The following is a 53,032-nucleotide window of genomic DNA, read 5'->3' as shown; positions in this document are numbered from 1 at the left end:
GCTGTACTTTGAGTAGCCTGCGGCTAGTTTGCTCTTTGATTTTCATTGAGTATGAAACTAAATCTCAAACACTTAGTCCCTTTATTATACTGCAAGAAGATATAGTTTTCAATTATACTTTTTCTCTAACTAGCTATAGTCTATTTTTATATCCTAATGTAGAGAAAACAGCCCTAGGGACTGTTTTTCATTAATAATGCATCAGAACTTTGTAATCGTAGTCACCGATTTTTTCACGACCGTTCAATTCATCCAATTCAACAAGGAAGGCACAACCTGCTACAACACCACCAAGTTTTTCAATCATCTCGATAGTAGCCTTAACAGTTCCACCTGTTGCCAAGAGGTCATCTACGATAAGAACACGTTGACCTGGCTTGATAGCGTCAGCATGCATAGTCAAGGTATCAACACCGTACTCTTTTTCATAGTCAGCAGAAATGACTTCGCGTGGCAATTTACCTGGTTTACGAACAGGTGCAAAACCAATTCCCAACTCAAAGGCAACTGGACAGCCCACGATAAAACCACGAGCCTCAGGACCTACAATCATGTCTATTTTCTTGTCAGTAGCATACTGAACAATTTCACGAACAGCGTAGCTATAAGCATTCCCATCAGCCATCAAAGGACTAATATCACGGAAGGTAATTCCTTCCTTTGGATAATTTTCAATTGTTGCAATATAATCTTTTAAATTCATCTTTTTCTTTCTTTCAAAGTTTTTACTCTCTATTATAGCATATTTTTTAAGAAAGAAAAAAGGAAAAGTTAACTTCAATGATTATCTAACGTTTTGACGATTTATAACTAGCCATCGCAATAAAGCCCAATTTCTTTTTATTCTTAGCAAACATTTTATACATCGTTAAAAACTGCTTTCTATTCTCCTTTTTACAAGCATTTACACAAATTTTCAAAGTTCCTAGCCAACCTTCGTCATAAATCATACCTGATAATTTCATTAATGTCATTTCACCAGTCAATACTTTCACATCACGATAACCCGATTCTATCATCACTTGCTCCCAACCATCTTGGGTTAAAGGACCTACATTTACATGAATTGCTTGCGACAATTCCTGTCTGACAGACTCTTTAGCTTCCTTAAGAAGTACATCATGTGTCAGGAGAAGACCTTCAGGTTTTAAAACCCTTAGATATTCCATTACACATTTTTTCTTAGCTTGATCGGCTTGCATAGTCAGCATAGCTTCATTTATAACAATATCAAAACTAGCATCTTCATAAGGAAGTTTCATTGCATTAGCTCTTTCAAAACTGATTAAATGAGCAACACCTGCCGTTTCAGCAGATTTTTTAGCCACTTCTAAAGCTTGAGCATCCATATCAACAGCAGTTATCTTACAACCAAAACGCTGTGCCAACTCAATTGCTGTAGTTCCCCTATTACACGCAACCTCTAGTATTCTCTTTTCTTTTGAAAATCCTCCTTCCGCAATTAACCAATCTGTAGCACGTTTTCCACCTGGACGTAAGCGTTTTTTCCCCAGTTTTGCTAAAAACTTATGACCTGCTTCTGACATTTGAACACCTCTGTTTTTTCTTCATTATAACATAAAACGATATTATCTGACAATTCTAATCTATTATTTGATAAACTAGAATCAAAAGCATACAAACCACCATGACTATAGCATAAATTTATTATTACCTCTCTAGTTCGAATTCAACTCCTCCCATCATTTACACATTCAGGTTACGACTATTTTTGTACTTTGGAATTGCTCTCATCTTCATCCATTATACGAACCTCCACCTTCCTGTTCGTAGAGCCACGATTCTCAGTCTGCCGATTCTTATTTCCAGCGTCAGACTGAGAATCGCTAAAAGCTTCATTAGTAAGTGGTACACACAAATAATACTCAATGGAAATCAAAGAGCAAACTAGGAAGCTAGCTGCATACTGTACTTGAGTACGGCAAGGCAAAGCTAACGTGGTTTGAAGAGTATTACAAATCCAGATATACGACATGCCCGTCGTACATCAAAAAAGCGAGCACTTTCGTACTCGTTCTCTCTGTATAAACTACTGATTAAAGTGAGTTTACATCAACTTTGATACCAACACCTTGAGTAGTGGTGATAGTCAAGTTTGTTACATAAGTTCCTTTAGCTGTAGCTGGTTTTGCTTTTTGGATTGTTTCGTTGAAAGCTTTGAAGTTTTCAACCAATTTTTCAGCTTCAAATGATACTTTACCGATGATTGCTTGAACGTTACCTGCACGGTCAGCACGGTAAGTGATTTTACCACCTTTAGACTCTTCAACTGCTTTAGCAACATCCATTGTTACAGTACCAGTTTTAGGGTTTGGCATCAAGTTACGTGGTCCAAGGACACGTCCAAGACGTCCAACAAGAGCCATCATGTCAGGTGTAGCGATAACTACGTCGAAGTCCAACCAACCATCGTTGATTTTAGCAACAAGGTCATCTTCACCAACAAAGTCTGCACCAGCAGCTTTTGCTTCTTCAGCTTTTGCACCGCGTGCGAAAACAAGAACGCGTGAAGTTTTACCAGTACCGTTTGGCAATACCATTGCTCCACGGATTTGTTGGTCAGCTTTTTTAACGTCGATATTCAAGTTGTAAGCAACTTCTACAGTTGCGTCAAATTTTGCAAAGTTTGTTTCTTTTGCAAGTGCCACAGCTTCTTCTACGCTGTATGCTTTTGTGCTGTCGATTTTCTCAAGAGCAGCACGAAGTTGTTTGCTTTTTTTAGCCATTTTCTATTCTCCTTGTAAGTGGTTCAATCGATTTTCATCTCCCACGTCACTCCTCGAAATGATGAAGTCTTGCGGGTTTTCAGTCTATTAGATTCTTTTCCTATTTCATTAAGCTCCCTTGCTGTACCCAAGTACAAGCTTCAGTCACTTGCTTAGTATAAAAAGCAACTAATAGACTGCTGTGAGATTTTCTACTGTGTTATTGATTAGTCAACAACAGTGAATCCCATAGAACGAGCAGTACCTTCAATCATACGCATTGCAGACTCTACGTTTGCTGCGTTCAAATCTGGCATCTTAGTTTCTGCAATTTCTTGTACTTGCGCACGAGTAACTGTAGCAACTTTAGTTTTGTTAGGTGTACCTGATCCTTTTTCAACACCTGCAGCTTTTTTCAAAAGAACAGCAGCTGGTGGTGTTTTAGTGATGAAAGTAAATGATTTATCTTCGTAAACTGAGATAACAACTGGAATGATCATACCAGCTTGGTCAGCTGTACGAGCGTTGAACTCTTTTGTGAATCCCATGATATTGATACCAGCTTGACCAAGAGCAGGTCCAACCGGTGGAGCTGGTGTAGCTTTACCAGCAGGGATTTGCAATTTTACAAGTTTTTCGACTTTTTTAGCCATTTTTAAATCCTCCTTTGTGGTTTTGGCGGTAATTAGAGATTTTTACCTCCCACAAGTATGCTTTTTACATACCTATCTATTATACACTATTTATCTGGAATTGCAAGGGAAAAGTTTATTTTTTATACTCAATGAAAATCAAAGAGCAAACTAGGAAGCTAGCCGCAGGTTGCTCAAAACACTGTTTTGAGGTTGCAGATGGAAGCTGACGTGGTTTGAAGAGATTTTCGAAGAGTATTAATCGACGTAATCTCCGCCTTCAAAGCCGTAATACTCTTCCAAACTGAGACCACTTGCAGCTATTTCTTTTGCTTCTTTTCCGACATAACGAAGGTGCCATTCTTCAGCCATATAGCCTGTTTCCTTTTCCTTGACTTTGAGATAACGGACAACAAAGCCATAATCAGCCGCATGGTCCAAGAGCCATTGGGCCGCTTTTTCTTCTGTCACCAAATCACCATTTGTCCCAATCACATCAAAAGCCAAGCCTGTCTGGTGCTCGCTATAGCCAGGACGGGCAGAATAACGGTCAGCAGCTTCTTTCCCATCTTGATTGACATAATCTTGATAGAGCTTGGTCTGAGTTTCATAACTTCTAAAGCCACTGTAATGGTCGCTAATGGGGAAACCTGCCTCTTGCATAGCTTTGATGAGTTTGACCAACTCTGCCTTGGCTTTTGGATTTTCCCCTGGATTATAGTCTTTAGACAATGGATAGTGTTTGTTGGCTACGATGATTTCATCGTATTTCCCTTGGATGCTGTAGTAGTCTCCTTTGTTAACCACTTCTGCTTTTTTCTGGGCAGCTCCCTGAGATTTACTGCCGACTGCTCCATCAGCTTTAGCTGTTTGTTCTGTCTTAGCTGCGCCATCTTCATTTTTTGCTTTTTCTTGTGAACAAGCTGCTAGACTCAAGGCTAGCAAGGCTGTCAAGACTAGGTATCTTTTTTTCATCTTTACTCCTTTATTTCTAATAGTTTATCTACTTCTGATGATAAACATTCGACTAATCTTTTAATCTCATCAGGTTTTGATTGGCAGATTTCTGCTGTCATTTCTTCAAAGGGAACCCACCAGACTGGCCCACGCCCTTTGAGACCGTGACCCTTCATATCACCTCTTCGTCTAGGAAACAGATGCCAGTGAAGATGGGCATCGCCATTTCCTAGCAGTTCGATATTCATTTTCTCAGCAGCAAAGGCCTTGGCAACTGCCTCTTGGACTAAACTCATTTCTTCTAGAAAACGGAGTCTTGTCTCCTTTTTCAAATGGTGCAATTCGCTGACGTGTTCCTTGGCTAGAAAGAGACTATAGCCTGCAAAATACTGGTGGTCTCCAATCACAAGATAGCCTGTTTCCAACTCTTTGACAAAATAGGGATTTTCTCCCTTCTTGATGAGCTCAATTCTCTGACAAATAAGGCACATATTAGTCTACCAGTGCGCTCTTAAGATAGGCATCAACCATACGCTCCGTCGCGACAACTGAATCAATATGAGTACGCTCATAAGAATGACTAGACTCGATACCCGCGCCAAGGAGGGCGTGTTTGACCTCTGCCCCTGCGGACATGGCCGCTGAAGCGTCCGATCCATAAAATGGATAGATATCCAACTTGAATGGAATATCTTGCTCTTTCGCCAAGGTCACCAAGTGTTGACGGAAATCATAGTGATAAGGCCCTGAAGCATCCTTGACACAGATAGACACTGTGTACTCATCTGTTTGCTGGTCATCTCCCATAGCTCCCATATCCACAGCCAGATATTCGACTACCTGAGCAGGAATATTAGAGTTAGCACCGTGCCCCACTTCTTCAAAGACTGAGAAAGCAAAATGGGTTGTTACTGGCAACTCAATCTTCTCTTCCTTATAAATACGAAGCAGATTAAGCAAAATCGCTGCGCTAACCTTATCGTCCAAATGACGAGACTTGATAAAACCTGTCTCTGTCACGACGGTTCGTGGATCAAAGCTGATGAAATCACCAACTTCAATCCCCAAGGCACGAGTTTCTTTTTCACTAGTTACTTTGGCGTCCAAACGCACTTCCATATTGTCTTGCGTGCGTTCTGCAGTTCCTGCATCCTTGTAGACATGGCAAGAAGTTTGGTGGATGAGGATGGTTCCGGATACCTTATGACCTGTGCTAGCTACGTGAACAGTACAGTTTTCACCTTCAATCATGTTCCAAGGAAAACCACCGATACGATCTAGTTTGAGACGGCCGTCTGGTTTGACAGCACGGACAATGGCCCCCAGCGTATCCACATGGGCAGTCACATAGCGATGCTCTTCATCATTTTGACCTTTAATGGTCACATTGACACCACCCTTAGCTGTGCGAACCGGCTGGTAACCAAAACCTTCTATAGTCTTGACTAAATAGTCCGAAATCTCCCGAGTGAAGCCCGTTGGCGACGCAATGGCTGTCAGTTCTTTGATATATTCTACTGTTTGATTCATTTCTTCACCTCTTTTGCTACCTATTATAACACATTTATCATCGGATAAAAAAAGAAAATCACTCCTGCAGACTTTGCTACAAAAGTGATTTTAGTGATTATTCCATTTCAAAAACATCACTTTCTTGCTTGTTTGGTAGAACCAATGAGAGCAAGATTCCGACAATGGCTGGCACCAACCATGGGAGTGATGCCTTAGCAAAAGGAAGAGCGTTGACAAGATTTGCAAGAAACTCAACCTTAAATGAGCTTCCTAGTACGCTTGCAATGGCAATAGCTGTAACCACAGCAATTGTCAACTGCATACCTGGTTTTGAAAGAGCAACAAATTTGTTGACAATGACAATCATAACGATAGCAATCGTGATTGGGTACAAGATAACCAGTACTGGAATTGAGTACTTGATAATCGCATCAAGACCCAAATTGGCAATGGCAAATCCAATTAGGGTAAAGGCTGTCGCATAAACCTTGTAGCTGATTTGTGGGAAACGTTCATTAAAGAACTCAGCTGTTGACACAATCAAACCAACTGTTGTTGTGAAGCAGGTTACAGTAACCATAGCTGCAAGGAAGAGTTGGGCTGTTGAGCCAAAGATTTCTTGAGTAGCTTGTGACAAAATGTAAACACCTGGTGTTCCACCCTTCATCGCTTCAGCTGGTACTGGGAAATGATTTCCAAGGAAACCTAAACCGATGTAAAGAGCGCTGAAGGCAAGGGCAACAACGATACCAACCACCCAAATAGTCGAAATGTATTCTTTCTTACTTGAAAATCCAAGTTGTTTCAAGGTTTGAACTGCGATTACGCTAAAGGCAACTGAGGCAAGGGCGTCCAAGGTATTGTAACCTTCTAGGAAACCTGTACCAAAGGCAGAAGCTTGATAAGCAGCTGAAGCAGCTTGAGGACTTGTTCCACCGTATTTGAAAGCTCCCAGAACAACCAAGATAACGATCAAAATCGCAAAGACTGGCGTTAAAATACGGCCGATACGGTCCAAGATTTTTGATGGATTAAGCGAGATTAGATACGCTGCTGCAAAGTAAAGAACCGTAAAGACAATCAATCCAAGACCTTTATTTGCATCCGACAAAAGAGGGCTAATCCCTACTTCGTAAGCTGTTGTAGCTGTACGTGGGATAGCAAAGAATGGACCGATTGACAAGTAAAGAACTGAGAGGTAAAGAGTCGCAAACCAAGGCGCTATCTTTGTTGAAATCTCGTAGATATATCCTTTAGGATTTAGCGTTCCAATAATAAGAGTCAAGACGGCGATACCGACACCTGAAAAGACAAAACCTGCGATGGCAGGAAGAAAATGTTCTCCAGATAGAGCACCTAGAGAAGGCGGAAAAATCAAGTTCCCCGCACCAAAAAATATTCCAAACAGGAGTAAACCTGTTAGGGCACCTTTTTTAGCCATGAAAATCTCCTTCATATTTATAAAATACTGACCTAGTATATCATGAATAGGAGTATGAAAAAAGCTTCACGAAGTAAATATTGAATGTTTTCAAGATTCTTAAAAATGAGAATTGTCTAAAAATAAAATCCCCTACCCAGCCCACGCCAAGTAGGAGAAAATTCTAATGTTTATACTGTCAGCTTCACCTTGCCGTACTCAAGTACAGCCTGCGGCTAGCTTCCTAGTTTGCTCTTTGATTTTCATTGAGTATTAAAGTTCTTCAAAGGCCATCATGCCACCTTGTACATTGATAACCTCATAACCTTGTTCTGATAAGAATTGGCAAGCACGCGCCGATCTCATTCCAGATTTACAAATAACATAATGTAACTGATCCTTGTCCAATTGATCATATGTATCAGCTAATTGACTCAGAGGAAGATTCTGAGCACCTTCTAAATGAAGAGCTTCAAACTCATCCACTTCTCTCACATCTACTAGAGAAAGTTGGTCGTTTTGGTAAAGCTGGCAAAATGCGTCAAAGGTTATTTCTTTCATTCTTTTTCTCCTAAAATAGTTTTAATTCTTTTTTTCAAATCTGGCACCACTTCTGCCTCAAACCAAGGATTTTTGGCCATCCAGATTTGATTTCTAGGCGAGGGATGAACTAAAGGAAAATAGGTTGGCAAGTAATTCTGATAATGTTTTACCCGTTCTGTTACCTTGCCACTGATTTTCTCCTTTAAATAGTAGGTCTGGGCATATTGCCCAATCAAGAGGGTCAATTGAATATCTGGTAATTCTTGCAAGAGCTGCGGATGCCATTTTTCGGCAAAGCCAGCTCGAGGTGGCAGGTCACCTGACTTGCCATGCCCAGGAAAGTAGAAATCCATAGGCAAAACAGCAAAATATCCTGAATCGTAAAAGGTATCTTCATCCACACCTAGCCAGTTTCTCAGGCGGTCACCACTTTTGTCCTTCCAGTAAAGGCCTGCTTTTTGGGTTTTAAGACCAGGCGCTTGACCGATGATATTGATGCGAGCAGTCTTTGGTGCTGCAAAGAGAGGCTCGATGCCACGCTCTGTATAGGTGGCATTCTGCGGATCCGCCATGATAGCCTGCTTGATTCTTTCGATTTGGGACATCTACTTTTCCTCCAAAAAGAAGTCTAAGCATACAATCTCAGACTTCTATCGTTTTATTTGATCAATTCATAAATAGCTTCGGCATAGATTGCTGCTGCTCGGAAAAGATCGTCCAAGGCGATAAATTCATTAGCTTGGTGCATGGTGTCAATTGAGTCTGGGAACATAGCACCGTAGGCAACCCCACGTTCAAGCAAGCGACCAAAGGTTCCACCACCAATAACTTGTTCATGACCTTGTAGACCAGTTTGTTTTTCATAAACATTCAACAAGGTTTGAACAAGTGGATCTTCCATTGGTACATAGTGAGGCGTGTGACCGTGTTCAGAAAGGCTAACAGAAGCAACTGGCAAGTTTTCAAGAATTGACTTGATTTGCTCAGGACTTGTTCCTTTTGGATAGCGGATGTTGAGGGCAATGGTATTGTCAGCGCTTGTTTCGTCAAAGCGGAAGACACCGGCATTCATAGAAAGGGCGCCCATCTTTTCGTCCACATGGGCAATCTTGAGACTTTCACCCTCATGGTCGTTCAAGAGAATTTTACCAGCGATGTCAAGGTAGTCTTTAGCTGGACCAGCAAAGTCAAACTGGCTAAGGAAGAGGGCTAGGTAAGTCGCACCATTGACACCTGAAGCAGGCATAGCACCGTGGGCTGATTTACCAATAATCGTCACCTTGTATTGGCCAGCTTCTTCTTGGAGTTCTCCTCTAAGTTTGTGTTCTGCAACAAAAGCATCTAGTTTAGCTTGCAAGTCAGCTAAGTCACCTGAAACAACTGCTGTTGCTGATTCTGGTACCATGTTTTCACGCAAACCACCTGTGAAGCTGTGAAGACGGGCAACACCTGCATTTTCACCTGCAAAGTGGAGATATTCCGTGATATTTCCTTTTTCACCATTGATGATAGGGAATTCAGCGTCTGGAGAGAAACCGAAGTCTGGTTTCGCAAGTCCTACGTGCTCGAAGTAGTAGTCCATATCTGCCCAGCCTGATTCTTCGTCTGTTCCGACGATGAAGCGAACTTTTTTAGAAGTTGGAAGGCCCAATTCTTTGATGATTTTCAAGCCATAGTAACAAGCTGTTGTAGGACCCTTGTCGTCCGACGCCCCACGCGCATAAAGGCGACCGTCTTTGATAGTCGGTGTGTAAGGGTCTGTGTCCCAACCGCTACCAGCTGGTACCACGTCCATGTGGGCAAAGATTCCGAGAACTTCTTCTCCATCACCAAACTCAAAATGTCCTGCATAGTTGTCAACATTTTTAGTTGGGTAGCCATCACGGTCTGCGATTTCAAGGAATTTTTCCAAGGCTTTTACTGGACCAGGTCCAAATGGATGCTCAGCATCAACCTTGCTGTCATCTCGTTCTGAGTTGATTTCTAAAAGGCTAAACAAGTCAGCCAAGAGGTCTTCTTTGCGTTTTTCTACTTCTGCTGTAAAATCAATTGCTGTCATTTTTTTCTTCTTTCTATCTTTTCTCGATGATTTCATCTACTGGCAAGCGGTAACTTGGTTCCAATTTTTCGTCTGTGTATCCCACTGTAATCAAAAGTTCTGGGCGGAAGCGGTCTTCGATATCCAAAACTTCATTGACTTTTGATTTGTCAAAACCAAGAATAAGATTTGATCCGATTCCTTGGTCTGTAAGAGCGAGAACCAAGTTCATAGCAACCAAACCTGCATTGAGGGCTAGATAGTCGCTGACTTGTTGTTCATTGTAACGGGCAAATTCAGCAGGCAAATTCTTCATAAAATATTGAAGTTGCTCTTCAGAAAAGTTATTAGCACCACCAACTCGGGCAATCTTACGAGCACGTTTAGCCAAATCTGTGTCTGTAAACAAGGCAATAGTTACAGGCGCTGATGATACCTGTTCAAAGTTTGAACCGTAAGCCAATTTTGCTAGTTCGGCATTTTTCTCACGCACCACTACAAATTTCCATGGCTGGCTGTTGTGGGCACTTGGTGCCAAGGTTGCAATTTCGATAGCCGTACGCACATCTTTTGGATCCACTGGCTTATCAGTGAAATGCTTAGTCGCATGACGTTTTTTATTTAATTCAAGAAATTTCATAATCGATTTCCTTTTCTAATTCTACTGCTTCCATTCTACCATAATTTGAAAGAGCTTGCAGAGATTTTTCATGATTAAGATTTTTTATTACAGTCATAAAAAATATATATTGGTTCATCAAGAAAGTTTCTGATAAACTAGCAAGTACTTTACATTTAAATGGAGACATTATGAAAAAATTTAGCCTTTTACTACTCATCTTCCCATTTTTAGTTGCCTGTGGAAATCAATCTACACCTAAAGAAACCAGCTCTCAAAAGACAATCGTCGTTGCTACAGCTGGCGATGTGCCACCATTTGACTACGAAGATAAAGGCAATCTGACAGGCTTCGATATTGAAGTTCTAAAAGCAGTAGATGAAAAACTCAGCGACTACGAGATTCAATTTCAAAGAACCGCCTGGGAGAGTATCTTCCCAGGACTTGATTCTGGTCACTATCAAGCAGCAGCTAATAACTTGAGTTACACAAAAGAGCGTGCTGAAAAATACCTTTACTCACTTCCAATTTCGAATAATCCCCTCGTCCTTGTCAGCAACAAGAAAAATCCTTTGACTTCTCTTGACCAAATCGCTGGCAAAACAACTCAAGAGGATACCGGAACTTCAAACGCTCAATTCATCAATAACTGGAATCAGAAACACACTGATAATCCTGCTACTATAGATTTTTCTGGTGAAGATATCGGCAAACGAATCCTAGACCTTGCTAACGGAGAGTTTGATTTCCTAGTTTTTGACAAGGTATCCGTTCAAAAGATTATCAAGGACCGTGGCTTAGACCTCTCAGTCGTTGATTTACCTTCTGCCGATAACCCCAGCAACTATATCGTTTTCTCAAGTGACCAAAAAGAGTTTAAAGAGAAATTTGATAAAGCACTCAAAGAACTCTATCAAGATGGAACCCTTGAAAAACTCAGCAATACCTATCTAGGTGGCTCTTATCTTCCAGATCAATCTCAATTACAATAATACTCTTCGAAAATCTCTTCAAACCACGTCAGCTTTATCTGCAACCTCAAAGCTGTGCTTTGAGCAACCTACGTCTAGCTTCCTAGTTTGCTCTTTGATTTTCATTGAGTATAAGATATATTAAAAACGATTGGACGAGCCAATCGTTTTTAGTTTGCATTGGTTATTTTAGGAAACTTTTACAAAAAATCAAAAAAATTCTTCACATCTTCTACATACCCATGCTTTTCTATTAAGCTTGCTAAGAGTTCCAGATTGTGCCCCTGATAGTTATCTTCACGACGTAGCTCTTCATACATTTCAATAAAAGGCAGGCCCTTGGACTTGGCCAATTCTAACTCAGCCTCGTAATCATAAGCGACTTTACGAAATAGGATATTTACCAATTCCCCATCTTCAACCTCTATCACGACATACTGGGCACGGTGATTTTTTAACGCCTCCCAGTTAAAATAGGGCATGCCAATCGACCCTGGATTGATGATTTGTTGCCCTTGACTGCCATAACGAAGCAACTGCTTGTGGACATGACCATAGACTGCCACGTCAACTTCATCATCTAGGAGTTGGTCAAATTTCTCTGTATCATTCTCAACTAGCAAGTCACCACCATAGTTCTTATTTGGCAAATTATGAGAGATAGAAAAGCGCAATCCTTCAACTTCTTTCTTTTCCAGCAAAGGCAAGCTTCGTAGCCAGACAATCGTTGCAGGATTCATTCGCTCCATCAAAAACTGGGTCATTCGCATGAGCTGGACTTCCTGTGGGTCTTCTAAGCCATATTGCCCATCTAAAGCCTCAAGGACACAATCATCCCAATTGCCTCGAACACTAGCTGTGATAGGAAGGGCCTTTAGCAGGGCGACCAAGTCATTTGCGCCTGGACCAGGAAGAAAAATATCTCCCAGAAGCCAGTATTCACTGACTCCTTGATTTTTAGCATCTGCAATCACTGCTTCTAGCGCTGTCGCATTGCCATGAATATCTGATAAAATTGCGATTTTATGGTTCATTGTGGTTTTCTTCCGTTTGGTAATCTACTTTTTCTTCCGCCACTTGAGGCAAGGTTTCTGTTTCCTGCGGGTTCAACTTCCTCTGCACTGCTTCTGCGACCGCTCTAGGTACTCCAACTTCGACAATCTCATCCACACTGGCTTCCTTGATTTTGGTCAAAGACTTAAAATGCTTCATGAGATTCTGCTTGCGTTTAGGTCCCAGACCTTCAATTCCATCCAGTTGTGATGAAAAGGAATTTTTGGAGCGCAGTTGGCGATGGAAAGTGATAGCAAAGCGGTGTACCTCATCTTGGATGCGCTGAAGGAGGAAAAATTCCTGAGAATTGCGAGACAACTCTACCACCTCAAGTGGATCACCGAAGAGCAATTCATGTGTTTGGTGCTTATCATTTTTTTGCAGACCTGCAATGGGTATATCCAAGCCCAGTTCCTCTTGGATGACTTGCTTGGCGATATTGACCTGACCTTGTCCTCCATCAATGACAATCAAATCTGGAGGAGTCAAACTGTCACGCTGTACTCGACCATAGCGCCTGCGAATGACTTCTCTCATACTGGCATAGTCGTCTGGCCCGACTACGGTTTTGATTTTATACTTACGGTAATCCTTCTTACTAGGTTTTCCGTTGACAAAGACAACCATGGCTGAAACAGGACTGGTCCCCATGATATTGGAGTTATCAAAGGATTCGATGCGAACTGGTGTCGGGATTTGGAGCAAGCGTCCCAGATTTTCAATAGCCCCTTGGGTCTTTTCGACAGATTTCTCTAGCAGATTAAATTTCTGCTCTAGACTGACTCGAGCATTCTTTATAGCCAAATTGACCAGTTGCTTTTTCTCTCCACGTTGAGGCTTAAGAATCTTGGTGTCTACCAAAGCCTTGACAGCTTCTTCGTCAATATCCTGCGGAATCAGTACCTCATTGGGAACCAGGTGAGATTTTTCTTGATAGAACTGTCCCACATAGGTCAAGAAATCTTCGTCTGGATCATTGTAATAGGGGAAAAGATTGACATCGCGCTCAATGAGTTTTCCCTGACGGACAAAGAAAACCTGAACACACATCCAGCCCTTATCCACATAGTAGCCAAAGACATCCCGATTTTGGAGATCCTTAGCCATAACCCGTTGCTTGGTTCGAAGCGTTCCAATGGCCTGAATCAGGTCACGGTATTCCGCTGCACGTTCAAATTCCATAGTCTGGGCTGCCACTGCCATTTTTCCCTTAAGATCATCAATGATTTTGTCATCCTGCCCTTTCAGAAACTCAGAGACCTCCTGAGCCATAGACTTGAAATAGGCCTCATCCTTCTTACAGATAGTATGGGCCATACATTGACCGATATGGTAGTAAAAACAGACCTTAGAAGGAGGATTGGTACACTTACGAAAAGGGAAAATTCGATCCAAAAGTCGCTTGATTTCATTGGCTGCCCCCACATCTGGATAAGGTCCAAAGTAGAGACCTTCGTCCTTTTTGACCTGACGGGTGATAATCAAACGAGGATAGCGTTCATTGGTAATCTTGATGAAAGGATAAGACTTATCATCCTTGAGCATGATATTGTATTTAGGCTTATTTTCCTTGATCAGATTAATTTCTAGGAGAAGTGCCTCAATATTGGACTCCGTAACAATAAATTCAAAATCCACAATTTCAGACACCAAGGCCTCTGTTTTTGTATCGTGACTCCCACGGAAATAAGACCTCACGCGGTTACGTAGATTTTTAGCCTTTCCTACATAGATAATCGTACCGTTTTTATCCTTGTGAATGTAGCAACCAGGGCTGGTAGGCAGGAGCTCTAGTTTTGATTTAATCAAGTTATTCATAGTTCCATTATAGCAAAAAAAGTAGGGAAAGATAGTCCCCTACTCATTGGTCTCATATAATTTTCGGAGGTTTGCAACATCCTCTTTCTGGACACCATAAAAGGAACCTGCTGGTTGCATTACAGACTTCTCATCTGTATGGTCCAAGCCAATCGCATGCCCCAACTCATGTTCTGCCGTATGGACAATGCGCTCATAAGAATAACCATAATTTGGATCGGATAGATAATAGTGATTCAACCGTACCGTGACAGACAAGAATTGCCCTGTTAAGAGGTTGGTCTGACTTTCTGCCTCTCCTGCCACAGGAGTACCTCCGTCATTCATCTCCGTAGCCAAGATATCTGCCTTGCTGGACTCAGTCACGATTTCAAAATGAAAAGCACCAGTTTGATTCCAATTCTGGATTGCTTCTAAATAAGCCTCTTGAAAGCGTGAATCCATCTGGGGATCCAAGTAAATACGAGCAGAAGCCTGTGACCACCTTCCTTCAGAATGCTGGTGGCTATCAGTCTGGTTCAACTTAGGCAGTTGCCCTGTTCTTTCCCATTGGTCGATACTTTGTTGACCAATTTTTACCGACCGCTCTGCTTGCTTTAGCGCTCCTTGAAAATCCCCGTTCAGATACCAGAGAAAACCAAAAGCAAGAGCACATAAGAGTACAACTATCCAGACTAGGCGCCAAAACAAACGCCAAACAAAAGAAAAGAAAGCCCCTATCAAACGAAAAAGCCAACGCATGTCTCTCCACCTTTCTAGCAAATAAACTTTATTTTACTAAAACAAGCTGAAAGAAAGCTAAATACTGGCTTTTTCACCTTAACGTCCTAATATTTTTTTGAATAACTGAATAGCTTTGTATTTTAAAGGCGATGGATGATAACGGAAAGTTCCTGCTTTACGTACAATATAGCCATTAAAATTTTGTTTAAAACGCAAAACACCATCACTACCATCAAAAATCCCTTGAATGCCTAGGAAGTTGTATTTAGGTATTCCACGTTTTATGCTTTCCAACATAACATATTTTTGAAGTAGTGCAGGGGCATAAAACTTATTAAATTCAGTGTAGGAACCACTAAAGAGGTAAGTCGTTTCCTGAGGCATATAAACAAATAAACTCCCGGCTAAAACAATATCTTCTTCTCCATATTTCTCAATCAAGTCTCTCGCTTCTGCTTTTCGAACTTCAAAAGTTTCAAATTGACTAGAATATTCTCTCAGTTGATTTTGTTTTTTCTCAGAATGAGGATTTTTACTCAAATCAAGTCGCAACTTGTCCAAGATTTCTTCTAGTTTACTTTGTTCACCTTGCAATTTGCTCATATACTCCGAAAAATTTAAGCTTGCTATAAGAAACTCCGCTTGTTCTCCAAATGAATCATAGAAGTGCTCATAATATTCTAAACTTTTATCACTATATTCTCTACGTTCAGAGGTTTCTTTTGTTATATTCTTAAAAATCGATAGTTCTTCACGTTTTAACTTTTTCAACCGAATGCCAAACGTTTCAGCCTTTTTCACCAAAGGCTTCCCCTTTTTACTAAAATTTTTAAGTAAATTCTTTTCGGTTAAATCAGTCAAATCTTTATAGTATAACCAATCTGGTTCTCCACCTGGATAACCCGTTGTCAATCCATCAAATTGATAACCTAAATCAGTTAAACCTTGAATGATACTTTTTTTCTCAGCATCTATTGGATTACCTTCACTATCAAAAGTTTGATACGTTTCATAAGGTTTTACAAGCAACTCTAATACACCATTTTGCTTAGCATATTCTTTTAACTCCGCATAAAAAACTGGAAGAGCATCTTGTTGGGTATAAATCGGACCCGAATTGAGCTCCATATGCAGCCCACCCAGCATGGGCAAGCTATAAACCAGAGCTGCAACTTGAATCTCTCCTTCTTGTTTCAAAGCAAGGTAAACAATTCGAGCCCCTCTTTTTTCTAACAAGTCCCCCATCTGGACAGATTGCATAAAGGAACGAGAAGAAACCTGATCAGAATAAGTACGAAACTCTTCTTTTGTGAGTGTAGTTAGTGCCATATACTTACTTTCTATGTTTTTTTCTTAATGTTTTACGGAAATCAAGAGCAAGTCTTAACAGAGGATAGAGGGGATGAGTCGGCATTGTAAATTCACCCAAGTATTCTTCAATCGTTGGATTAAATTTTTCCTTAAAATGATAAAGTCCACCATTGAGAGAGTTTTCAACACCACCTAAATTTTGCCACACTATACCTCGTTCAAAGGCATAGCGAGCTGTTTCATACCAAGTTAAAATTGGTGCATTGTAACGTTTAAAATCATCATCCATACCAGCATATAGATTGACAGAGGTATTACCAAATTCCAAACTCAAAGTAGCCGCTAAAGGAATGTTTGATTTTCCCATATTCATATATCCCTGCAAGAAATCTATTTCCTCTTCTAAACGTTCTTTTTCTTTTATATTTTCTTGAACTTTTGAAGGTTTGGTTGCATCACTAAATTTTTCTGCAACTACTCTATTTTTTTCCAGCTGTTCTTCTAATTCTCGTAAACGCTTAGAAACATCCAAACTCGTTAGCGTGATATAAGAATCTTCTTTAAAGTTATCTAATAATTTTTTATAGTAGACTTCATTTCTTAAATGAATATCTTTTCGTTTCTCAGTTTTTTTCATCAACTCCGAAAATGAATCTAATAGTTCCAGTCCACCATATTGAATCTCAAGACCTTTGTTTCGTGCTGTTCGGATAGCTTGCCTCGTTGATTTAGAAAGTTTATCTTCTTCAAAATTTTCCTTATATATTTTCGCCTGAATACGAGGCTGAATGGTGTCATCCATCTCGATTGTCTGCCCAGACCATTCCACTCCTAATTGCCCTAAAATATCAACAATAGCAAGATTTTCAGGATATTCTGTTTTATCTTGATTGACCAAATGTTGAGATAGACAAATGCTTGGATCGAAAGTCACAAAAACCGCTCTCTTATTGCGAGCATAAGACTTAATAGACTGCAGGACAAACTTTAAAAGTTCTGTATCCCTGTAATCCAATATAGGACCTCTTGGAATATAAAACATTTTATACCCCAAAGGCAGAGATTTTATGAGAATACTAGCCACAGCCAGTAAGTTCTCCCCTTCATAGACACCAAGCCTCTCATGATTCCAATCAGATTTCACTTTTTCCCAAGCACTGCTTTGTAATAGATTAACCATGGGATGTTCTTTTACAAAATCATCATACTCTGATAGTGGTATCCCAAGCTGATAACGATACATATTTTTCTCTCTTTCAACTAGTATCTCTCTACTATTTTACTATTTTCGATTAAAAAGTCTAGCAAAAATAGACTTCCATCAATGTTTTTAAGCCAAGAATAACTATAAATGGTGGTTTATTTATAAAAAATTAGCTCAATCTCTCTTCTAATTTGAAATCAATCGGTAGGATTTTTAAAAACCGTTCCAATTGTTTTTCCCAGTAGTACCACTCGTGAGTTCCAGCGCTATGGCTATAGGTCACATCAAAGCCCAGCTTTTTGAGGTTTTTCACTGCAAGATTATTGGCTTCGTACAAGAAATCCTGCTCGCCACACCAAGCCCAAAGTTTGGTCTTTTTATCCGATTTTTTAGCCAGACTTTCTAGGGAATAGGGACTAGCTGTCCAATCTTTAATCTCCCCAAACACACCTCTCCAATAAGCTGGTGTTCCCAAATTTTGGCTTTCAGGAGAAAACTCTTGAAAGCTAAGGGCGCCTGAAAAACTAGCTGCATGAGAAAAACGATTTGTTGCAAGAGCCAGTTTGAAACAGCCATAGCCTCCCATAGAGAGACCAGCGATAAAGGTCTTTTCACGCTTACTAGTCATATTAGGGAAGAAACGTTTCAGAACCTGTGGCAATTCCTCTGCTAGAGCTGTGTAATAGTCAAAACCATACTGGGTATCGGTATACCAACCATTGCTGGTATTGGGCATGACGACGATAAGATTAGTTCCACGAAGCAAACGTTCCACATTGGTCCGCTTGAGCCAGCTATTATGATTACCAGACATCCCATGCAAAAGGTACAAGACAGGGATATCTTTACATTCTGGTTCTTCCACTCGATTAGCGTCAGGATAGAGAACATTCACCCCCCACTCCATATCTAATACCTGTGAGTAATACTCGATTTTCATTACTGCCATGATTTTCTCCTTCTATTTTCCGATAAGAAAAAGCCGAAATTCGACTTTCCCTCTGTTTATTTCAATGATTATTTTGCTTCCATCACCACTGGTAAAATAGCTGGACGACGCTTAGTTTGATCAAAGAGATACTTGGTCAAATTATCACGAACCTTCCCTTTAAGATCAGCCCAGTCAAAGTCATCTCCTTGAAGATACTCTTCCACCGTTTGGTTAATCAATTCTGAACTTTCACGGAGAATATCGCGGCTCTTCTTGAGATAAACAAATCCACGCGTGTGCACACGAGCCTTGGCCACAATTTTCTTCTCACGACGGTTAACGGTGATTGCTACGATGAAAATACCATCCTCTGACAAGACCTTACGGTCACGAAGGACTACATTTCCAACATCACCGATAGCATTTCCGTCAATCAAGACATCCCCTGCCGAAACTGCGCCAGCTGGGACAAAGTCCCCATTCTCATAAGCCATGCTGGTTCCCTTTTTAGGGATAAAAATGCGTTCTGGCAACATACCAACAGCCATAGCAGCCTTAGCATGGGCATCCAACTCACGGTACTCCCCTTGAATTGGGAAGAGATACTTGGGTTGCAAGAGATTAATCATCAACTGCAAATCACGCGCATTTCCGTGACCTGACACACGCAAGCTTTGAGTGATCAGTTTGACAACCCCACCAGCTTGGTAAATCATGTTTTCCACACGCGCCATAACTGCTTCTTTGGCGATAGATGGAGTCGTTACGATATAGACCAGGTCACCGTCCTTGATTTCTACATAACGGTGGCGACCAATTGACATCTTGCGAAGACCGTTGATAGGCTCACCCATACGACCTGTCTCAAGTATAATCAACTCATGGTCTTCAAAGCGAGACATATCTTTTGGCTTAATCAAAAGACTCTCGTTAGCTAGAGACAATTTCTTAAGACGAATAGCAGTACGGACGATATTTTCAATATCAAATCCTGTCAAGACCACACGACGGCCTGTTGCATCCGCAGCATCAAACACCTGCTGGATACGAGAGAGGTTGCTGGCTACCGCCGCAACGATGATACGACCATCCCAGTCCGAAATGGTTTGAGTGATCTCGTCCCCAACTTCACTTTCGCTAGCCACTTGGATATTACTATCTGCATTGGCTGAATCGCTAAGAAGAGCTAGAACTCCATCACGACCGATTTCTGCCAAGCGAGCGAAGTCTGTCGCATAAGATTCACTAGCTGTCTGGTCAAATTTGAAGTCACCTGTGTAAACGATACTACCTTCAGCTGTCTTCAAGACAACACCCAGACTTTCTGGGATAGAGTGGGTCGTACGGAAGAAGGACACCACAGTCCCGCCAAAATCAATCTCCGTATCCTCATCGATAACATGAAAATCATTGAATTTCTTAACTGTGTCATTTCCTTTGACAAAGAGTTTGGCCAACTCAATGGTCAACTCAGAGCCAAATACAGGTACCTTGGCTTCAGCCAAGAGATAAGGCAGAGCACCAATGGCATCTGCATGGCCGTGGGTCAAGAAGACCCCAGCGATACGGTCGCTATTTTCAAAAAGGTAGTCCATATTTGGAATAACGACGTCCACCCCTAGTTGTTCATTTTCAGGATATTTCAGACCTGCATCCAAAACGAAAATAGATCCATTGATTTCAGCGATATACATATTTTTCCCGTTTTCACGTACACCACCAAGTGTTGTTAAACTGATATTACTCATTTTTCCTCCGAAAGCTTTGTTTATCTTGATTATAGGGTTACTTTCCCTTTTATTCTAAAAGCACTACTTTTAGCCGAATCTTTTCCTACCATTATACCATTTTTTTGATGATTTTCAAAATGAAGATTTATTTTCAAAAAAGAGCTGGTTGCCCAACTCTTTCCTATCTGCTATTCTTTTTCCATTAAAAAGTTATAAATTTCTTGCACGGTACCCAGCGCCATCATTTCTTGGTCTTTAACGGTTTGTTTGAGATTTTGGTAAATCTGACTTTCTCCGATCTCTCGCTTCGGTGCCTCTTTATTCACTGTCATGACACCATCTTTGATGGTCACAAAGCCTAGTTCTTCAAATACTTGAATCATCTTGACCAGCAAGATTTGCTGAATATTGAGATAAGTAGCCAAATCCTTCAGCTTGTAGCGAATATCAAACTCTGGGAACTGGTAGATGGTCTTGTACAATTTGGCAAACTGCTCTCTAGTCCCATAGCCTGTCAGATAGTAGGCCTTGGCAATATCATTTTTGAAATAAACAGCAGAAAAATTCTGTTCCTGAAAAATGGTCTTCAGCTGAGTAATATCCTCAGGAATGGTTTTCACAACAATAGCTTCACTATTTACTAGACTTGGTAATTCTCCAGCAAAATCCAAGACTGGAACTCCTTCTGGCAAGACTGCATTTTTCCCACGGATGTTAAAGAGTTGAACACCCTCCACACGCGCATCCACCATCATCAACTGCAGGGCAGTTTGGCCATTCCATTGGTTGACAGACAATTTGACTGCCAACTCTAGATTCTTGGTTTGAGAAAACTCTGTCGCCCATCTGCCTTGGCCAAAGGCTACCACTTCAAAACTCGCCTCACCTTTGGAAATTTTCAGTTTGAGATGAGCATTGCCTGCTCCCATAGTACGGGCACTTTCGACCTGAAAATCCTTGATATAAAAGACAGGTTTCTGATTGTCCATGCCAAAAGGTGCTAAACGTTCAAAACTTTTGACCGTTTCCAAGCTAAGTCTCTCCAAATCCAGCTCTTCATCTAGGTTTAACTTGTTCTTGCCAGTAGCATCTGCGCCTTTTTCACGGACATAATCTTCCAATACTTGAGATAAATCTGAAAGTTTCTCAACCTCCAGCGTCATTCCTGCTGCACCTGCATGACCTCCAAAGGCGATGAAGAGGTCTCGATGAGGATCCAGAGCCTCAAAAATATCGACCGCTTCCACACTACGAGCACTACCCTTGGCACGACCGTCCTCTATATTAAGAACAATAACTGTCTGCCCTAGTTCTTCCAACAAACGACCAGCCACGATACCCAGAACCCCAGGATTCCAGCCTTCCTTGGCCAAGACTTGGACCTTCTTCTCAGGATCCACCATGGTCTTGGCTTCTTCATAGATAGACTGGACGATTTCCTTGCGCTCTTCATTTTTCTGATGAATCATGAGGGCAATCTCATGCGCTTCCTCGTCGTCAAATCCAGTCAGCAAATCAATGACAGGATTGGGATCGTCCAAACGCCCCAAGGCATTCAAACGAGGGGCAATCTGGAAACCAACCGTTTCTTCTGTCACTTCGTTGGCAGCAATCCCAGCCATGTCCAGCATTTCTTGTAAACCAATGCGCTGAGTATGTCCCAACATTTCCAGACCATACTGAACCAAGATACGGTTCTCATCCGTCAAACTCACCATATCAGCAATGGTACCAATAGCGACCAAATCAAGTAATTCCACTTGCACTTCTTCTAACAGAGCACAAGCCAACTTGAAAGCCACTCCACAACCAGCCAAATATTTAAAAGGATAGTCCGCATCTGGATGCTCAGGATGGACAATAGCATAGGCATCTGGTAAGATTTCAGGCATGGAATGGTGGTCAGTCACGATGACATCGACTCCCATAGACTGGGCCAATTCAATAGCCTCATGACCTGCAACCCCATTGTCCACCGTCACAATCAAGGAAATTCCTTCTTGCTCGATAAAGTATTTGTAAACACTGGCATTAGGTCCATAGCCATCTGTAAAACGATTTGGCAAGTAAACACGGCACTCGGCACCAAGCTGTTCCAAACTTTCCTTCACAATCGAAGCTGAAGTCATGCCATCCGCATCGTAGTCCCCATAGATGAGAATATTTTCCCCTTCTTCAATGGCCTGACGAACTCGTTCCACTGCCTTGTCCATATCATGAAGCAGATAAGGGTCATGCAAGTCCTCCAAGGAAGGTTCTAAAAACTTTTTCAGACTTTCTTGGTCCTGAATCCCTCTCTCAAATAATAACCGAGCCACCTCAGGACCCAGTCCAGCCTTCTTGGCTATCTTTGTAAAATCCGCATCTTCTACCTGCGGGGCAAATTGCCATTCATAAGTAGGTGTTATCAAAAAGACATCCACTCTTTCTAAGAATTCTATTGCTTCATTATAACATGATTTAGACGTTTTCTCTATCCTGATTTCTACAAAAATTTTACTAACTTTTTTCTGATATGATTTGACAAGACCATTCTTTTGGTGTAGAATCATGTTATAAAATCTAACACAAAGGAGATTCCTTATGGCTTTAGTAGAATTTGAACACGTCGAAAAATATTACGGAGATTACCATGCACTCCGTGACATCAATCTCCGTTTTGAAAAAGGGCAAGTCGTTGTCCTCCTAGGCCCTTCTGGTTCTGGGAAGTCCACTCTTATCCGCACAATCAATGGTTTGGAGGCTGTTGACAAAGGAAGTCTTCTAGTAAATGGTCACCAAGTTGCTGGTGCCAGCCAGAAAGATTTGGTGCCTCTTCGCAAGGAAGTTGGCATGGTTTTCCAGCATTTCAACCTCTATCCGCATAAAACAGTGTTAGAAAACGTAACACTTGCGCCCATAAAAGTTCTAGGAATTGATAAAAAAGAAGCTGAAAAAACAGCCCAAAAATATCTGGAATTTGTAAATATGTGGGACAAGAAAGATTCTTATCCAGCCATGCTATCTGGTGGACAAAAACAGCGAATTGCCATCGCTCGTGGTCTTGCCATGCACCCTGAACTCCTCCTCTTTGATGAGCCAACATCTGCCCTCGACCCTGAAACCATCGGCGATGTTCTAGCAGTTATGCAAAAATTGGCCCACGATGGTATGAATATGATTATCGTGACCCATGAAATGGGCTTTGCCCGTGAAGTTGCTGACCGCATCATCTTTATGGCTGACGGAGAAGTTTTGGTAGATACGACCGATGTCGATGACTTTTTCGACAATCCAAGCGAACCTCGTGCCCAACAATTTCTCAGCAAAATCATCAACCACGAAAGTGACAAAGTCAAATAAGGAGGCACCTATGAAAAAGAAATTCTTTTTATCAGCATTATTGATTAGCCTTTTCGGCCTTGCTGCTACAAAACCAGTCCAGGCTGATACCAGCGTCGCAGATATTCAAAAAAGAGGCGAACTGGTTGTCGGTGTCAAACAAGACGTTCCCAATTTTGGCTACAAGGATCCCAAGACAGGAACCTATTCTGGTATCGAAACTGACTTGGCAAAAATGGTAGCTGATGAGCTCAAGGTCAAGGTTCGCTATGTGCCTGTTACCGCACAAACCCGTGGACCCCTTCTAGACAATGAACAGGTCGATATGGATATCGCAACCTTTACCATCACAGACGAACGCAAAAAACTCTACAACTTTACCAATCCCTACTACACAGACGCTTCTGGATTTTTGGTCAATAAATCTGCCAAAATCAAAAAGATTGAGGACCTAAACGGCAAAACCATCGGAGTTGCCCAAGGTTCCATCACCCAACGCCTGATTACTGAACTGGGTAAAAAGAAAGGTCTGAAGTTTAAATTCGTCGAACTTGGTTCCTACCCAGAATTGATTACTTCCCTGCATGCTCACCGTATTGATGCCTTTTCCGTTGACCGCTCGATTCTGTCTGGCTACATCAGCAAGCGCACAGTACTACTAGATGATAGTTTCAAGCCATCTGACTACGGTATCGTTACCAAGAAATCAAATACTGAGCTCAGCGACTATCTTGATACCTTGGTCACTAAATGGAGCAAGGACGGTAGTTTGCAGAAGCTTTATGACCGTTACAAGCTCAAACCATCTAGCCATACCGCAGATTAAGGAGGACACCCCATGACAGATTTATCATCTTGGACAGCCTATTTTCAGGATTTTGGACAATTTTTCAATGGTTTCCTCTTCACTCTTGCCCTAGCGATTGGATCCTTTATCCTCGCCATGGTCTTAGGAATCTTCTTTGGAGCCATGTCAACCAGTAAACGTCCAATTTTACGCATTTTAGCTCGCATCTTTGTTGAATTTTACCAAAATACTCCCCTCTTGGTGCAGTTTGTTATCGTTTTTTATGGCCTACCTCTTATCAGTGACCATATCATCATGATTCCGATTTATTGGACGGCTGTACTCTGCGTGGGACTCTATCACGGCGCCTATATCGCTGAAGTGATTCGTTCAGGTATTCAGTCTATTCCTAGCGGTCAGATGGAGGCTGCCTTATCGCAAGGTTTTACCTATATCAGTGCCATGCGCTTGATTATCTTACCTCAGGCCTTTCGTATCATTCTCCCTCCTTTGACCAACCAAATCGTCAACCTCATCAAGAATACCTCCACAGTCGCTATCATCTCTGGAGTGGACCTGATGTTTGTGACCAAGTCTTGGTCAGCACTTAACGGAAACTACATTCCAGCCTTTCTAGGCGCTGCCCTTCTCTACTTCTCTCTATGCTTCCCTGTTGCCCAGTTTGGTCGCAAGATGGAGCAAGCCAACAAAAAGCCTATTCACTTTAGGAGGTTACTATGGAATCCCTTTTAGAAGTTTTGACCCCAGATAACCTAATCTTTATCTTTAAAGGATTTGGCTTGACCCTCTACATTTCTCTGATTGCCATCATCCTCTCTACCTTTATCGGTACGGTGCTAGCCGTCATGAGAAATGGCAAAAATCCTATCTTGCGCATCATCTCCAGCATTTACATCGAGTTTGTGCGTAACGTTCCCAACCTCCTCTGGATTTTCACTATCTTTTTAGTCTTTAAGATGAAGTCCACTCCAGCAGGTATTACAGCCTTCACTCTCTTTACCTCAGCAGCCTTGGCTGAGATTATCCGAGGCGGTCTCAATGCCGTAGACAAGGGACAGTACGAAGCAGGAATGTCTCAAGGATTTACCTCAGCCCAAATCCTCTATCACATCATTCTCCCACAAGCTATTCGTAAAATGCTGCCAGCCATCATTTCTCAGTTTGTAACCGTGATTAAGGATACCAGTCTTCTCTACTCTGTTATCGCCCTACAAGAGCTCTTTGGAGCTAGCCAAATTCTCATGGGCCGTTATTTCGAACCAGAGCAAGTCTTCAGTCTGTATATCCTGATCGCCCTCATCTACTTCAGCTTTAATCTAGCCATTTCTAGCCTGTCTCATATGCTAGCAAAACGTTGGCAACGAGCTGCAGAATAAACAGCCACTCTCCAGTTAAATTGGAGAGTTTTTCTACGCAATCGCAAAAAACACTGCCAGATTTCTAGCAGTGTTTTGAGTTTTATTTATCTTAGTAAACTGTTTTTTCAGTTTCTACATCAAAGAAGTGTGCTTTGTTCAAGTCAAATCCAAGTTCAACTGTTGCACCTGTTTGCAAGTAGTCACGAGCATCAACTTTGGCAACAAATTCGTCTTTACCAACTTGGCAGTAAAGGTGAGATTCTGAACCAAGCAATTCTGATACTGAGATAGTAGCTTTGACAACTGATTCTGGGAATGTTTCAAGGAAAGCAGGTTCTGCATTCACGTCTTCTGGACGGATACCGAAGATCAATTCTTTACCTTCGTAGCCTTTTTCACGAAGAACTTTCAATGCTCCTTCTGGAACTTTCAAACGGAAACCGTCTGAAATAATTTCGCTTCCAACCAATTTCACATTGATGAAGTTCATAGCTGGGCTTCCGATGAATCCTGCTACGAATTTGTTAACTGGGTTTTTGTAAACTTCTTGAGGAGTACCGATTTGTTCTACACGTCCGATAGTACCTGTACCAGCAGGGTTCTTAGTTGCTGACATGATAACGATACGGTCTGCAAGTGTCATCGCTTCTGTTTGGTCGTGAGTTACGTAAATAGTTGTAGCTCCGATACGACGGTGGATTTTAGCGATTTCAGCACGCATTGATACACGAAGTTTGGCATCCAAGTTTGACAAAGGTTCGTCCATCAAGAATACTTTTGCGTCACGAACGATCGCACGACCCATGGCAACACGTTGACGTTGACCACCTGAAAGATCAGCAGGTTTACGTTCCAAGAACTCTTTCAATCCAAGAATTTCTGCTGCTTCTTGCACACGTTTGTCGATGTCTTCCTTGCTGTATTTACGCAATTTCAAACCGAAAGCCATGTTATCATAAACAGTCATGTGTGGGTAAAGAGCGTAGTTTTGGAATACCATGGCGATGTCACGGTCTTTTGGAGCTACGTCGTTGACAACCACGCCATCGATAGATGCAGTACCTTCTGTGATGTCTTCAAGACCAGCAATCATACGAAGAGTTGTTGATTTACCACATCCTGAAGGACCTACGAAAACGATAAATTCTTTGTCTTTGATGTCCAAGTTGAAGTCTTCAACTGAGTAGTGTTCGCTGTTTGGATATTTTTTGTAAATATTTTTAAGATTCAATTCTACCATGAGGTGAACTCCTTTTGTCTTTTGATAGTTTTATTATAGATGAAAACGCTTTACATTTCTATGGCAAGATGACCAAAAAAATAAAAAAGTTCTGTGCAACTTGCACAAAACTTTATAAAATATCTGGTAAAATCAACTGATAACACAGGGTCAGGTCAGTCAATTCCTTCAACTGTAGCCCTGTCAACTCTTCCCATTTATCAATCTTGTATTGGAGAGAATTGCGGTGCAGATAGAGTTGCTGGGCTGTTTTAGTGAGAACAGCACTATTTTCCCAAAGAGAGAGAATGATTTCCTGAATCTGATCTTGATCCAAAATCATCTGGTGTAGACATTCCTTGATTGCCTTCAAATCCACGAGTCTTTCTCCCATACTCCAAAGATAGAGCTGAGAAAAAGTATGAACACCTTGGTGACCCTGACGCCACCAAGTCTTAAACAAATCTCGCTCTGCTTTAATCAAGTCTGATAGGGCTTGATGGCCTGTCTGAGACCAAACCTGACCTAACATGATTGACAGACGAAGTCCAAAGTCATACTCAACCGCTTCAATCGTATCACTTAAAATAGCTCGTACAGATGTGTATTTGTCTTGTTGAAGCACGAAAACATAATCCTGAGCTCCGACCTGCAGCACCGTCTGACAGTTGGGAAAAAGAGTCCGCATCATATCTAGCCAAGAAGCTAGATTTTCCTGCTGAAAATAGGAAAGACGGCAATAAACCAACTGAATCTTTTTAAAAGTTTTCGGTGCCTGTCCCTTGCCCTCAACCAGATAAGAATACCAAGGATTGAGCGAACGAGCCTGCTCCTGCTGGGTCAAAAGGGCAATCAACTGCTTTTCACGCTCGCTGAGACCAGCTTCCTCCAGCAAAATCCACTGCTGAGAAGCTAAAGGGAGAGTGAGATAGCCCTCCTTCTCTACTGGTTGGTCTGAAATCTGAGCCTCAGGAAACCAGTCTTGTAGTTCTTTTGCCATCATGTCCTAGCCCTCCACTTTTTGGATGCACCATGAAATCAAGCTCTCAAGACGTTCTATATTTTCAGTCATATGGAGATAGCCCATGACCGCTTCAAAACCTGTGGACATACGGTAGGTCACCACATCAGCATTTTTAGCCTTGGTGTGGCTATTCGTATTGCGGCCACGTTTGTAGATTTCCTCTTCTTTTTCCGTCAGGATTTGCTCCTCCAACATGAGGGAAATCAGGCGAGCCTGAGCTTTAGCCGACACATACTTGGTCGCTTCTTGGTGGAGTTTATTGGGTTTGGTCATACCTTTGAGGATGAGGTGACGGCGAATATACATAGAGTACACCGCGTCCCCCTCAAAAGCTAACGCAATCCCGTTAATGAGATTGACATCAATCACGAGTCCACCTCACTCCATCCTTGGTGTCAAGGAGCTTAATCCCTTGAGCAGCCAATTGGTCACGGATCTGGTCCGCTGTCGCAAAATCACGATTGGCACGCGCTTCTTGGCGTTTTTGAATCAAGGATTCAATCTCAGCATCCAAAACTTCCTCAACAAAGACAATTCCAAAGACTTCCAACATATCCGCAAGAGCTTGCTTGACACTTGTATCATAGTTGCCTGAGTTGATCCATTTGGCCATTTCAAAGACGACTGTGATACCATTGGCAGAGTTGAAATCCTCATCCATTGCAGCCACAAACTTATCTTTAAAGGCTTGTAACTCTTGAGCATCTACAGTTCCAGTAAATGGTTGCTCATAGGTGTTTTTCAGATACTTGAGATTAGTCTCTGCATCCCGCACTGCCTTTTCCGTAAAGTTGATAGGCTTGCGATAATGTTGTGTCGCAAAGAAGAAACGAAGCACTTGGCCATCAAGAGTTTTAAGGGCATCGTGCACTGTGATAAAGTTACCCAAGGACTTGGACATCTTGACATTATCGATATTGACAAAGCCATTATGCATCCAGTAGTTAGCGAAAGTCTTACCTGTTTTTGCCTCTGACTGGGCAATTTCGTTGGTATGGTGAGGAAACTCAAGGTCAGCACCACCACCGTGGATATCAATGGTATCTCCCAAAATCTCTGTCGACATGACCGAACACTCAATATGCCAGCCTGGACGACCAGGTCCCCAAGGACTGTTCCAAGAAATCTCGCCTGGTTTGGCAGCTTTCCATAGAGCAAAGTCTACAGGATTTTCCTTGCGAGCCGTTTCTTCATCGGTACGACCTGATGCACCTTGCTCCAAGTCTTCCAAGGTTTTATTGGCCAACTTGGCATAGTTGTGGGATTTTTCCACACGGAAGTAAACATCCCCTTGACTCTCGTAAGCAAAGCCTTTTTCAATCAAATCTTCCACAAAGCGGATGATATCCGTCATAAACTCCACTACACGCGGATGGCAAGTAGCACGTTTGACGCCCAAGGCCGTCACATCCTCACGAAAGGCAGCGATGTACTTGTCCGCAACCTCCTGAGGCGTGATCCCTTCTTCCTTGGCACGGTTGATAATCTTATCATCCACATCCGTGAAATTGGAAATATAGGCAACCTCGTAGCCACGATATTCGAAATAACGACGAATGGTATCAAAAGCTACCGTCGAACGAGCATTCCCCACATGGATATAGTTGTACACGGTCGGCCCACAGACATACATCCTAACCTTACCGTCCTCGATCGGGACAAATTCTCGCAAATCACGAGACATGGTGTCATAGATTTTAATCATAAAATAATAGTCAGGAAATCCAAAATTCAAGAACAGTTAGTTTCATCACTAAGAGTTCAATTCAATTTCAGTCCGAATCTCTCTACACTTCGGAATTCCTTGCTCCTTTCTCATTCAGATAAATCACCTGAGTCTGTTTGACAAAGCCAATTTTTTCATACAAACGTTTGGCACCTACATTGCTATCTTCCACTGCAATCTGAAATTCCTTATCATTTTGCTCAATTAGTTGGTTGACAAGGGATTTTGCTAAGTAACTTCCATAGCCTTTCCCACGTTCAGGTTCAGATATTGCTAACCCGTAGAAGTAATTCGTATTTGTCGATAAATCTACCGTGCAAGTTCCAATAACCTGACCGTCTTTTAACAAAATATATAAGCGACTTTCTGGATCCTTCAGAGCTTCAGCGACATATCTATCCACAACTTCTCTCGATTCATGTTCCCCTGAAAATGCCTGAAATTTTAACTGACTAATTTGCTCCTGATACGAACTATCTGCTAACAAAACTTCAAGATTGGAAACAGTTGCTAACGGATAAGGTTTTCTATCCTTACCTAACCAAGTTTCTGTCTCTTCATCCTCGACCAATCCCCAGTTGCTGACAAAATCAGGATGGCGGTCTAGAAAAACACGCTCTGTCTGAAAAGTCACTGAACGAATAGAAAAAGTAGCCGTTTCTCTCTCAAAACTAGTAAACAATGCACGCGCAATCCCCTGACGGCGATGAGCTGGATGAACCAGTATCGTCACTTCCACATCTTGATCATCTGCATAGACAGTTAATAAACCTACAAGTTCGCCTTTTTCATAATAAAGGAAAAAGGCGGGCATGTTTGGATCAAAATTAAGCATGTTAGAAAGATAGGGATCACGATAGGTACCGTCATAGTTTTGACAATAGTTAATTAGTTTTTTCGCCTCAGATAGCTCCTCTTGGCTTAACTTGTTTCTTGCTTGAATCATATAGCTATCCTCTACAACCCAGACGATCTGTGACTAGCTTCTTTAGCCTGCTCTAGTTTATTGACGTAATACTCTCGTTTTTCTTCAACTTCGTGAATGACTGGCTCATCTTTCTTACCATGAACTCGGACAATCTTGGCCGGAATACCAACAACCGTCACATCACTAGGTACATCTGCTACGACAACTGCTGCAGCACCGACCTTGGCATTAGCACCAATTTCTACAGGACCAATAACTTGGGCATGGGCTGATATAAGGGCACCCTGACGAACGGTCGGATGGCGTTTGCCAACATCCTTACCAGTCCCACCAAGAGTCACTCCGTGATAAAGGAGAACACCTTTTTCAACAATCGCTGTTTCCCCAATCACCAGACCAGAACCATGGTCGATAAAGACACCTGAATCAATCTGGGCACCTGGATGAATCTCAATCTGAGTCCAAAAGCGCCAAAACTGACTGTGCATACGAGCCAAGAGTTTGAAGCCATGCTTCCAGAGAAAATGCGAAAGACGGTGGGCCGCCAAGGCCTTGACACCTGGATAAGTCAGCAAAACCTCCAAAGTGGTGCGGGCCGCTGGATCATTTTCTTTTACGATATCAATGGTTTCGCGCCACCATCCCATACATTTCTCCTTTTCTTATTCTGAATCTTTTGGTGTTTCTGTAAATTCTTTCTTAGGTTTGTGATCCTTGTGATGACGTGGGCGGTGAGGTCTCTCAGACTTTTCGCCTTTTTCATCACGTTCAGGTTTTGGAGGACGAGGAAGAAGAGCTTTCATAGAAGCATCCACACGTCCTTTTTCATCAATCTTGATAACCTTAACATCAACTTCATCCCCGATTGCTACCAAGTCTTCGACATTATTGGTACGCGTCCAAGCCATCTCAGAGATATGAACGAGGGCATCCGTCTTGTCAAAGAGGTTGACAAAGGCACCAAATTTCTCGATACGAACGACTTTAGCACAGTAAACTTCATCCACTTTGGCTTCACGGACCAAACCAGCAATAATTTCTTTAGCACGGTTAATAGCATCTTGGTCGCTAGAGTAGATAGACACATTTCCTTCTTCGTCGATATCAATCTTAACGCCTGTTTCGGCGATAATCTTGTCGATGGTTTCTCCACCCTTACCGATGACAATCTTAATCTTGTCCACATCAATCTTGATGGTATCAATTTTCGGTGCAGTTGGAGCTAATTCTGGACGAACTTCTGGAATGGTTGCTTCAATCACATCAAGGATTTCAAAACGAGCTTTCTTGGCTTGGGCAAGAGCCTCAGTCAAGATTTCTGCAGTAATCCCTTGGATTTTGATATCCATTTGAAGGGCTGTAATCCCGTCACGAGTACCTGCAACCTTAAAGTCCATGTCTCCAAAGTGGTCTTCCAAACCTTGAATATCTGTCAAGACTGTGTAGTTATTTCCATCTGAGATGAGACCCATGGCAATCCCTGCTACTGGCGCCTTGATTGGCACACCACCAGCCATAAGGGCAAGCGTTCCCGCACAGATAGAAGCTTGAGAAGAAGAACCGTTTGATTCCAAAACTTCTGCTACTAGACGAATAGCATATGGGAATTCTTCCAAACTTGGCAAGACTTGAGCAAGAGCACGCTCACCAAGAGCACCGTGACCAATTTCACGACGACCTGGTGCACCGTAACGACCAGTTTCCCCTACAGAGTATTGAGGGAAGTTATAGTGGTGCATAAAGCGTTTCTTGTACTCTGGGTCCAAACCATCAATGATTTGCGTTTCTCCCATCGGAGCCAAGGTCAAGACTGAAAGGGCTTGAGTCTGCCCACGAGTGAAGAGACCTGAACCGTGTACACGAGGTAGGAAGTCAACAACCGCATCCAAAGGACGGATTTCATCGACCTTACGACCATCAGGACGAACCTTGTCTTCTGTGATCAAACGGCGCACTTCAGCGTGTTCCATTTGTTCCAAGATTTCAGCCACATCACGCATGATGCGGTCAAATTCTTCGTGATCTGCATATTTTTCTTCATAAACAGCAGTGACTTGGTCTTTGACTGCTTGAGTTGCAGCTTCACGAGCCAATTTTTCTTCTACTTGAACTGCCTTTTGAAGGTCACTATTGTAGGCTGCGATGATTTCAGTCTGTAATTCAGCGTCTACATGAAGCAACTCTACTTCTGCTTTTTCCTTACCAACTGCGGCAACGATTTCTTCTTGGAAGGCAATCAATTCTTTAACAGCTTCATGCCCTTTAAGAAGGGCTTCCAGCATGATTTCTTCTGACAATTCTTTAGCACCAGACTCTACCATGTTGATGGCGTGCTTGGTACCAGCTACTGTCAATTCAAGGAGAGATTGTTCTGCTTGTTCTTGACTAGGGTTGATGATGATTTGGCCATCTACATAGCCCACCTGTACCCCAGCAATTGGGCCGTCAAATGGGATATCTGAAATAGAGAGTGCCAAGGATGAACCAAACATAGCAGCCATTGGTGCAGATGCATTTTCATCGTAAGAAAGGACAGTGTTGATAACTTGGACTTCGTTACGGAAACCTTCCGCAAACATAGGACGGATTGGACGGTCAATCAAACGCGCTGTCAAGGTAGCATCTGTTGAAGGACGTCCTTCACGTTTCATAAAGCCACCAGGAAACTTCCCAGCTGCATACATTTTTTCTTCGTAGTTGACTTGAAGAGGGAAGAAATCCCCAGTTGCCATCTTCTTAGACATAACGGCAGCAGTCAAGACAGTTGACTCACCGTAACGCACGACAACTGCGCCATTTGCCTGCTTAGCAACCTGACCAGTCTCTACAATTAACTCACGACCCGCAAAAGTCGTTTGAAACACTTGTTTTGTCATTTTAATCCCCTTTGGATTGATGAAATTATACGCCTTGCCTACAAAAATCAAGATACTAAGGGCGTCAAAAGCAAAGTAAAAATAGGAAACTGACGAAGTCTTCGATGAAGACAAGACAGTTTATCTTTTTTACACAGCTTTTCGGCCGGGTTCAATTACACAAGATAGCATTCGATTGACGCAGTGTACCATGTACACCAGGAAATCTATCTTTTTCACTAGGGATTTAGCCCGTGTTCAATTACTCAAGATACTAAGCCGTCAAGCAACTCAAAGGAAAATAGGAAATCTAACGACGGAGCGACCGCTCCTAGGCAGATTTATCTTTTTCCACAGAGTTGTAGGCGAGTTCAATTACTCAAGATATAAATCATTAGAAAGGTTTGATGCTAAAACATCTAAGACTTTCAGTTTAAATGCATTATTTTTTTAATACCCTCATCTTTGTATCAAGTACGTACAGAGTCTATTTTATCATATTTTTCTTAAAAAGTGCGGTCTTTACCATTAAAAAGGAACCATTCCCCTCACCTGAGAAGAATGGTTTGCTTTTTATTATCCTAGAGACTGATGATTAAACAAGGCATGAGTTGCTTGGTGGATGTATTTTGCTGTTTCTGCATTGTTCATAGTGTAGAGATGCACACCGGCAACATCCTGAGTTACCAAGTCCACGATTTGGTCCACTGCATAGGCAAGTCCTGCTGCTCTGAGCGACTCAGGGTCATGCTCATACTTGTCTAAGATGGCTTTAAATTTACGTGGAAGATGGATATTCTCACAGGTCTTCAAGAGACGGAGAGCCTGATTTCGATTCAGAATTGGCATAATCCCTGCATGAATGGGCACATCAATCCCAGCCAGGATGCACTTGTCTTGGAAATCATAGAAGCGCTCATTGTCAAAGAAAAGCTGAGTTACAAGACTCGAACAGCCTGCATCTACTTTCTTCTTTAGATTTTGAATATCTGAAATCTGATTTGGTGAATCTGGGTGTCCTTCTGGATAACAAGCACCAACAATATCAAAGTGAGGGGCTTGTTCCTTGATGAACTCAATCAAGTCGGTTGCATAGCGGAAATCCTTTTGTGGCTCTACATCTGGAATAATATCCCCACGAAGAGCCAAGATTTTCTGCACCCCAACCTTGTCCAAGTCTGCAATAGTTTCAGCCACCTTGTCCTTAGTCAAATAGATGGCTGGCAAGTGAGCAATAGTCGGAATCGCCAAGTCATTTTGGATAAAGTCAGCCAAACGAACCGTCGTTTCCTTGATATTAAATTTATTATTGCTGGCAGTCACACTGATAAAGTGAGGAGCCAACTCCTGCATATCTTGAAGAGCAGAAATAATGTTATCATTACCCACTGCTGGGTTGGGAGGGAACACTTCAAATGAGAGTGACGGTGTTTGGCGTGACATAGTCATTATCCTTTTCTAGTTGATTTTTTTCATTAGCTGGATTCCTAGAATCCAAGTGAAACAGGGAGATTGACCAAACAGCGCTTCTTGAGAAATCCTATCTTACAATTTCTCACGCGCAGCTTTAGCTGCTTCAACAAGGCGGATCAAGCTTTCTTTTGTTTCTGGAATACCACGTGTTTTCAAACCACAGTCAGGGTTGATCCAAACTTTCTTGCTTGGCACTTTAGCAAGGATGGCTTCGATTGTATTGTCGATTTCGCCTTCATTTGGCACACGAGGTGAGTGGATATCGTAAACCCCAGGTCCCACTTCTGTTTGGAAGTTTTTCGCTTTGAGTTCGTCCAAGATTTCAAGGTTTGAACGGCTAGCTTCAAAGGAAATAACATCTGCATCCATGTTGTCGATAGCTGGGATGATATCAGTAAATTCTGAATAACACATGTGAGTGTGGATTTGAGTATCTGGCGCTACTGTTGAGTGTACCAAGCGGAAGGCAGGAATTGCCCAGTCAAGGTAGTCTTCGTACCAGTCGCTACGACGGAGTGGCAATTTTTCACGAAGAGCAGCCTCGTCGATTTGGATGATTTTCACACCAGCAGCTTCAAGGTCAAGCACTTCATCCTTGATAGCAAGGGCGATTTGAAGAGTTGAATCCTTGATAGAGATGTCTTCACGTGGGAATGACCAGTTGAGGATGGTAACAGGTCCAGTCAACATACCTTTAACAGGTTTGTTTGTACGGCTTTGTGCATAGCTAGACCATTTAACAGTGATAGGGTTAAGACGAGTTACATCACCCCAGATGATTGGTGGTTTCACCCCACGCATACCGTATGATTGTACCCAACCATTTTTAGAGAAGAGGTAACCTGACAAGTTTTGACCGAAGTACTCAACCATGTCATTACGCTCAAATTCACCGTGAACAAGGACATCAAAGTCGATATCTTCTTGCCATTTGATCCATTCATCAATCGTTTCAGCAAGGAAAGAATCGTACTCTTCTTGAGACAATTCACCTTTACGGTAAGCCAATCGTTTCGCACGAACTTCTTTAGTTTGAGGGAATGAACCGATCGTTGTTGTTGGAAGAGCTGGAAGTTTGAAAGCTTCTTCTTGGATAGCTTCACGTTCTGCAAAGGCTGGCAAACGAGTGTAGTCTGCGTCTGTCAAGCCAGCGATACGCGCACGAAGTTCAGCATTTTCACCAACACGCTCAGTCGCAAAGAGTTCTTTGTTAGCTGCAAGTGCTGCTTCACCTTGACCATTGCGGATAGCATCCAAATCACGAATCTCATCTAATTTTTCAACTGCGAAAGCAAAGTGGTTCAAGATTGCTGGTTCAAATTCTTCATTAGCAGTTGTGAATGGCACATGAAGAAGTGAGCATGAGCTTGTCAAGACAATGTTTTCAGCTGGGATTTGTTCAAGAACAGCCAAGCTCTTTTCGTAGTTGTTACGCCAGATGTTTTTACCATTGACAATACCTGCGTAGAGAGTCTTGTCTGCTGGGAAGCCACCTTTAACCAATTCAAGAGTTTTCTTACCTTCAACGAAGTCCAAACCGATGGCATCTACTGGCAAGTTCACAAGGTCAGCGTAAACGTCACGAACGTCACCAAAGTAAGTTTGAAGCAAGACTTCAAGACCTTTCTTGTCAGCCAAAAGTTTGTTATAGAGATTCAAGAAGAGGGCTTTTTCTTCAGTTGTCAAATCTTTTACAAGAGCAGCTTCATCCAATTGGATGCGAGTCGCACCAAGTTCAGCCAATTTTGCAAAAACTTCTTGGTAAGCAGCTACTAAGCTATCTACGAAGTCTTCTGCTTTCACACCTTCTTCAAAGTCTGACAATTGAAGGAAAGTGAATGGACCTACAAGAACAGGACGAGTGTTGAGACCAAGTTCTTTTGCTTCTTGGAACTCATCGAAGATCTTGTGACCAGCCAATTTTACTTGAGTATCTTTTTCAAACTTAGGAACGATGTAGTGGTAGTTGGTGTTGAACCATTTCTTCATTGGAAGGGCGCGAACGTCCCCTTTTTCTCCTTGGTAACCACGACCCAAAGCGAAGTAGCGCTCAAGGTCAGACAAGTCCAAGTTTTGAACTGAAGCAGGTACCACGTTGAAAAGGAAAGCTGCATCTAGGAAGTTGTCATAGTGAGAAAAGTCATTTGATGGGATTTCAGTGATGCCTTTTTCTTTGACGATGTTCCAGTGTTTAGCACGCAATTCTTTTGCTGCTGCCAAGAGTTCTTCTTCTGAGATTTCTTTTCTAAAGTATTTTTCAGTTGTAAATTTTAATTCGCGGAATTCGCCCAAACGAGGGAAACCGATGATTGTAGTTGACATGATGTGTCCTCCAAAATTTGTTGTTGAAACTATCTTAACAGAAAAGGAATCATCTGTATAATTGTAAAAAATTAGGCTTTGATATAGTTTGAAACTATATCTCTGTTTTGAGCAAAAGAAAAAGACCTGAGACAAATGCCTCAAATCCCTTGTATAGCTTGTTTTATAGCTGTATTTTAGTTAGACTGGTAAAACGTGTTATTAGTAATCCTTATAAGTGACTATGACTTGTTATTAGAAAAGACTATAAGTTGATTTATCTTTTGTAATTCTGATATTTCCCTGAAAAGTGCGGACGGGAGCAACTTACTTCGTAATTTCATCCCTAATTTTTGAGCCAGAATGTCTCAAAAATTCCGTTCTAGATAATAATAAATTATTATCTAGAATACCACTATAGCGGGAAATATCCGATAAGTGCTCACTTCGTTCGCACTTGATATAAATAAAGCATAATTTTTCTATATTATACACTTGAGGCACTATAACTGTTAAATTTGTTAAAGTTTCCCAACCTCTTCCTATCAACTCTTTTCCTGTTCGAGTGGGACGACTACTAGTGTCTTTCCTAAACTGGCTAGGACTTTTAAGACTGTGTCCAACTGAGGACTAGTCTTTCCTGTTTCCATCCTAGCTATAACAAGCTGGCTTACTCCACTAAGTTCTTCTAGCTTTTTCTGACTGATCCCTTGCTCATGTCTGGCCTCAATCAACTCGCTCATGATAGCCACTCGCATATCACTTTCAAGAATTTCCTCCTTGGTAAAGAGTTCTGACCGGACATCCTTCCAGTTACTCCCAATAGCACTATTCTTCATCACTTACCCCTCTTTCTTTTAGAGCTATATATTTTTTGAAAAAATGAGCGAATTATGAGCGGAATATGAGCGAATAAATAGTGTTTTTTGCAGTTCCTGATTTTTCTAATAAACCTTGATTTACGAATATTTGGAGATAACGACGCATGGTTGCCGCACTCAAACCTGTTAGTTCTTGTGCAACTGCAGTTGTTATCTGATAATTCTCTACAAGATAAGACTCTAACCCATCCGCCCCACACGAACATTTCCATCCTCAAAAGGGGGAATAATTTCTAACTCAAAATGTACAATAAACCGTTCATCTCTTTAGTCTATTTCTAAATCATGTTGCCCAGCTAATAAGAGATTTTCAAAAAATCGTTCCAAATATTCTGTTTTTTTCTGGAATAGCTTCGCATTATCTAGAACAAGAGCATCTCGAAAATACTTTGAATTTTCTTGGAAGGGTTTATTGTCTACTTGAAATCCCATAGTTCTAAGGTACTTAATCAAAAATACTGTTATCGTTCGAGTATTTCCTTCTCCAAAAGGATGAATTTGCCAAATACCTGAAATAAAAGTCTTGATATGCTTAACGACTTCAGTCTCGGATTTTCCTCGATAATCAAATTGACTTTCCTGCTGAAAATCATAGATCAAACTATCTGCTATCGTGCGAAAATCATCATAAATGACACTGTCTCCATTTAAAACAGCCTCACTTTTTGTAATGTTGTAAGAGCGGTATTCTCCCAAGGGAATGCCATGTGGTAAGAGACTAAAGAAAAGCTCTCTATGAATCAATTTCAATGTTGTTGGAGCAAATTTAAAGGCATTAGAGGACAAGAGTTCCACAATTCTCATGGCAACAAGGTCTGCTTCTCTTGTGCTATCATCCTTCTCTTGGTGATAAGTCGTTACTTGATCATAAACTTCTTGATAAGTCAACTTTCCTTGAGAATTTTGCTCTGCTAGTTCTCTCATATACGGCGACGGCTCTAAATCATCTACCTTTTGTAAACCAAATCCCGTTTCCCATAGGTCTAATTTGGTCTGATAAGAGAGTCTGGGATTATCAATTTCATAAGTCGGTGTCATGGTTTTCCTTTCTAGACAAAGCTTCAAGTAAAATCTTTATATTCTATTCTACCATATTAAATCTTTAAGCTCCTTATACAATTTCACAGTTCTCTGTTCTATCGAGCTTGAAGAAAGCCCCTCCTCGCTAATGTTAGAAAATAGCAACTATATCAGCCTAGATAAAGTTTTATCTTAAAATATGAGCGAATCAATTACTCTCATCACCCTTCAAACTCTTTCAAAAACTTTTTAAGCTCAGCATCGGCTTCTGGTGTGGTTCCGTGGAGTTGGTTCAACATTTTGAGTAGGGAAGCGGTTTGGTTTTGGATTGCTTGATTTGTCGTGTTAATCTTGCTAACGATGTCTGTCAGGGGTTCGACTTCTTCTTCCTCAAAGGTATCTACATAGCGAGGGATATTGAGGTTATAGTCATTTTCGACGATTTCTTCATAACTTGCCAGATGGGCAAACTTGTCAATCTCCTCACGTGACTTGTAGGCATCCAGAATCTTCTCGATGTGAGCATCCGTCATGATATTCTGATTTTTCCCCTTATCAAACTCCTTAGAAGCATCGATAAAGTAAACATCACGATTGGTACGGTTCTTTTTGAGAATGATAACCGTGGTCGGAATACTGGTATTAAAGAAGATATTGGCTGGAAGACCGATAACCGTGTCAATGGCACCTTCTTCTAACAAGGCCTTACGAATGGTCCCTTCCGCATTGCCACGGAAAAGAACACCATGGGGAAGAACGATAGCCATAACTCCATTATCTTGCTTGAGATGGTAGTAACCATGCAAAAGAAAGGCAAAATCAGCCTTGGACTGGGGCGCCAGTTTCCCAAAAGGAGAGAAACGAGGATCCGCCATAAAGCCAGAGCTTGCTGACCACTTGGCAGAGTAGGGAGGGTTCATCAGAACACCGTCAAAGTTGGTCGGTTCTTGAGTTGGCCAGTCTTCATCCAAGGTATCGGCATTGTGGAGAAATTGATTTTCAACAGGAACACCGTGTAGAATCATGTTCATCCGTGCCAAGTTATAAGTGGAAGTATTGAGTTCCTGACCAAAGTAGACCACTGTCTGCGGTTTATGAGAGTATTTCTTGGCATTGAGCAAGAGAGAGCCAGACCCCATAGTCGCATCATAGATAGTAAATCCTAGCTGGTCCTCACGACCCAAAAAGGCAATCTGAGTCATGAGTTTGGCAACAGGCTGAGGTGTATAAAACTCACCAGCCTTCTTACCCGAGTCAGTCGCAAACTGACCAATCAGATACTCATAGGCATCCCCCAGCATATCACCAGCATGACCAGCCACATCTAGCACAGCCAACTCCTTCATGACTGCCGCCACCGTTTGGTTTTGCTTTTGCGGAGTCGCCCCTAGCTTTTTGGAATAGAGGTCAATATCTTCAAAGAGATTTTCATAGAGTTCATCACTCTGCTCAATATCTCGAAAACCCTGAGCCAAATCTTCCAACTGGAAAGTTCCCTCATTGACACGTTCTACAAGAGCAGTAAAGGTCAACTCAGGCTTGATACTGTAGTTGAGTTCGTCCTTCATAACTGCAAGAAGATCCTCGTGGGTTTCCGCATCCTCATAGTAGTTACGATAGACCTCAAGGGCAGACTCTAGACTCTCACTCCCCTCCTCCATAGTCTCCGCTACGAAAAAGAGCATCTTATCTGACAGATACTTATAAAAGACCATACCCAAAAGATAGGACTTATAGTCATTAGCATCCATTTTAGAGCGGAGAACATCCGCTGAGTTCCACAGGGCTTGGTAAAGCGACTGGGAAGTTTGTGTTGTTTCCATAATGTTTCTTTCTTTTTTATTAATTCAAAAATCTATCTATTTGTTCAATAGTTTTACTTCTAATTCTTCAAAGTATTTATGACGTAATGTAATCTGTAAATCATTATTCATTGCGATACTACTTAAAGCTTTTTCTTTTAAGTTAGAAACTATTTCTTTAATTTCTTTGGAACCAATTATTTCATTTTTCAAGTTACAAATCTTTAAAATTGTCGAAAAATCTGAAGATGCTATGCTATCTTCCACAATTTTAGTTATATTTTCTAATGTTACAGTTATATCAAATTTTTCTGATAAATTTTCTAAAAATATCCGTGCTTCATCCTCGGTTGGTTCTCTTGTTTCTATCAAATGCCCTTCCATAAATTCATCAAGTTTCTTTTTCAAGGCAATTCGTATTATCTTATCTTTATTTGTTGTACACGAACTAATAACAGCGTCTTTTAGTTTATTACATTTTTGCGTTTTATCCTGTTCATCATCCCCTAGAACAAACTTCACTATTTCTTCATCTATCAAAAGCATCTCTATCTCATTAAAAGGAATCACAAAAATATTTTTCTTTTTATAGTTTTGGATTCTTGCCTCATCCATCCAGTCATAATCAATAATGCCGTAAGCTATATTACCATATAATTCCTTTAATTTATTATAAGCTTTTGTGTATTGAATAACTTGTTTATGTCCCTGGACTGGTTTTACAAAACAAAAATCGCTAAATAATTTGGAATAAATCTGATAGTCTATACTAGTTTTAGTTCCTTCACAAAATAAAATCGGCTTCTTTGTACCAGATACTTCGGTTAATAATGAGAAAGGCATTTCCTGTGATTCTTCCAATATCTGATAATCTAAATTATAAGGTGTTTCAAATTTCTTGCACCACATGTAACTTGCATTTGTTCTTGATTGAACAAAGTCCATATTATGTGAAGCAAAAATAAATTGACAATCAGGTCGTTCTAATATCAGTAAATCCCATAACTCATTATAGATAGCAGCATTTAAAAATGTTTCTGGTTCATCAACAATGATGTAACTATCTTCCGGAGCAAGAAGTACATTACCTATATAAAATAATATACAACGTTCCCCATCACTAAGCCCATTTATACTATATTTAGAGCCGTTTTTTTCAACTTCAACAACTCGATTATCAGGCTCAAGATGAAATGATATTTCAGGAAAAATTTTATTCCATATTTGTTCTACTCTATCCCATAAAGCTATAGATAACCCGTCCACCCCTCTCGATTTATCAGTCGCTATCTTAGCATAATTCTTTATCAAAAATGTTATTAGTTTAGTAAAAGTATTTGAAAAATCCTTTTCAATTTGTAAGGTTTGTAAATCAATTGTATCATATTTAATATCTACTTCTTTTAAATCTTGAATATATTTTTCTTTAGTAATTTCATTACGATTATGAATAGTGGAAACAAAATATAATAATTTTTGAGCAGGCAAAATAAATATCTCATTTATATTATTTTTCCTCAATTCATTAATAAGACTTGATTTCCCTGAACCATTAGCTCCAATAATTATAGTCGTTGATTTTACTCTCGAAATAAAAGAGAAAAGTTTAATTATTTTAAAATTCTCTATAATTTGCGGTAACTGTGATTCATAATAATAATTGTCACTACCAAAACAATAGTATATGCTTTCTAACCAATTATCACGAAGTCTTTTATACTTTTCTGTTACATCATCAGATAAAAAAACATCATTTAATTCTCTTTTAATCAAATCAATGAGTAATAAAAAGTAATTATCTACAGTATTATATGAAGTCTTTTTCCCTTCTTTTTCATAATCAGGCAATCTGTAAAAATCATCATTAAGTCTGACCCTTTCAGATTCTATCCTTTTAATTAATTCATTAATAGGGCTATTCATGATTCCTCCTTAAATAAACATATCCTGCAATAGTTTCTTTTTGAGTGTTTCCAATTGAGAAATTTTTTCTTGGTAATAGTTGATGAGGTTATCGAGGTCTGAGAAATAGAGGCCAATAGCGCATTGTTCCTCATAAGATGGAAATTTTGAAACCACTTTTTCAATAGTTTTTTTAGACAAACTTGGAACACCTGTAGATTCGTCAAATTTCTTCCAACGAATTTTTTGAAAAATTAAGAAAAGATAATTCAAGTCATATCCTACTTTACATATAACATAAAATAAAGTATCTACTGTCCAAAAAGGTGCTGATAATAAATATGGTTTATCTATAGTTCCTTTTCTTCCAATACCTATAGCGTCCTCATCAGATAATTTTTCATTTACAGAAAGCATGTAACCACCAGTTCCATATACAGGAATGTCCCCATTCTTTAAATGTTTATAGTCTCTACCAGAATTAATAGTACAAACCTCTGATAAACTCTTCCTTTCCCAGTCCTCTTCAAATCCATTCAAACGAATCTCAGGAACTGTCTGTCCAGCTTTGGGAAACATCTTGGAAAGCATGGTCGCCTTGAGAGCTTGGTAGTTGGTGAGATTATCCTTGTAGCTAGACAGAAGGTCGTCGAGGGTACGGAAAAGGGAACCAATGGCGGATTGTTCGTCAAATGTAGGGAAATAGTCTTTAATATCTGATAAAGTAGGAAATTGTACTCTCTGTCGCTCAATTAAAGAACCAGTTGAATAAATTTTGTATAGTCTAATCGCTTTAGGACAACTCAACCATGCCGAGAAAAATTTATTAGAAAACTTCGATTTCATTTTCATCGTCACATAATATCCAGAGACAGCAACCTTTTTACCAGCATTATTGAATCCTACAGCTCCAATAGTAATATTCATCGGATTATAAACAATTTCCTCTGGATATAACTTTTTAAATTTATCACTCTTTTTTACTAAAAATTCTCTGTTGTATCTCTCCTCTTTTGGTGTTAGTCCACTTTCAACAGTCACGCTCCATAATTCTAAATTTTGTTCATAAGGATCGACATATTCAACAGTTTGTTCAAATACTTCTCCTAACTTATGTTGTTTCCATTCATCACGGTAGGTGTGAAATCTTATTATAGGAAATTGTTCTTTATGATTTTTCATTCATTCTCCCATCTAATGCTATAAATGAATTAATCTTAACTGGTTTCATTTGCCTTCAAATTTCACTTGTGGAGTAACTGTAATATCTTTTTCATCCTCTCCATCAACAGCTACTTCAACAGGGATAGGATATAACTCACCTACTATAAATGCTGTTCCAGTCGGTAAATAAGAAAACCTTGTTAACTGATTTTTATTTATATAAGGAATAGTTTTTAAAAGATATTCTAAGTCAACATTATTTTTAATTCGATGAATTAAATAATTATTACATTGAGAAAGAACAGTTGACGATAACTCACTAGGACGCTGGCTAGATAACATCAAGAAACAACCAAATTTCCTACCCTCACGAGCTATCTTTTTAAAGACTTCAACTTCACCAAATAGACTATTTTCGTTTAATTTTGATATATATCTGTGTGCTTCTTCAAAAATAAATAAATTGACATCCCTATCGTTTATCTTTTTTTCAGAACTCTTTTTGAACTCTTTTTTTAACATATAAGTGGTAAAAAACAACAATAAATCATCATCTAAGCCAGAAACATTATATACCGTGATTTTTGATTGTTTCTCCTCTTCATCGCTCTCATCTATTTTTGCTTTAAATAAGCTACCATATCTTAATTGAATATGTTTAATTCTAGTTTCAAGGGTTCCTGAATACCCTCTTGCTTGAGTATTCCCCTGACACTCTTCTAAGAGAAATACAAAATTTAAAGCTTCAAACAAGTCTGCAAAACTATTTATTGTATATCTAGCATTCTCAATTTCTTTAGTTATTTTCGAATGACTTCCATACATTTTACTCTGTAAATTAGATTTGAATGTTGTTTCACCAGTACTGCCATTAAAGTTACCAAATCGAGCATCATACATTGTAGTATCAATACTTGTATTCTGTAGGATTCCAATAATTTTAGTTCGTTTAGCTACAGCATCAGATTGTTGATTATGATATAAGTTATAGGCTATAAAACAACTTAATTTTTCTCTATCTAATTTATTTTCTGTTAGACAATTAGCCAATTTCAATGCTGTTTGAACTACAGGCAACTGCACAAGTTCTGATGGTTTTATCAAATTCAACCAATCTTGTAGTTCTAATGATTCTATTTTTATCGAAAAATCTTCCAATACATCAATATTATTTACACCGTCTATCTGCGAGTACTCATTGTGAATATCAAAAATATTTAAATATAAATTACTAGTTTCTTTAGTTGATATTTCTTTAATGATTTTTCTGACTGTGGTAGATTTTCCTGAACCAGTATTACCTAAAATAGCAGAATGATGAGTAATTAATTTATTTAGATTTATTTGTGCATCATATTTATCTTGGATAGTTCCTAATAAAATTGATGTTTCTCTTTTCTCAATAGAAAACACCTTCTGCAAATCCTCATCACTTGATAAATAGACTCTATCTTGTAAAAAGGGATATTTCTTTAGATTAAAGTTAATTTTGTCGTTTTCTAATATTCCTACAGGAACACATTCAAATCTTCCTACATAGTCAAACTTTGATTTTTCATCATTAACAATTTTAATTTCCTTGTCTTCCACTCTAACAACTTGGTAAACAAATTTATCTCCAAATTGACTTTTTATTGTGACATAATCTATAACTCCTTGCGCGATATAAATTTCCCCTTTAAAATTATAAATTAATTTTTCAAAGTCACTTACTTCAAAAACCAATCTGTCATATGAAACTGACACTACTCGCCCAATACTATTCATGAGAATCTTCTCCCTTTTGTCCTGATTCATCCTTTGGAACATAATTTATGATTTCATCAACAATATAGTTAAAGTAGTGGGCTTTTACTCCATCACAAGACGTATCCCCTCCAATTAAATGAAATCCATCTTGAGTCTTAAATTCATCAAAAAATTTCTTCATATTATCTTCTGATGTATCACCAAAAACAATCAAAGTAAAATCTTGATGTTTTAGATTTTGAGAAATGATGTTATTAATATGCTCGTCAGGAAAACCATATCCCATAACAATAAGGACTGTATTTGGAACTTGAAGTACATTTGCAAACTCTCTAAATAGTTCTGAATATGGAGCTTGTGCAGTTTGTCTATGCTTTAACATTGTTGGATAAATAATAATTTCTTCATCGCTCTGTTTAAAAAGATCCTTTTGGATTAATTTCCCACTTTCATCAGAAGTCCAATTGATTGAACCATGTATTTTTAATAAATTAGCTTCTTTAGAAGTGGGCTGCCATACATCCTTATATCTATTTGTATCGTCTACTAACCTTTGCTTAAATGAATTCACATTAAAATTTCTGTATAAACTATTTTCAAAACCTGTTGAATAAACAATGCGGTTGCTTTCTAATGAATATTCATTAAACAAATCGTAGTTCGTTGTCACTATGTTGATTTTATTACTCAACTCAGTTCTATATTTAAAAACAGATTGATAAAATTTATGATAAGTATTTATTGTTTCACTATCTTTATATTTATCATCATCCAGAGCTGGTATAGTTTTTAAAAACTCACTTTTCAAGATACTAATTACTGATTTTAAATCATCATTACTTGGTTGAAAACTTAAACCACTCTGTAACCAGTTGAGTAAACTTTCAATATCGGAGAAACTTTTATAAAAGTGTTTATCTATCGAATTCAGTTGTTCCTCGGACAGAGCACTTACAAACGAACCTATATTATTATAATTCCCTTCTGCTTTTTCCAATATATCATTAATTATTTTAATTTCATTGTCTTTTTTATTTTTCTCTAGCCACTTTTTACATAATTCCAAATTTCTAATAAGATAACTCAAATCTTTAATATTTAAAAACTCTTTAACTTTTTCATAAACATTTTTATTATTCTCTAAAATATCACTCATCGTTTTTGACATAAGTGGAATTGCACCCGATGAACATCCTGAACCTATGAATATGACAAGATTTTTAGATACAAAATATTTATTGACAAATTCTTTTAGTTTAATAATTTGTTGATTTTCATCTAACCCTTTAAAAATGTTCTTATTATTTTCATAATGATAGATTCTCCCATTTACACTATTGTTACTCATTATTTAGCTCCATATTCTTTATTTTCAACACTTTTTCACAATAAGCATCAAAATGATTATTAATAATATCAACTAAATCATTTTTTAAATCACTTGATCTCTTATCAATATCAGATTTCTTAAAATTATTTCTTCTAAAAACTTCATTAATGTAAAACTTTGACTCATCTTCTTCATGTAAGACTTTCTTTTTTTCTTCAAAATTTTCGTTTGAAATTTTTACATTTATATCTCTATATAATAAAGTTAAATTCCCTAATTTATTCTTGTCAGAATCTCCCAGTTCAAAATCACTTTGAGGTATAATATGTTCCAATTGCCAAATCAATTTACCTTTATGATCTAACTCTGTAAAATCGATTGTTCTATCATTATTTTTAAATTTCTCAATGCTAACAAGCAGAAAACGAGTGAAATGAACATGGTTCCCACTATAATAGTTAGTTCGAAAGAACTGTTCATCCTCAATAAATTTCTGAATTACTTTTTGATAGTCATCCAATTGTAAATATTTATGTTTCTTGTCTTGTTCCATAAAATATTCCAGAAATCTATTACCAAACACATTTTGCAAACTATCTAACAATTTATCCATAATTTATCCCCTTACCTCCCAACCCTCAATGGCTCAATGACATCCTCTACTAGCTGGGTATAGGCTTCCTTGATTTGTTTTTTATAGAGGAGAGGATTGAGGGCATCCGCCACCTCTAACTTATAGTCCTGATAGCGCTGGCTCTTAGTCAACTGGCTTTCTCCTAGTTGTTTTTTAGCTCCCTTACGGTAGTGTTCGACATAGTAACGGAGTTCATCTTCGCCGACATACCAGCGCTTGCTAAAGACTTGGATATGTTGTTGGATGACAGCCTCAATCATCTGATCCAAGATATTTGCGATAGACTGACCACGATAGCTTTCTGGATGTTCTTGTACCTCTCTCCACAGTTCAGTGATAATCTGGGCAAGATTTGGATTGATCTTCTCAAGACTCTGAATATAGTTATCCACGGCTTCCCTATCTTGAGCGCTTAGGTTCTTTTCTTGACTCTGACCTTGCTCAATCAGGCTTTGGATCAAGGTCAAGATATAGGCATAGTTAATTTCGTCCACTTGGATAGACTCCAGTTCATAGTGGATATCAAGTGGTTCACCATCGTCATCATCCTCTACTCGGCTTTTTAATTCAGCAAGGACATTTCGATAAAGACCCAGATACCTTTCCAACTTTTCTCCATCAAGTCCTGTCTGACTGTAAAGCTCTTCCTCATCATACTCTTTATACACTCGGATAGAGGCTAGATATTTATCAAAGGATTGATAGGTTTTAGCTAGTTTCCTCAACTCAGGCGTAGAGACTTGCTCGAAATCTAGACCATTCACATAGTCATCAGTAGCAAGATTTTTGAAATCACTGCAACTCCTCAAAAAGTTTCTCTTCTCCTCTTCCCAACTCGGAGCTAGGACCTCGTTTTCACCACCATTTGAGTAGAGCTTGAGGGCATTATCTACGGCTTCCTTAAAGGCTAGGGGCTTTTGGAAGGTGATGATATGACCGTAGGTCTTACTGCTATCAAATATTCGATTGGTTCGACTAAAAGCCTGAATCAAGTCCTGCGGTTGCATAGACTTGCGGTCGATAAAGAGAGTTGACAGACAAGGGGCATCAAATCCTGTTAAGAGACGATTGACCACGATAACCAAGTCCAACTGTTCATTGCGATAGAGGTATTTGTCCTGCTTTCGAGCTAGGCGGTTATTGACATCCGTATTAAAGCCACGAAGATCCGCCATGGTAAAATGGGTATCAAACTCTCGATTATAGTCTTCTAAAACCTGCTTCATGTGGTCTTGATTGGCTCTTGAGTCTTCTTCATTTTCTGTGACCGAATAGGTGATAGTCGCCTTTGGAAAGTCAGGAAGGACCTGCTTGACCCTCTCCAATACCTTGACTCTCATCTCCCCAGCCTTGACCCGTTTGAGCAGGTCATAGTAGGCTTGGGCTTGAGGGATTGACTTGACGGTCAGTATAGCATTATAGGTCTTACCTACTCCTTTTTGGAAGCCTAGCTGTTGACGAGATTTATTGATAATGGCATCCAAGACTTCCAGCATATGTTCCTCATCCTCGTAGACAGTATCTGGTATGTCATTTTCAGATTTATCCGTGATGAGGGTATTGCGATAATCTACCTTAAAGCCTAAAACTGCTCCGTCATGGATAGCTTCCTTGACTGTATACTCATGGAGACGGTCACCGTACTGTTGCTGGGTGGTTTGGGCTAGATCGCCGACTTGCTGGCGTTTATTTTCCTTAAAAATAGGTGTGCCTGTAAAACCATACCAAAGCGACTGTGGGAAAAAGCCCTTAATATCTTTTTGTGTTTGAGGTGTTACGGCACGGTGGCATTCATCCACGACAAAGGCCACTCGGAGACCCTTGATTTTGTCCGCATCTCGTTGGTAAAGACCTTGCTCAAACTTACGCATCATGGTAGTAATTTTCTGGATGGTCGTTACCACCACACGCTTATCATTACTTCCTAGTCGCTTGACCAAATCATGAGTATTATCCGTCTCATCAATATCAATGACATCATTGGTCGCATAAGAGAGAAAAGATGAAGTGGTCTGTTGGTCCAAGTCTCTGCGGTCAACGACAAAAATTGTCTTTTGGATAGACGGGATTTGGAGGAGATTCCGCGCTACTTTATAAGAGGTCAGAGTCTTCCCTGAACCTGTCGTATGCCAAACATAGCCTGATGCTTGCTGGCGAGAAGCTTCTTGCACTGCTTCGATGGCATGGATCTGGTAGGGACGCAAGAGGATAAGAGCCTTCTTACTATCATCAAGGACAGAGTACTGCATGACCATCTGATGCGCACGAGGGATAGAAAGAACTTCGTGGGCAAAACTGGTCAAGCTCGTTATGGGTTGGTTGTCCTTATCCACCCACTTGGTTAGAAATTGCTTGTTGAGTTTATTCTCCCTAGCTGCAGCGATATAGCGTGTGTCTACCTTATTGGTCACAACAAACATCTGTAAGCTAGAGTAGATGCCACGGAACTTGCCTTCGCGGTCATATTTTTTAATTTGATGAAAGGCATCTAAAAAAGCAACTCGGGGACTTTTAAGCTCGATCTGAATCATTGGAAGGCCATTGATCAAGAGGGTCACATCTAGCCTGCGGTCTTGATCCTGAGGATTTATCTTATCTCTCTCGACTTGGTTGACAACCTCATAACTAGACTTACCAGCTGCGATATTGTCTCGCCAAATGACGGATAAACGGATAGTCCCCAAACTAGCATCTTCTCTCTGAACCTCAACCTTGGCAATGCCATTTTCGCCTACCAACCACTTGGCTGCATCATAGTAGCTAACAAAGTTCAATTGGTTCTTTATCTGCCGTTTTTCCTGTTCTGTCAAGGGATGATCTGCCAATAGAGCTACATTGTTCTGGGCTAGCTTTTCAAAGAAGTTTTCCCATAATTGCTCTTCAGTTTTAAGGTCATCTCTGTAAGTCCATTGACTTTCCCCAGTCACCAGTTGGTTGATCAGTTGTTTTTCTATCTCCAGTTCTGGTTTTACCTGTATCATACTCTCTCCTTTGCTACTTGTCTGCTCCCTTTATTATAGCATGTTTAGCCTCAAATTCCATCACTCTTTCCATTGTAAAAAGACTCATTCCCCCTTTCTCCTCCAAAATATGGTATAGTAGAGTTATACTATCTATGAGGAGTTTACATGTCACAGGATAAACAAATGAAAGCTGTTTCTCCCCTTTTACAGCAAGTTATCAACATCTCATCGATTGTCGGTGGGGTTGGGAGTTTGATTTTCTGCATTTGGGCTTATCAGGCTGGGATTTTACAGTCTAAGGAAACCCTCTCTGCTTTTATCCAGCAGGCAGGTATCTGGGGGCCACCTCTTTTTATCTTTTTACAGATTTTACAGACCGTCGTCCCTATCATTCCTGGGGCCTTGACCTCAGTAGCTGGGGTCTTTATCTACGGGCACATCATCGGGACTATCTACAACTATATCGGGATTGTGATTGGCTGTGCTATTATCTTTTATCTGGTGCGCCTCTATGGGGCTGCCTTTGTCCAGTCCGTCGTCAGCAAGCGCACCTATGACAAGTATATCGGCTGGTTGGATAAGGGCAATCGTTTTGACCGTTTCTTTATCTTTATGATGATTTGGCCCATTAGTCCAGCTGACTTTCTCTGTATGCTGGCTGCCCTGACCAAGATGAGCTTCAAGCGCTATATGATCATCATCATTCTGACCAAGCCCTTTACCCTCGTGGTTTATACCTACGGTCTGACCTATATTATTGACTTTTTCTGGCAAATGCTTTGACACGTAAAAAATCCGTTTGGTTTCCCAAGCGGATTTTTAGAGCGAAGATTGATTATAGCTTGATACTAAATATACTTTGGTATGGAAATCATGCCTATTTTTCGATAGTGAGGCGAGGACTTACCTAGCCTTTCCGCCGTGATAGAAACACCTGAAATCTAATGGTTTCAGGTGTTCGGAAACTTTGAGACATTAGGCTCAAAGTTTAGGTATGGAATTTCGAAGAAAGTCGCTACCGTCCGTAATCACTTAAGGAAAGGCTCAAAAACATTGTTTTCAACTACAAAATCCGTTTGGTTTCCCAAGCGGATTTTGTGCTTTATTTTGAAACTTCTTTTGCAAGGACAAAGTTCCCAAGTGTGGCAGAACCATTCCCTGCGACTGCTGGAGTCACGATATAGTCACGCACATCGGGTACTGGTAGGTAACCATTGAGAAGAGATGTAAATTTCTCACGGACACGGTCCAGCATGTGTTGTTGAGCCATGACCCCTCCACCAAAGACAATCACGTCTGGGCGGAAAGTCACTGTCGCATTAACCGCAGCTTGAGCGATATAGTAGGCTTGGACATCCCAAACAGGGTTATTGAGTTCAATATTTTCCCCACGTACACCTGTACGAGCTTCCAAACTTGGACCAGCTGCATAGCCTTCCAGACATCCCTTATGGAAAGGACAAACACCCTTAAACTCTTTTTCAATATCCATTGGGTGTCTAGCAACATAATAATGACCCATTTCAGGGTGACCCACACCGCCGATAAACTCGCCACGTTGGATGACACCTGCACCGATACCTGTACCGATTGTGTAGTAAACCAAGTTTTCGATACGGCCACCAGCATTGTTACGGGCAACCACTTCACCATAAGCAGAGCTGTTTACGTCTGTAGTGAAGTACATTGGCACATTGAGGGCGCGACGAAGGGCACCAAGCAAATCCACATTTGCCCAGTTTGGTTTTGGAGTCGTTGTGATAAAGCCATAAGTTTTTGAGTTTTTATCAATATCAATCGGACCAAATGAACCAACTGCAAGACCAGCAAGGTTATCGAATTTCGAGAAGAACTCGATGGTTTTATCGATTGTTTCGATTGGAGTGGTTGTTGGAAATTGTGTTTTTTCTACAACGTTAAAGTTTTCATCACCGACAGCACAGACAAACTTTGTACCGCCCGCTTCCAAGCTTCCGTATAATTTTGTCATGATAAACCTCTTGTTTTTATTTTCTTTATTATAGCATATTTCGAAAGTCTAAATTTCTCTATTTTTTAGATTTTCCTCTGTAAATCTTACCATTCAAGCAAAAACGAACAAACAGGTCATTTGTTCGTTTTCACTTTAGAGAGGATTGATTAGATTTTCACTTCGATCACAGCATCACCCTTCGCAACTGAACCTGTTGCGACTGGACCTACTGAAGAGAAGTCAGCTGTGTTTGTAACGATAACCATTGTTGTATCATCAAGACCAGCTGCAGCGATTTTGTTTGAATCAAATGTTCCAAGAACATCGCCAGCTTTTACCTTGTCACCTTGAGCAACTTTTGCTTCGAAACCTTCACCATTCATTGTTACAGTGTCGATACCAACGTGGATCAAG

At 40.3% G+C, this 53,032-nt stretch carries 47 protein-coding genes; 6 read left to right on the top strand and 41 right to left on the bottom strand.

What is annotated here, in order from left to right; translation table 11 throughout:
* Positions 1-190: 190 nt before the first annotated feature.
* The 13 genes from SMSK564_RS12390 to SMSK564_RS12330 all read right to left on the bottom strand — a co-directional run bounded on the left by SMSK564_RS12390 (position 191) and on the right by SMSK564_RS12330 (position 10,637).
* On the bottom strand, positions 191-703 hold the full coding sequence (locus tag SMSK564_RS12390; RefSeq protein ID WP_001049318.1) for an adenine phosphoribosyltransferase: 513 nt from the start codon (positions 701-703) through the stop codon (positions 191-193).
* An 85-nt stretch (positions 704-788) separates the two neighbouring features.
* The gene (locus SMSK564_RS12385; RefSeq protein WP_001287227.1) at positions 789-1,547 is read right to left on the bottom strand and encodes a class I SAM-dependent methyltransferase; all 759 of its coding nucleotides are present in this window, start codon (positions 1,545-1,547) and stop codon (positions 789-791) included.
* A 510-nt stretch (positions 1,548-2,057) separates the two neighbouring features.
* Positions 2,058-2,747, bottom strand: a complete 690-nt coding sequence (rplA, locus tag SMSK564_RS12380) for a 50S ribosomal protein L1 (RefSeq protein ID WP_001085675.1) — start codon at positions 2,745-2,747, stop codon at positions 2,058-2,060.
* Positions 2,748-2,953: 206 nt separating this feature from the next.
* Positions 2,954-3,379, bottom strand: coding sequence for a 50S ribosomal protein L11 (rplK, locus tag SMSK564_RS12375; RefSeq protein WP_001085807.1), 426 nt, complete (start codon positions 3,377-3,379; stop codon positions 2,954-2,956).
* 237 nt (positions 3,380-3,616) lie between these two features.
* On the bottom strand, positions 3,617-4,333 hold the full coding sequence (gene ldcB, locus SMSK564_RS12370) for an LD-carboxypeptidase LdcB/DacB (protein WP_000747760.1): 717 nt from the start codon (positions 4,331-4,333) through the stop codon (positions 3,617-3,619).
* Between the two features lie 2 nt (positions 4,334-4,335).
* Positions 4,336-4,806, bottom strand: coding sequence for an HIT family protein (locus SMSK564_RS12365; RefSeq protein WP_000335614.1), 471 nt, complete (start codon positions 4,804-4,806; stop codon positions 4,336-4,338).
* A 1-nt stretch (position 4,807) separates the two neighbouring features.
* Entirely contained in the window at positions 4,808-5,845 is a 1,038-nt protein-coding gene (locus tag SMSK564_RS12360; protein WP_001077208.1) for a M42 family metallopeptidase, read from the bottom strand.
* Between the two features lie 97 nt (positions 5,846-5,942).
* The gene (gene brnQ, locus SMSK564_RS12355) at positions 5,943-7,268 is read right to left on the bottom strand and encodes a branched-chain amino acid transport system II carrier protein (protein WP_001074581.1); all 1,326 of its coding nucleotides are present in this window, start codon (positions 7,266-7,268) and stop codon (positions 5,943-5,945) included.
* A gap of 252 nt (positions 7,269-7,520) precedes the next feature.
* Positions 7,521-7,808 (bottom strand): rhodanese-like domain-containing protein, encoded by a 288-nt coding sequence (locus SMSK564_RS12350; protein WP_000659156.1) that lies wholly within the window; start codon positions 7,806-7,808, stop codon positions 7,521-7,523.
* Positions 7,805-8,395 carry a uracil-DNA glycosylase family protein gene (locus SMSK564_RS12345; protein WP_000078126.1) on the bottom strand — a complete coding sequence of 197 codons (591 nt, stop codon included), beginning with the start codon at positions 8,393-8,395 and terminating at the stop codon, positions 7,805-7,807. Before SMSK564_RS12345 ends, SMSK564_RS12350 begins: the two co-directional genes overlap by 4 nt.
* A 53-nt stretch (positions 8,396-8,448) precedes the next feature.
* Positions 8,449-9,849 carry a dipeptidase PepV gene (gene pepV / locus SMSK564_RS12340; protein WP_000125062.1) on the bottom strand — a complete coding sequence of 467 codons (1,401 nt, stop codon included), beginning with the start codon at positions 9,847-9,849 and terminating at the stop codon, positions 8,449-8,451.
* A gap of 13 nt (positions 9,850-9,862) precedes the next feature.
* Positions 9,863-10,468: a nitroreductase family protein gene (locus tag SMSK564_RS12335; RefSeq protein WP_000670164.1), complete on the bottom strand. Its 606-nt coding sequence runs from the start codon at positions 10,466-10,468 to the stop codon at positions 9,863-9,865.
* On the bottom strand, positions 10,455-10,637 hold the full coding sequence (locus tag SMSK564_RS12330) for a hypothetical protein (protein ID WP_000074452.1): 183 nt from the start codon (positions 10,635-10,637) through the stop codon (positions 10,455-10,457). Before SMSK564_RS12330 ends, SMSK564_RS12335 begins: the two co-directional genes overlap by 14 nt.
* A 1-nt stretch (position 10,638) precedes the next feature.
* Between SMSK564_RS12330 and SMSK564_RS12325 the strand changes: the two genes are divergently transcribed.
* The gene (locus tag SMSK564_RS12325; RefSeq protein WP_000714648.1) at positions 10,639-11,439 is read left to right on the top strand and encodes an amino acid ABC transporter substrate-binding protein; all 801 of its coding nucleotides are present in this window, start codon (positions 10,639-10,641) and stop codon (positions 11,437-11,439) included.
* Between the two features lie 179 nt (positions 11,440-11,618).
* Here SMSK564_RS12325 and SMSK564_RS12320 read toward each other — a convergent pair whose 3' ends face one another.
* The 8 genes from SMSK564_RS12320 to recJ form a co-directional block, all read right to left on the bottom strand.
* On the bottom strand, positions 11,619-12,452 hold the full coding sequence (locus tag SMSK564_RS12320) for a metallophosphoesterase family protein (RefSeq protein ID WP_001015745.1): 834 nt from the start codon (positions 12,450-12,452) through the stop codon (positions 11,619-11,621).
* A complete protein-coding gene (gene uvrC / locus SMSK564_RS12315) occupies positions 12,442-14,289 on the bottom strand; it encodes an excinuclease ABC subunit UvrC (RefSeq protein ID WP_001061115.1) in 1,848 nt (615 codons plus the stop codon). The genes SMSK564_RS12320 and uvrC overlap by 11 nt, the downstream gene beginning before the upstream one ends.
* Positions 14,290-14,328: 39 nt before the next feature.
* The gene (locus SMSK564_RS12310) at positions 14,329-15,030 is read right to left on the bottom strand and encodes a M57 family metalloprotease (protein WP_001267401.1); all 702 of its coding nucleotides are present in this window, start codon (positions 15,028-15,030) and stop codon (positions 14,329-14,331) included.
* A 78-nt stretch (positions 15,031-15,108) separates the two neighbouring features.
* A complete protein-coding gene (murN, locus tag SMSK564_RS12305) occupies positions 15,109-16,341 on the bottom strand; it encodes a peptidoglycan bridge formation alanyltransferase MurN (RefSeq protein ID WP_001229524.1) in 1,233 nt (410 codons plus the stop codon).
* 4 nt (positions 16,342-16,345) lie between these two features.
* Positions 16,346-17,566 (bottom strand): peptidoglycan bridge formation alanyltransferase MurM, encoded by a 1,221-nt coding sequence (locus SMSK564_RS12300; RefSeq protein WP_000286585.1) that lies wholly within the window; start codon positions 17,564-17,566, stop codon positions 16,346-16,348.
* A 130-nt stretch (positions 17,567-17,696) separates the two neighbouring features.
* On the bottom strand, positions 17,697-18,476 hold the full coding sequence (locus SMSK564_RS12295) for an alpha/beta hydrolase (RefSeq protein ID WP_000290035.1): 780 nt from the start codon (positions 18,474-18,476) through the stop codon (positions 17,697-17,699).
* A gap of 68 nt (positions 18,477-18,544) precedes the next feature.
* Entirely contained in the window at positions 18,545-20,206 is a 1,662-nt protein-coding gene (locus SMSK564_RS12290) for a ribonuclease J (protein ID WP_000065642.1), read from the bottom strand.
* Positions 20,207-20,376: 170 nt separating this feature from the next.
* Positions 20,377-22,599, bottom strand: a complete 2,223-nt coding sequence (recJ, locus tag SMSK564_RS12285) for a single-stranded-DNA-specific exonuclease RecJ (RefSeq protein ID WP_004237253.1) — start codon at positions 22,597-22,599, stop codon at positions 20,377-20,379.
* Between the two features lie 172 nt (positions 22,600-22,771).
* Here recJ and SMSK564_RS12280 point away from each other — a divergent pair, with 172 nt between their 5' ends.
* Genes SMSK564_RS12280 through SMSK564_RS0103220 form a run of 4 tightly spaced genes read left to right on the top strand, consistent with a single transcriptional unit; the run spans position 22,772 to position 25,693 of the window.
* On the top strand, positions 22,772-23,530 hold the full coding sequence (locus SMSK564_RS12280) for an amino acid ABC transporter ATP-binding protein (protein WP_001229568.1): 759 nt from the start codon (positions 22,772-22,774) through the stop codon (positions 23,528-23,530).
* A 10-nt stretch (positions 23,531-23,540) separates the two neighbouring features.
* Positions 23,541-24,335, top strand: coding sequence for a transporter substrate-binding domain-containing protein (locus tag SMSK564_RS12275; protein ID WP_000726176.1), 795 nt, complete (start codon positions 23,541-23,543; stop codon positions 24,333-24,335).
* Positions 24,336-24,347: 12 nt separating this feature from the next.
* Positions 24,348-25,049, top strand: a complete 702-nt coding sequence (locus tag SMSK564_RS12270; RefSeq protein WP_000131138.1) for an amino acid ABC transporter permease — start codon at positions 24,348-24,350, stop codon at positions 25,047-25,049.
* Positions 25,034-25,693 (top strand): amino acid ABC transporter permease, encoded by a 660-nt coding sequence (locus SMSK564_RS0103220; protein WP_000444669.1) that lies wholly within the window; start codon positions 25,034-25,036, stop codon positions 25,691-25,693. Before SMSK564_RS12270 ends, SMSK564_RS0103220 begins: the two co-directional genes overlap by 16 nt.
* A 91-nt stretch (positions 25,694-25,784) precedes the next feature.
* Here SMSK564_RS0103220 and SMSK564_RS12265 read toward each other — a convergent pair whose 3' ends face one another.
* The 18 genes from SMSK564_RS12265 to SMSK564_RS12185 form a co-directional block, all read right to left on the bottom strand.
* Entirely contained in the window at positions 25,785-26,915 is a 1,131-nt protein-coding gene (locus tag SMSK564_RS12265) for an ABC transporter ATP-binding protein (RefSeq protein WP_000229949.1), read from the bottom strand.
* A 112-nt stretch (positions 26,916-27,027) separates the two neighbouring features.
* Positions 27,028-27,897, bottom strand: coding sequence for a helix-turn-helix domain-containing protein (locus SMSK564_RS12260; protein WP_000968025.1), 870 nt, complete (start codon positions 27,895-27,897; stop codon positions 27,028-27,030).
* A 3-nt stretch (positions 27,898-27,900) separates the two neighbouring features.
* Complete coding sequence (locus tag SMSK564_RS12255) at positions 27,901-28,287, bottom strand: Mini-ribonuclease 3 (protein WP_000567917.1); 387 nt, start codon at positions 28,285-28,287, stop codon at positions 27,901-27,903.
* Positions 28,280-29,623, bottom strand: a complete 1,344-nt coding sequence (gene cysS / locus SMSK564_RS12250) for a cysteine--tRNA ligase (RefSeq protein ID WP_025170943.1) — start codon at positions 29,621-29,623, stop codon at positions 28,280-28,282. The genes SMSK564_RS12255 and cysS overlap by 8 nt, the downstream gene beginning before the upstream one ends.
* 82 nt (positions 29,624-29,705) lie before the next feature.
* Positions 29,706-30,590, bottom strand: coding sequence for a GNAT family N-acetyltransferase (locus SMSK564_RS12245; protein WP_000613651.1), 885 nt, complete (start codon positions 30,588-30,590; stop codon positions 29,706-29,708).
* 11 nt (positions 30,591-30,601) lie between these two features.
* Positions 30,602-31,219, bottom strand: coding sequence for a serine O-acetyltransferase (cysE, locus tag SMSK564_RS12240; RefSeq protein WP_000539982.1), 618 nt, complete (start codon positions 31,217-31,219; stop codon positions 30,602-30,604).
* A 15-nt stretch (positions 31,220-31,234) separates the two neighbouring features.
* Entirely contained in the window at positions 31,235-33,448 is a 2,214-nt protein-coding gene (gene pnp / locus SMSK564_RS12235) for a polyribonucleotide nucleotidyltransferase (RefSeq protein ID WP_000166405.1), read from the bottom strand.
* A 555-nt stretch (positions 33,449-34,003) separates the two neighbouring features.
* Entirely contained in the window at positions 34,004-34,870 is an 867-nt protein-coding gene (gene metF / locus SMSK564_RS12230; RefSeq protein ID WP_000089967.1) for a methylenetetrahydrofolate reductase [NAD(P)H], read from the bottom strand.
* Between the two features lie 102 nt (positions 34,871-34,972).
* Complete coding sequence (gene metE, locus SMSK564_RS12225) at positions 34,973-37,222, bottom strand: 5-methyltetrahydropteroyltriglutamate--homocysteine S-methyltransferase (RefSeq protein WP_000108246.1); 2,250 nt, start codon at positions 37,220-37,222, stop codon at positions 34,973-34,975.
* A gap of 524 nt (positions 37,223-37,746) precedes the next feature.
* Positions 37,747-38,040, bottom strand: coding sequence for a helix-turn-helix domain-containing protein (locus tag SMSK564_RS12220; RefSeq protein WP_000797743.1), 294 nt, complete (start codon positions 38,038-38,040; stop codon positions 37,747-37,749).
* 309 nt (positions 38,041-38,349) lie between these two features.
* Positions 38,350-39,120 (bottom strand): Fic family protein, encoded by a 771-nt coding sequence (locus SMSK564_RS12215; protein WP_000189247.1) that lies wholly within the window; start codon positions 39,118-39,120, stop codon positions 38,350-38,352.
* A gap of 203 nt (positions 39,121-39,323) precedes the next feature.
* Entirely contained in the window at positions 39,324-40,925 is a 1,602-nt protein-coding gene (locus tag SMSK564_RS12210) for a type I restriction-modification system subunit M (RefSeq protein WP_000450451.1), read from the bottom strand.
* 36 nt (positions 40,926-40,961) lie between these two features.
* Positions 40,962-42,827: an AAA family ATPase gene (locus SMSK564_RS12205; RefSeq protein WP_001087833.1), complete on the bottom strand. Its 1,866-nt coding sequence runs from the start codon at positions 42,825-42,827 to the stop codon at positions 40,962-40,964.
* Positions 42,828-42,836: 9 nt separating this feature from the next.
* Complete coding sequence (locus SMSK564_RS13845) at positions 42,837-43,988, bottom strand: restriction endonuclease subunit S (protein ID WP_000788523.1); 1,152 nt, start codon at positions 43,986-43,988, stop codon at positions 42,837-42,839.
* Between the two features lie 45 nt (positions 43,989-44,033).
* On the bottom strand, positions 44,034-45,737 hold the full coding sequence (locus SMSK564_RS12200) for an ATP-binding protein (protein ID WP_001084416.1): 1,704 nt from the start codon (positions 45,735-45,737) through the stop codon (positions 44,034-44,036).
* A complete protein-coding gene (locus SMSK564_RS12195) occupies positions 45,730-47,067 on the bottom strand; it encodes an SIR2 family protein (protein WP_000069822.1) in 1,338 nt (445 codons plus the stop codon). Before SMSK564_RS12195 ends, SMSK564_RS12200 begins: the two co-directional genes overlap by 8 nt.
* Complete coding sequence (locus SMSK564_RS12190) at positions 47,060-47,662, bottom strand: HNH endonuclease family protein (RefSeq protein ID WP_004237251.1); 603 nt, start codon at positions 47,660-47,662, stop codon at positions 47,060-47,062. The genes SMSK564_RS12195 and SMSK564_RS12190 overlap by 8 nt, the downstream gene beginning before the upstream one ends.
* A gap of 11 nt (positions 47,663-47,673) precedes the next feature.
* A complete protein-coding gene (locus SMSK564_RS12185) occupies positions 47,674-50,664 on the bottom strand; it encodes a type I restriction endonuclease subunit R (RefSeq protein ID WP_000616894.1) in 2,991 nt (996 codons plus the stop codon).
* Between the two features lie 147 nt (positions 50,665-50,811).
* On the opposite strand from SMSK564_RS12185, the gene SMSK564_RS12180 reads away from it, so the two are divergent.
* Positions 50,812-51,429: a TVP38/TMEM64 family protein gene (locus SMSK564_RS12180; RefSeq protein ID WP_000076167.1), complete on the top strand. Its 618-nt coding sequence runs from the start codon at positions 50,812-50,814 to the stop codon at positions 51,427-51,429.
* A gap of 319 nt (positions 51,430-51,748) precedes the next feature.
* On the opposite strand, the gene scrK is transcribed toward SMSK564_RS12180, so the two are convergent.
* Both scrK and SMSK564_RS12170 read right to left on the bottom strand, forming a co-directional pair.
* The gene (gene scrK, locus SMSK564_RS12175; RefSeq protein ID WP_000164310.1) at positions 51,749-52,636 is read right to left on the bottom strand and encodes a fructokinase ScrK; all 888 of its coding nucleotides are present in this window, start codon (positions 52,634-52,636) and stop codon (positions 51,749-51,751) included.
* Positions 52,637-52,785: 149 nt separating this feature from the next.
* The coding region (locus SMSK564_RS12170) for a PTS sugar transporter subunit IIA (protein WP_000663241.1) at positions 52,786-53,032 on the bottom strand (247 nt) is incomplete at its 5' end.

This window comes from Streptococcus mitis SK564, from assembly GCF_000148525.1.
GTDB lineage: Bacteria > Bacillota > Bacilli > Lactobacillales > Streptococcaceae > Streptococcus > Streptococcus mitis_H.
This window is presented reverse-complemented; position numbering and strand designations above follow the sequence as displayed.

Excerpts from the sequence above, each read along its gene's own strand:
- SMSK564_RS12265 (WP_000229949.1), bottom strand. The coding sequence starts at position 26,915 with ATGGTAGAATTGAATCTTAAAAATATTTACAAAAAATATCCAAACAGC.
- SMSK564_RS12335 (WP_000670164.1), bottom strand. The coding sequence starts at position 10,468 with ATGAAATTTCTTGAATTAAATAAAAAACGTCATGCGACTAAGCATTTC.
- SMSK564_RS12295 (WP_000290035.1), bottom strand. The coding sequence starts at position 18,476 with ATGGCAGTAATGAAAATCGAGTATTACTCACAGGTATTAGATATGGAG.
- uvrC (WP_001061115.1), bottom strand. The coding sequence starts at position 14,289 with ATGAATAACTTGATTAAATCAAAACTAGAGCTCCTGCCTACCAGCCCT.
- murN (WP_001229524.1), bottom strand. The coding sequence starts at position 16,341 with ATGGCACTAACTACACTCACAAAAGAAGAGTTTCGTACTTATTCTGAT.
- cysE (WP_000539982.1), bottom strand. The coding sequence starts at position 31,219 with ATGGGATGGTGGCGCGAAACCATTGATATCGTAAAAGAAAATGATCCA.
- SMSK564_RS12195 (WP_000069822.1), bottom strand. The coding sequence starts at position 47,067 with ATGAGTAACAATAGTGTAAATGGGAGAATCTATCATTATGAAAATAAT.
- SMSK564_RS12390 (WP_001049318.1), bottom strand. The coding sequence starts at position 703 with ATGAATTTAAAAGATTATATTGCAACAATTGAAAATTATCCAAAGGAA.
- SMSK564_RS12245 (WP_000613651.1), bottom strand. The coding sequence starts at position 30,590 with ATGATTCAAGCAAGAAACAAGTTAAGCCAAGAGGAGCTATCTGAGGCG.
- SMSK564_RS12260 (WP_000968025.1), bottom strand. The coding sequence starts at position 27,897 with ATGATGGCAAAAGAACTACAAGACTGGTTTCCTGAGGCTCAGATTTCA.
- SMSK564_RS12290 (WP_000065642.1), bottom strand. The coding sequence starts at position 20,206 with ATGAGTAATATCAGTTTAACAACACTTGGTGGTGTACGTGAAAACGGG.
- brnQ (WP_001074581.1), bottom strand. The coding sequence starts at position 7,268 with ATGGCTAAAAAAGGTGCCCTAACAGGTTTACTCCTGTTTGGAATATTT.
- SMSK564_RS12300 (WP_000286585.1), bottom strand. The coding sequence starts at position 17,566 with ATGTATCGTTATCAGCTTGGGATACCACTATCAGAGTATGATGATTTT.
- SMSK564_RS13845 (WP_000788523.1), bottom strand. The coding sequence starts at position 43,988 with ATGAAAAATCATAAAGAACAATTTCCTATAATAAGATTTCACACCTAC.
- SMSK564_RS12185 (WP_000616894.1), bottom strand. The coding sequence starts at position 50,664 with ATGATACAGGTAAAACCAGAACTGGAGATAGAAAAACAACTGATCAAC.
- metE (WP_000108246.1), bottom strand. The coding sequence starts at position 37,222 with ATGTCAACTACAATCATCGGTTTCCCTCGTTTGGGCGAATTCCGCGAA.
- SMSK564_RS12210 (WP_000450451.1), bottom strand. The coding sequence starts at position 40,925 with ATGGAAACAACACAAACTTCCCAGTCGCTTTACCAAGCCCTGTGGAAC.
- SMSK564_RS12280 (WP_001229568.1), top strand. The coding sequence starts at position 22,772 with ATGGCTTTAGTAGAATTTGAACACGTCGAAAAATATTACGGAGATTAC.
- SMSK564_RS12270 (WP_000131138.1), top strand. The coding sequence starts at position 24,348 with ATGACAGATTTATCATCTTGGACAGCCTATTTTCAGGATTTTGGACAA.
- SMSK564_RS12205 (WP_001087833.1), bottom strand. The coding sequence starts at position 42,827 with ATGAATAGCCCTATTAATGAATTAATTAAAAGGATAGAATCTGAAAGG.
- SMSK564_RS12325 (WP_000714648.1), top strand. The coding sequence starts at position 10,639 with ATGAAAAAATTTAGCCTTTTACTACTCATCTTCCCATTTTTAGTTGCC.
- rplK (WP_001085807.1), bottom strand. The coding sequence starts at position 3,379 with ATGGCTAAAAAAGTCGAAAAACTTGTAAAATTGCAAATCCCTGCTGGT.
- SMSK564_RS12345 (WP_000078126.1), bottom strand. The coding sequence starts at position 8,395 with ATGTCCCAAATCGAAAGAATCAAGCAGGCTATCATGGCGGATCCGCAG.
- SMSK564_RS12215 (WP_000189247.1), bottom strand. The coding sequence starts at position 39,120 with ATGACACCGACTTATGAAATTGATAATCCCAGACTCTCTTATCAGACC.
- SMSK564_RS12220 (WP_000797743.1), bottom strand. The coding sequence starts at position 38,040 with ATGAAGAATAGTGCTATTGGGAGTAACTGGAAGGATGTCCGGTCAGAA.
- SMSK564_RS12330 (WP_000074452.1), bottom strand. The coding sequence starts at position 10,637 with ATGTCTCCATTTAAATGTAAAGTACTTGCTAGTTTATCAGAAACTTTC.
- cysS (WP_025170943.1), bottom strand. The coding sequence starts at position 29,623 with ATGATTAAAATCTATGACACCATGTCTCGTGATTTGCGAGAATTTGTC.
- SMSK564_RS12350 (WP_000659156.1), bottom strand. The coding sequence starts at position 7,808 with ATGAAAGAAATAACCTTTGACGCATTTTGCCAGCTTTACCAAAACGAC.
- SMSK564_RS12320 (WP_001015745.1), bottom strand. The coding sequence starts at position 12,452 with ATGAACCATAAAATCGCAATTTTATCAGATATTCATGGCAATGCGACA.
- metF (WP_000089967.1), bottom strand. The coding sequence starts at position 34,870 with ATGTCACGCCAAACACCGTCACTCTCATTTGAAGTGTTCCCTCCCAAC.
- SMSK564_RS12365 (WP_000335614.1), bottom strand. The coding sequence starts at position 4,806 with ATGTGCCTTATTTGTCAGAGAATTGAGCTCATCAAGAAGGGAGAAAAT.
- ldcB (WP_000747760.1), bottom strand. The coding sequence starts at position 4,333 with ATGAAAAAAAGATACCTAGTCTTGACAGCCTTGCTAGCCTTGAGTCTA.
- SMSK564_RS12385 (WP_001287227.1), bottom strand. The coding sequence starts at position 1,547 with ATGTCAGAAGCAGGTCATAAGTTTTTAGCAAAACTGGGGAAAAAACGC.
- pnp (WP_000166405.1), bottom strand. The coding sequence starts at position 33,448 with ATGACAAAACAAGTGTTTCAAACGACTTTTGCGGGTCGTGAGTTAATT.
- pepV (WP_000125062.1), bottom strand. The coding sequence starts at position 9,849 with ATGACAGCAATTGATTTTACAGCAGAAGTAGAAAAACGCAAAGAAGAC.
- SMSK564_RS12275 (WP_000726176.1), top strand. The coding sequence starts at position 23,541 with ATGAAAAAGAAATTCTTTTTATCAGCATTATTGATTAGCCTTTTCGGC.
- SMSK564_RS12190 (WP_004237251.1), bottom strand. The coding sequence starts at position 47,662 with ATGGATAAATTGTTAGATAGTTTGCAAAATGTGTTTGGTAATAGATTT.
- SMSK564_RS12310 (WP_001267401.1), bottom strand. The coding sequence starts at position 15,030 with ATGCGTTGGCTTTTTCGTTTGATAGGGGCTTTCTTTTCTTTTGTTTGG.
- SMSK564_RS12200 (WP_001084416.1), bottom strand. The coding sequence starts at position 45,737 with ATGAATAGTATTGGGCGAGTAGTGTCAGTTTCATATGACAGATTGGTT.
- SMSK564_RS12360 (WP_001077208.1), bottom strand. The coding sequence starts at position 5,845 with ATGAATCAAACAGTAGAATATATCAAAGAACTGACAGCCATTGCGTCG.
- scrK (WP_000164310.1), bottom strand. The coding sequence starts at position 52,636 with ATGACAAAATTATACGGAAGCTTGGAAGCGGGCGGTACAAAGTTTGTC.
- SMSK564_RS12180 (WP_000076167.1), top strand. The coding sequence starts at position 50,812 with ATGTCACAGGATAAACAAATGAAAGCTGTTTCTCCCCTTTTACAGCAA.
- rplA (WP_001085675.1), bottom strand. The coding sequence starts at position 2,747 with ATGGCTAAAAAAAGCAAACAACTTCGTGCTGCTCTTGAGAAAATCGAC.
- SMSK564_RS0103220 (WP_000444669.1), top strand. The coding sequence starts at position 25,034 with ATGGAATCCCTTTTAGAAGTTTTGACCCCAGATAACCTAATCTTTATC.